The organism is Waltera intestinalis (assembly GCF_009695995.1).
GTDB classification, from domain to species: domain Bacteria; phylum Bacillota; class Clostridia; order Lachnospirales; family Lachnospiraceae; genus Acetatifactor; species Acetatifactor intestinalis.
In genome coordinates, this window is sequence record NZ_VUMU01000016.1 from 1 (window position 1) to 57,671 (window position 57,671).

Genomic DNA, 57,671 nt, shown 5'->3' on the forward strand with positions numbered 1-57,671 from the left:
GGAATGTCCCAGCCGGTATAAAAAGAAATAAATTTTCAAAGTGCAGTTTAAATATATAAAAAACCATCTCAAGCCCTGCAGCAATGCGGGGTTTTATGCTTGGTAGTACTCATGATTGAGGGCTTACGATCTTCTTCCGTATGGGGTTCTAATCCCTTCTGTCCGAAGGAGGACGCATACGATATTTTCTTCTTGTCATCCCTCACAAAATCAAGTTGGAAGAAATTCCCCCAATGTGACCCTTCTGTAAACTTAGAATTCCATACCTGATCGGATCCTACCACGAAGGCATCACAGCTGTCCTGAATCTCTGTCCATTCCCTTTCTTTTATACTATTTCATTAATAAATGAATAAACTGCCTCTTTCATTAAATTAATGATCGAATCTATTTCAAGTAATGCATTTATTGTATCCTTTCTATTTCCACTGTTCTCTCGACCTAAATCAGCAAAATTTCTCTCGATTTGAAGCGACGTCTGATACATTGTATCTATAATACTTTCATATTGTTCCATATCAAACATTTCACTGGATGTCTGTCTATTTTTTGTTAATATTTCCATTCTTTCAATCATTTCATGTAAATCATTTTCAAATTTCTGTTTCTCATGCACAATTATATTCCTATAGTCGTCATATAAAGATCGTCTACTATCATAATTATCAATTAAATCATATATTTTATCTAATACAGTTGCTGTATCTTCCTGATTCTCTATTCGATATTCATCCGGAATATTTACATCTTCTCGATATTGTGCACTCCCCATTCTATTTGTAATCACACAGCAACCCGAAATGGCAGCCTCTCTTGGTATTCTATCCTTTCCCGGATGATATCCAAAATCAATATATACCTTCGCATTTAACATTAACAATGTTATCTCTTGCGGAGAATAATTAATTAACGGTATCCATTTAATATCTGTTCTGCTTGCACTAGCTTCTATAAGTGGTTTTATTCTGTTATATCCTTTCTTAGGATTATATAATACATAATTTTTTCTTTCATAGGCTTCCTGATTATTTTTAGCTAATTCAACAATGTCATCATTTATATAATCCTGCAAATAGTAACATTCCTTAATTTTCCACTCATGTTTCAAAAACTTTTCCGCATAATATGATTGCACATAATGAATAACATTCTTTCTTGTACATAATCCAAAAATATCTGTTCTCTCTTTTTCAATATTATATGACATAAAATAGTGGTCTACGGATAACCACCATATCATCACAATACCTTTTTTGCATGTATCAACCAACTGTACTTGTGTTTCCGGCAACACCAAAATTGAATCTTCAGCATCAACATACTCACTAACATATTTCACATTATATTTAAAAAATCTTTCAGGGGTTGGAAATATCCCATCCCCTCCAATATACACAATATAATTTTCTATACCTTTTTTTGTTAGCAGTGAGCAAAATTGATGTAACAATTCTGTACCACCAGTTGCAATATTTGCCGGACACATAACAAAAAATCTCATTTTTATTTCTCCTTCTCCAAAGTAATAATTACAACGTATCATTTTAAAGTATTAATATACTATTTAGAATTTATCTTTTCTCGCTCTCACAATATATTGAAATGTCTCATACATGAAGCGTTGTGTTTCCGTCGATAAATCCAACAATGCTTCCATCAAAATTTCATCATTGGCTGATAAAGAAATACCTTTCGATGAAACCACTTCCATTTCATACCCTGCCTGCTGAAACATTTTCTCAATTTCAAAATATGTGAAGAAATGTACATGTGTCTTATCTAATAGTCCAGTCTCGGTATACTCAAATCTTCCGTTAAGCAGTTCTTTCATCACAGATATATGCATTATGTTTGGAATACAAGCAATAATGCAACCGTCTTCTTTTAATATTTTTCTACAAAATTCAATTACTGCTTGCGGATCCCTCAGATGTTCTAAAACATCCCCAAAAATAATATAGTCAAATTTCGTCTGTTCAAAATTTAATGTTTGCTCCTCTATATTATTGATTTGAATTGTTGTCACATGCATTGCAACCTTTGCAGCATTTGGATTTAATTCACTACCATATGTATTCACGTTTGGAAAAATATTTTTTATCTCAAGTAATGTTGCACCACAATCACACCCTACCTCCAAAACATTAAAGTTTTCCCAGTCTTCTCTGTCTATCAAATCAATCAAGCAATAATTAGGGAGCCAATTAAAGTAATGCATTTTCCATTTCTTTTCGAGTTTCTGAATCTGTAGCGTTTCCCTCTCCGCGCGACAACCTTTCTGTACATCCCACCATAAACATTCAGGACAAATCATTAATTTCCAGTCTGTTAATGTCGCCCGAATGCAATAGTCAAGCATTGATGTTCTTCTATCCCCAATATCCTCATCCATTTTTCCGAGGGCTCTTATTGTTTCTCTTTTCCATAGAATCGCAGCTGAATCTAAATTAAGTGTTCTTTTTCTTTTTCTTAGTGCCTCCATTGATAATGCCATATTAATAGCATTACTATAACTGGCTAATTCTGCCCTGTTTTGACATCCACAGAATCCATTAGATACGCCCCCTACTGCTCCTATATCACTCTCGCTATCAAGAATGGCTTTCATAGTAGACAAACACTGTGGTACAATTGTCATTCCTTCATCTATTAATAATACATCACTATCAATTTTTACCTCCGACATTACACCATTAAATATCTCCGAAAATGTCTGTGGTCCCTCATCCATATATATATACGTAATATCTAATTGTTCTTGTGCCCATTGAAATAATTTTCCTCCATCGGTGTTATCTACAACGATAACCGATAAGTCGTCGATATCATTAAAGGTTCTAATACTATCAATGGTAGCTATCCCCTGGCTAATATCTTCATTTACAAAAATAATTGCTGACACATTCCCCATTATGATTTCTCCATATAATCATATTTTTTCTATATTGTTATTAAATATATACGACATCATTTTTTCAACTCGCATTGTTAATGTATGTTTATCTCTTACTTTTTTGTATCCATTAATAGCGATTTGGATTCGTTCATCCTCATGAGATAGATAATACTCTATCTTTTGTTTCAAATCATTCAAGTCATAATATACTTCTATATCTTTACCTATATCAAAATATTCCTCTATTTCCGGCTGATAATTTGTTAAACAAAATCCGCCTACTGCCATAATGTCCCATATTCTTTGAGGGATTCCACTTTCAATACTACGTGAAGTAATGTTCAAATTTATTTTACTTACATAAAATACCTTTGGCATTTCCGTCCAATAATCCACCCATGGTTTAAATATTACTTTAGGTAATATTTTTTTATCAGTATTGTCTGTGTATAATACAACTTGATGCTTTTGCGAAAGTTCATTCAAAATATATAATCTTTCAATTTCATTACATTTTCTAGCCAATCGCATGCTCTCAAAATAATATCTCTTATCTATACAATAAAATCCCCACGTTTTGTTGGATTCTTTACTGCTTGCAAAACTAATAAGGTCATCAGACACTTTATCATATAGACTCGTTTTTTTATCCCATATGCATTGAATTTCTTTTAAAACACCTTCTGCTTCATCTAAATATTTCTTTTCTCCATTACTAAAAATTTCTTCAAAACCACGTTTATTATATAATCGCCCTACAAAAGATATATCCGCTTTATACTTCCGCTCATCTTTTTTGGTAACAACAACATTACCAAAGGTTTCCACTTCTGCAGCCAGAGGAAGGTAAAATAAATGTGGGATTTTTCTTTCTTGCATACGTTCATATTGCTTTCTATCAAAGACAGAAATGTAATTGCACTCATTTAACGCCTGTTCTGTATATAACTCCAGCAATGGTGAATCGTACACCCACGAAAAATACTTTACATTATATTCTTGACATGCTGCAGATACACTTGGGCAAAAATCATATGTACATACAAGGTCATAGTTTCCTTCTTCAAGGAATTCTTCTATCCTTTCTCTATCTTCTAAAAAATATTCGTTTAATCTCACTTCATATTTGGGTATAGTTACTTCGTGTCCCAATTTTATAAAGCTTGCCGGCAGTCCCATTAAAGTTATCATATTACTGTGAAGGAACAACACTCTTAAATAATTGCTATCAACCATATCAGAATATTCTTTTACAAATATTTCTCTATATTTTTCATAATTATAAAAATTAGGATGTCCACTTATGTGTATAACCCAATTGCATTTTTGTGCAGGAACTATAATTTTATATCCTCTTTTTCTAAATTCCATTGATTGTGATGCATCATAAAAATACCAACCGTCAAAAATATCTTCACGCCATGGAATATCTTCCCTCGTCACCATAAGTAGGCCATCTATTGTTTCAACTTCAGTATTCTTTTTATTTATGAAAATATTGCCGTTTTCTGTATTGCCATTTTCATTTAAGCGATAAAAATTTCCACATCTCTGAGAATGCCACATCACACCATCCTTTGAGAGTTTTTCTGTACCGATAACACCAATCATTCCAATTGTATTATCTTTTTTAAATATATCTAAAATCTTTTTAATAAAACTTTTTTCTATTATAAAAGTATCTTGATGCATATATACTTTATAACGTGCATCCGACGAATTCATTGCTTCGTTATATCCAGATGCCATTGATTTTGCACCCGCTACTGTCAAAACCTCTATTTCGTATTTCTGCGGTACCTCTAATAATTTCAAATACATCAAGCATTCATCCAATTGCTTCTGATTATCTGTACAAATAATAAAACATATTTTATTCTCGTTATAATTTTTCATTTTCATTAATCCGTTCTATATTATGTATTATCTCTAATATATCTCTATCAGGATTAGATATCTTTTTTAGACAATTTAGTGATTGATTCCATTGTCTTATTGTAATCCAACAATCAGCCTCCGCCAAAATAAAGTCATCATCCTGAGAAATACATGACTGTGCATATTGTAATAGTTCTATTGCTTTTATATATTCATTTTTTTGTGCTAATAATTGGCTTATTGAAATAACATTTTCTTTTTTACATTTGCTTTCTACCATCAGTATATAGCCTATTGCAATTCCACTTATTTCCTCTTCTATGATTTTATCAATACCCTGTTGAATATCTTGTTTTATAGCATTATTTTCAACCCGTAATATAGCGAATAAAATATCATAATATTTGGATTCTATTTCTTCTATGCTATGAGTCCTCCAAAAAATGTCTTTTTCTTCTTCAACACAAAGCATTCTTTTCTTTTCTTCTATCCATATTCTACAGAAGCTATCAAAAAAAAATAATTTATTGTCTTTCGTTTTTAAAAGTTGATATTGTTTCGATTTTAACATCCATCGTTGGATTTCAATAATTTTTTCAAATGATGTATCTTGCAATTTCTTATCTATTTCTTTATATAGTTCTGTTTTTTTTTCATGCTGTTCTTTAATCTGCATAATAACTCCTATTGCAGAAAAAGGAGTTGACATACGCCAACTCCTTTTTTCTATTGATAGCTGTTTTACAAATCTTACTGAAGTAAGGATAATACACCCTGATTAGACTGATTAGCCTGTGCCAGCATAGCCTGACCTGCCTGTGCCAGAATGTTATTATTGGAATACTTCACCATCTCTGTAGCCATATCAGTATCACGAATCTGGCTTTCAGCACTTGTAGTATTCTCAACTACGTTGTCCAAATTGTTAATGGTGTGCTCCAAACGGTTCTGAATAGCACCAAGATTAGATCTCTGTTCAGATACTGCTTTAATAGCACTCTTAATAGTGCTAATGGCGTTCTGTGCGCTAGATACACTTGTAACACCACTACTTGCTAATCCGTTAACAGAAATTCCAGATGCGCTCATTGCATTAATGGTAACAGAAATTCTATTTCCGCTATTGCTTTCTGATCCAACCTGTAAATCAACAGCACTAAAGGATCCATCCAACAGATTTTTCTCATTGAAAGTTGTAGTCTGAGATACACGATCAATTTCTGCTACCAACTGATCAACTTCCTTCTGAATATAAGACTGATCTTCAGACTGGTTAGTTCCGTTAGCCGCCTTAACTGCCAGTTCGTTCATTCTCTGAAGCATATCATGAACTTCGGTCAATGCGCCTTCAGCGGTCTGCACTGCAGAGATACCATCCTGAGCGTTAGCAGAAGCCTGTGTCAGACCTCTGATCTGTCTTCTCATCTTCTCGGAAATAGAAAGTCCTGCTGCATCATCTGCTGCTCTGTTGATCTTGTAACCGGATGATAACTTCTCAGTAGACTTAGCCTGAGTCTTGGTGGTGATGCCTAACATTCTGTTAGAGTTCATAGCTGTAAGATTGTGTTGTACTACCATAATATATTCCTCCTTGAATTGACGAGCGCTTCCCTGCGCTCCGTTGTTTGCTTTGGCAATGTCTGCTCCGGGCTCGCACTTCCCTTTACTTTCATCGCCATTGTCTTCCGTATCTCCGGCGTGCGAAACTTTTGATTTGGAAGAAGTTGTTAGGTAAGCTTTTTATTTGCTTTACTTGTTAAGTATATCGGAGAGTATTTTAGAAACTTAACCCCTTTTTGAAAAAATATTTGACTTTTTTATTTTTCCACTATATAGTATAGGAAAAGGAAGCAGTTTTTTACCACTTGTTTACTTATGTATTTCTGAGTGGCGTACTTGCTTCCTTTTTGAATGTTTGGATGTTCTAAGTCAGACTTCCAATTTTTCATGCATTGAAATCAATGGCGAAACACCTGAGTAAAACATTTTTAGAATGATTAAAATCCCTGTCTGATATTCCGACAGGGGCCGTATTTTAGATCATCCAAACCGGTATAATATAATTATTTCTGTCAATCGCACTAAGTCCCGGTTTCATGCAAACAACCGCGCCCTTAGCACGAGGTGTTGATGCCTTGTCGAGTAATTCAAATACCTTTACCAACTCTGTTCCGGGATTTGCAGTTTTCTTAATCTCAATCGGATTCAATATTCCATCATGTTCCAGGACAATATCAATCTCCCTGGCATCTTTATCACGATAATAGTACAAATACGGCTCTTTTCCACAATTCAGGTAGGTTTTTCGAATTTCTGCCACTACATAATTCTCTAGAATTGCTCCGTTCATAGCGCCGCATTCCAGCGTTTCCGCACTGCTCCATTTTGTCAGATAGCACACCAGGCCTGTATCATAGAAATACAATTTTGGTGTTTTCACAAGACGCTTTAACAAATTGTTGGAATACGGATGTAGGTAAAAAATAATTCCCAGTGTTTCCAAAATTGTCAGCCAATCCTTCGCCTGTGTCTGATTGATATCTGCATCTCTGGCAATCTCTGCCGCATTAACCATCTGACCGCATCTTGCAGCCACCGCGGTAATAAACCTGAGAAATTTAAGGGAATCTATGGCATCTGACAGTTCTCTTACGTCCCGCTCAATATAGGTGGACAAATAACTACTGTAAAAAAGCTGACTGTTGCTGTTAATGCCGCTTACAATAGCCGGCATAGAACCTCTATAGATTCGTTCAAAAATGCCTTTTGTATCCGCTTCCTCTCTCTCTTTCTGCCTTTCACTTAAATCCTCCAGTTCTACCGTGAACGGTTTCATCGTCCCTCCGGATATCTCTGCCTGTGACAGGGATGTAAGTGAAAGTACCGCTACTCTTCCCGCCAATGACTCCTGCACTCCCCGCATCAATTTAAACACCTGTGATCCCGTAAGCCAAAACGCCCCCGGTTCATGGTTTTTATCCACATATATCTTGATATAAGTAAATAATTCCGGTGCATATTGAACTTCATCAATCAATACAGGTGGCTTATGCAATTGTAAAAACAGTTCCGGATCCGTCTTAGCAATATTTCGTTCATTTAAATCATCCAGCGTTACATATCCTCGATTCGTTCCCTCCATCAGTTTTTGGAGCATTGTCGTCTTTCCTACCTGTCTCGGTCCCGTTACCAGGAGTATCGGATATTCCTTTGTTGCCTGACTTACTACATTCTCCAGATTTCTTTTTATATAATTCATATTTGCGACCCTCTTCGGCTAATCTACATTTCTATTATATTTTAGCCGAAGTTTTATAAAAAATCAACATGTTAAAAAAGGAAGCAAATATTTCTATCTGCTTCCTTTCATCCGTTGTATTTATTGTTTATTGTCGTACATTTGGGGTGGTACATATCCGGCGCCGCTCATGCTCTTGTAGTAGTCAAAGGCGCTCTTGGCACTCTTGCGTCTCTGGCCGATTCCGGCACGTTCTCTGGCGAAATAGTGCTCGACCAGCTTCTTGTTCCGGGCTTCCTGCGCCTGTACGGACATGCTGAGTTCTGTCACTTTGGCTACCTTGGCCTGCAGCTCCTTAATCTGTGTTGCGTAACGCTGTCTGTTGCCTTCCAGTTCTTTCGCCAGCTTTTCATACATGATTTCAAAGCCGTCATCCAGACGTACCACTTCATCGATCAGGTGCTGTTTTTCCTCCACTGCAGCATCGAACTGACTGATATCCACCTTCTCTGCGGAGAAGATTTCTTCCTGGCGTTTATTATATTCCTGAATCTTCTGTAATACTTCCAGCTTTCGATCCAGACTCTCGGATAATATCGTCAGATGACTTTCCATCAGATAGCCCCTTTCTCACGGTTGATGCGCATGACTTCCTTCCATGTATCTCGTACAGAATGAAGATGCATATTGACCTCTTCCAGGATTTCCTTATCTTTCTTGACATTTGCCTGAACCAATCTTTTGACCAAGTAGTCATAAATATTGATGAAATCCTGTGCTACGGGATATTTCGTATCCAGGGTAGACTGCAGGTATCCGATGATATTCTGCACCTTACGGATATTATTATGTGCCTTCTCAATATCTTTTTCTTCTATTGCCACTTCCGCAATATTGCAGAACTTGATAGCTCCTTCATAGAGCATCAGTGTCAGTTCCGCAGGGGAAGCTGTCAACACTTTACTGTTATTGTACTGCGCATAGGCATTAGGTAACGCCATATCATGATCCTCCTAACAAGCTTGTCACCGCACTGGAATTGCTCTGCAGCTTTGCAAGAGCCGTCTCCATCTTGGAGAACTTGGAATACCATTTATCCTCGTAATCGTTCAGCTTCTCTTCCAGCTCGGAGATCTTTGTCTTATAATCATTATAATCCGAAGTCATCTTCTTGTCATCATAAAAACTTCCATAAGAGCGATATCCGTCTACAGATTTGGACAGATCACTCATCTTGGTATACAGGGTCTTAGACAATGATGAGAAGAAAGAGATGACCGTATCCGGATCATTGCTGATCATGCTCTTCAGCACATCGGATTTACCGGAGGTATTGGCATCATCCGGATCTCCTGCAATGTGATAAGCATTTTTCTCATTATCCGCTGCTTCGAAGTAACCCAGTGTCTCAATGCCAAAGTCGCTGAGGTACATAGTCTTACCGTTCACATCCACACCACCGGACATGATCTCTTTCAGTGCAGAGCTTACGGTAGACAGGTTACTGTCTCTGCGAAGCAGGGCATCCTTGATCTTGGTCTCGTATTTCTCTACCTCAGAATCGGACATCGCATCTTTCTCATCATCTGTCAGAGGCTCATATCCCTTGGCCGAATCCGCATTGTACAGTTTGTCCATCTCATTGATGATGGAGTTGTACTCCTTCAGGAAGCTCTTCACCATATCATAGATACCATCGACATCATCTTCGGTGGTAACGGTGATGTCTTCACCGGCCTTCGTCTCATTGAGGGCGGTAAAGGTCAGTCCGTTGATCTCGAATACATTGGTACTTCCGGTGAACTCGGCACCGTTTAACGTGATCATGGCATCCTGTCCGCTGACCTTGGTAGCCCCGGTAGCCGTATAGCTTCCGTTATTGATGGCTGTGATCACTTCGGATGCGTATTTTGCCTGAGACAGATAGCTGTTATTTACCTGGTCCTTCAAATTCTGTGTGGCTTCTGCGGTATAAGTTGCATTACCGTCCGCATCGGTACCTTCTGTTACAGTAATATGCTTCTGTATATCTGCAATCTTCGTATCTGCATCGGTGATGCTCTTCTGTGTGCTTTCCAGAGACTGGGCATCCGTCTTCTTTTCAGACAATGCCTTAATCTCCTCATTCAGCGTATCCAGTTCCTTCTGTGCAGTATCTTTTTCAACACCATCTGTCAGATTCTTGATCTTTTCTTCCAGCTCGGTCTTCTCTTTCTGCTTTGCTTCCAACTGTTTCGTATAGTTTTCTACAGTATCCAGGCTGGAATCCTTATATTTTTCATTGATCTCATCAATCTTTTTCTGTGCATCACTCTTGGTACTGAGCAGGGACTTATACTGTTCCAGGTAACTGCTTACTTTGGAATCAATATCCTTTGTGATGCGACCATCCTTGTTAATATTTGCAAGAGTAGCTGCATCGTCGCCGCTTACATAGAAAGCCGCATACTCCTGGTATTTTGCAAGTGTTGCCTTATCTCCCTTGTCTCCGGTCAGTCCTACTTTCAGACCCAGTGCAGCTAACGCTGCGTCACCGGTACTGTCGGAAGCTGTAATACTAAAGTCGTTATCGGCACCGGATGCGGAAGCGCTGACGAAGAATCTCTGGTTCTTCGCATCAAAATTGGCATTAACGCCTGCTTCCTTCAGTTTATTCAGCACATCGGAAATGGTACTGTCACCATTTACGGTAATATCCACACTCTTACCGCCGGCCGTGATATTAAAAGTACCTTCTCCGGTCACGCCGAGATCACTCAACTTGGATGCCGCGGTCAGGCTGCTACCATCGGCAGCTTTGATCTGTGCGCCGGTGAGGTAGCCGGTCTTCGCCAGCTGGTTGATCTGCAGAGACTGTACACCGTTCACCGCATTTTCGCCGGTGATCACGCTGACTGCATTACTGTTGGATACTTTTGTGGTCCTCTTGCTGTAAGAAGACACAAAGCGCATATTAGCGACATATTTTGCCTGCAGGTTTTTCAGTTTGGTATTTAATTCTTTCCAGGCATCCTGCTTCCACTGCAGTTTGGTCTGTGCCTTTTTGGCATCATCCACCTTGGTCTGCTTGACAGATACCAGTTCCTGTATGATGCTTTCGGTGTCCATACCGGACATCAGGCCGGACATTCTCATTGCCATAATGTATTCCTCCTAACTTAACGCTTCTCATCTACCAGGATACCGGCTAACTCCCACACTTTGGCGATCATGTCCAGGGTCTTCTCGGGAGGGAGCTCCTTGATCACTTTTTTGGTATCCTTATCTATGATCTTGATGGTTACGCGGTTGGTTGCCTCATGGATGCCGAAGACCGCTTCGGAATGAGACATCATGCTCTTGTTCAGCTTCTCTACCGCCTTCTTGATCTGCTCATTGGTCATAGACTGTTGCTGTTCCCCATTGGGATCGGCAGAAGTATTGTTCTGTTCTCTGCCCTGGGCATTCTCGACGACTGCAGTCGTCTGATCGATCTTGTCTATTGGCTTTACATTGGCGGGATTGTATTCAGAGGCGTTTTCCTCTGCGGTCACTTTTGTAGCTGCATTCTTGGCAGCGGCCGTATTCTGTGCCTGCACTGTCATGATACTGGAAATCGGTTCTATGGTCATAATGGTCACCTCCGTGTGATAAAAGCGCCTTCCGTGGGCGCACGACCTTTGTTCTCTAAGCTTTTTATCGGTTACTTTTCTCGAAAAATTAATAGGAGCTGCAAAATTTTGCACCTCCTATGGCTAATTTCCAATTTTATCTTCTGCTTATCCTAACAGATTCTTCAGTGCTTCCATACCGTCCGCATCCACCGAAGCCCTGTTGGCTTCCTGGATCTGTAGGTATACTTCCTTGCGGTAGATGGGCACTTCCTTGGGAGCGGAGATACCGATCTTGACCTGGTCGCCCTTCACTTCCAGGACGGTGATCTCGATGTCATTGTTGATGATGATCGCTTCGTTTTTCTTACGGGACAATGCCAGCATCTTACTCACCCGCCTTTCTGGTTTTCAGGATATCGTAGATGGGGAATTTCACGGGATACTGGTTGCCTTCGAGGATGATCTGACATGCCTTACGCTCTTCCACATTGATGACAAAGGGTCCCTGGAGGTTCACGGTCATCTTCGTCAGATCGGAAGGCACAGTCACAGTCACCATGACCAGAATATTCTCAGGCGTAAGTGTTCCCACACCGGTAAGTAATTCATCATCCACCTCGGGATCATATTCCGGATTTACTAACAGAGGATCCATGACAGGCATGGCAAATCCCGGTTCTTCGATGGACTGCAGATAACGGATACCGGCACTGCTGCCTTTTTCCTCGTCATGCAGCATGGTGAAATGCTTCAGCTCCGGGAATCCGATGATTCCTTTATCAAATGTGATGATCTTGTTATCCGCGATCTCTACTTCTCCAAATATTTTTGTCTGAATCTTCATAGAATACCTATGCCTTTCCGTACCTGCAAGCTTTCAGGTACTTCCGTATTTTTTACACTATCCTCTTAGATAAAGTTCAAAAGTGTGGTCTGCATGACTTTACCGGTAGCCATCAGTGCAGCTTCGTAGGTCATCTCCGCACTCTTTAAGTTAATAGCGGTCTCTGTCACATCAATATCTTCGTTTTCACTCTTTAATGTCTCAAAAGTAGTCTTCTGGCTCTTCATACGGTTCTCGATCAACTCCAGTTTGCTGCTTCTGGTACCGCAGTTAGTGATGCACAGGTTGGCATCATCGAGATATCCCTGGAAGGTGGTAATGCTGCTCTCGAACAGCTTCTGGCACTTATCCTTGGACAGAGTCAGTGCTTTTTCCACGGCTTCCATCTGCTTTTTCAGGATATCCGCATCGCCGCCGGCAGCATTCTCCTGCAGACCTTCGATCTTGGTCTTCACCGCCTCCAGATCCAGCACATCCTGCATCGCCTGTACCAGGTCATCCACGGTACGGCCGATTCCGTGCTGGAAGCACTCATCTGCAGTGGAATTTACACGGATGGTCTGATTGAAGCCCACATCATATTCGATCACCTGTCTGTCCTCATCATCCTGTGTATATTTCTCATTATATTTTATTGTCTTGCCATCCACGGTGGCATCACACTTGAAGTAATGCTCCGGCCGCAGATCTCCCTTCACCCAGTGATTCTTCTGATAGGTTACCTGAATCTCACCCTCATTTTTACCGGAAGTGGCAGGATCATCCTTGCAATCCATCAGGGTCTTGTAGCGGTTCTCGCCCAGGAGCAGTTCTCCGGTCTCCGGTACATACACGATAGCATCAGGGTTACCGGCTACCTTGCTGTAGGGATCCGCGGTAGAGGAAATTTCCTCAATGGCCGGCTGGTGGGTATTCTGATCCGGCCATGTTACCTCCTGATAGCTGCCATCCGCCTGTTTCTTCTGAAAAGAAATGGAGAGAGTGCCGTTCTTTTTACAGTCATTATAGGACAGCTGAATACGATATACCTCCTTGGCCTTGACATCCTGTTCTGATATCTTATCAAAGCCCGCATCTTTATAATTCGCTGCGGTGATATCCAGCAGTTTACCGGTATTTACCTTGGTCAGCTTAGTGATGGAGCTGTTGCCCAGCTGCTCGGTGATATTGTATTCCGTGTTGTATTCCTTGTCAAAGCTTAAGGAAGTATCGGTACGATATCCGGTAAACACATAGCGTCCGGCGTAGTCGGCATCGCCGGTGCTGTAGACTTCATCTCCAAGGGCTTTCAACTGTTCGAGAATGATCTGGCGGTCTTCTGCCTTCAGGTCTCCGTTGGAGCCTTTCGTAGACTGTTTGATCATGCTTGTGATGATCTCTGTCAGATTCTTCAGTGCATCTTCCGTCACGTTCAGCCAGCTCTCCGCATCGGGGATATTCTTGCTGTAATACTGGGTCACTTCCGTTACGTTGCTTCGCAGGCGCAGGGCACGGATCGATACCACCGGGTCATCGGAAGGGCGGTTCACCTTCTTCTGGGTGGACATCTGTGTGCTCAGTTTATCCTGATATACTTTGTTCGTATTGATATTGGACAGATTATTACGTTGCATGATCTTGTTCGTAATTCTCATTTTGGTCCTTGTCCTTTCTCTCTATAGAATTCCATACCATTTTCATACTAGACTCCGGTCTCCAGGATCAGTCTGTCATAGATCTCCGTCAGGGTCTGGATCATCTTGGAAGCCAGATTGTATCCGTTCTGGTATTTCACCAGGTTCACCGCTTCTTCATCCTCATCGACACCGGAGATGGAGATTCTCTGATTATCGATAGTAGCGGAGATATCCTTAAAGCTTGCATAAAAGGTATTCGCTCTGGAAGCGTTCAAAGCCACATCCGACAGAATACACTGTAAAAATTCGGAAGCATTACATCCTCGGAAGCTCATCTTCGTCTTATCTGTGGCAAGATTCTTCAGATCGTTCAACAGGTCGTTCTGTTCCACACCGTCCGCGGCATCCTTTCGGTTCGCCATCAGTCCGGGATCCTGTTCGATAGCCTCCAGAATGTCGAAATTCTTCGCTGTCAGGCGATAGTAACTGTCGTCGTTGACCTTTACCGTCATTTTGCTGCCGGCCTTTTTTTCCTGCTTGTCATATCGCTTCGCCGCATCATCCAGCAGGAACTGCTCACCACCGGTAGCTTTATTACCGGTGAACATCTTCACGCCGGGATCCCCGTTTCCGCTGTAGCCGGAGGTGAGAATATCGTTAAATTTCTGAGAGAAGGTACGGATCCACTCATTCATCTGGTTCATGTAATAAGGGATGCCCTGATAGGACAGGTCGGTACCGATCTCTGCCTTTTTCCCCACACGGTCATTGGTAATTCCCCGGGGATTCTTCTCACTGTCCGATAAAGTAAATGTATAGGAGTAAGTGGCGTTGCCGTTCGCATCATATTCGCAGGTATATTCCCAGGAATCATAGTAGAATTCCTGATTGCCCAGATCCAGGATGCCTCCCTGATCCGATAGATTACATTTATTCAGGTCCTGCAGATAAGCCTTGGTTACTTTTACGGTTACGGTATCATGGGTCTTGCCGTCTGCCGTGGTCGTCGTGCCGGTGGCGGTCACCTGTCCGGTGAAATTCTCGCCGTTGTTGCCGTCACGCATCTGGATCAGTCCTGCCAGATCACCGCCCATGGATGCATTGTACAGGTTGAACTTCTGCCCGTCCGCCCAGTAGACTTCATAGAGACCGTCGATATCGGTCTGGTTTACTTTCTCATAGGAGGTTCTTGCCACACATTCGAGACCGTTGTAATCACTGCCGTCTACCAGCATCTGGCCTCCGGCGATCTTGACCATATATCTGTTGGCACCGGTCTCACGGTTCTCATTGTTGGCATCGATGATCGGTGTCTCTTTGACTTGCACGTCCACGATCTTGGACAATTCATCGATCAGCAGGGTTCTGCGGTCACGGAGCTCGTTTGCTTTCACTCCGGTCAGTTCGATGGTATTGATCTGTTTATTTAAAGTAGCGACTTCGCCGGCGATGGAGTTGATCTCATCTACCTTCAGCTTGATCTCCTGGTTGATGTCTTTCTGAACCTTTTCCAGGTTGCCCGCCATGCCGTTGAAATACTCGGTCAGTGCTCCGGCATATCCTACGAATTGGGACTTGGCTGTGTCACTGCTTGGGTCTTTCAACAATGCCTGCATACCGGTCACCATCAGCTGATCGAAGATGGTCTTGAAGCCGGTGCTTTTGCCGTCATCATCAAAATACGTCTCCAGCTGCTGCATGTAATACTGCTTCATATCGTATTCGCCCAGCTGTGCATTGTTGTCCCAGAATCTTCCGTCATAGAACTCATCGCGGACGCGCTCGATGGCCAGTGTCTCTACACCGGCGCCGGCACAGCCGTAGGTCTGGAATACACGCAACGCATTGGATGCCTGCTGGGTTACCTGCTGTCTGCTGTAGCCTTCCGTCTGTACATTGGCGATATTGTTGGACGTGGTGTTCATGGCAGCATTGCTGGCCAGCAGTCCTGTATATGCAATATTTAATCCAAAAAATTGTGAGGGCATTCTATATCGCCTCCTATACTCCTAATGTGGAAATAATATGCTCCAGCATCTCGCTGATCACATTGATATATCGGCTGGATGCGTTGTATGCATTCTGGAACTTGATCATATTGGACAGTTCCTCGTCCGTGGAGACACCGACCACCTGCTCTCTGGCACTCTGTGTGGCTTCCACGGTGTTGACCTGGTTCTCATAAATGCTCCGGAACACATATCCGGAGTTCGCTACCTGTGATACCAGATCCGTATAATAATCTACAAAAGTAGTCTTTTTCTGTACGTTGGGATTCAGCGTATAGGCTTCTTCGGTAAACGCTGCCTTCAGTGCATCCGCTGTTTCCTTATCTTCTGAGCCATCAGCCAGACGGAAGCCCAGCTTGGAAGGCTCCTGCAGTAATGTGGGATTCACCTGCAGATTGCCGATGGTGTAGAGGCTCTCAGGCTTTTCCGCCGTTTCCTCGTTCATGACCCAGTAGTCCTTGCCGTCTTTCCCTGTCACCTTGCGATAGCCGTCTGTCGTCACCTTGGTAAATAACTGGATCGGAGTACCATCATCCATGCACATATAACCGTCGGACTCCACCGCACAATACTTTACATTTGTAAGCTTTGTGCCGTCTGCCAGCTCCAGATCTCCGCTCTGTACCCCGGCTGCATCTGCCAGGATATCATTGATCTTCGTCACCACATTGTGGATCATCTGGTCAAATTCACCCTGTATGTTCATAACGACCGATTGGGATACGCTGTCGTATTTTCCCTCTGCCAGGTCGGTATAGTTGGCTCTGTGATCACCTCTGGCCAAAAGCATAGCCTTCAGCCCGCCGATGTCAGTTCCCAGATCCGATGAGATCTCGATGGAGAGATCAAACACTTCCGCGCCGTCGATATTATAGACTCTGGTGCCGTCATCCCTTGTAGTATAAGAAGCATTCATGGGCCAGAACGGTGTCACGAAGCCGGTAGCTTCGTCCGTCTTCATGGCGATCTCATAGCAGGTTCCGTCCTTGACGAAATCCACACCCTCGATCTGTACGGATACACTGCCGTATCTGTCCTCCGAAAAGCTCATATTGGTCAGCTCTGCCAGTTCATCGAGGATCTGATTTCTCGCATCCCGCAGGTCATTGGCATGCTCAATACCACCGCTCTCAATGGCACGTATCTGATCATTTAATGTCAGCAGCTGATTGCCGTATTTATTGATCTTATCCACATTCTGTCTGATCTGTGTATTCAGGTTGTCCTGATAGGAGCTTAAGCCATCATATACCGCACTTGCTCTCTGCACGAATTCGGATGCTCTCTGTACGATCAGTCCCTGCGTCACGGAGCTGCTGGGATCCTTGGAAAGCTCCTGTACTGCAGTCCAGAAATCGGTCATGGTCGTCTGAAAAGCCTCGCCGTTCAACTCTCCCAGCTGGCTCTCTACTTCTTCCATGACTTCCGTGGACACTTCATAGAACATACTGCGTCCGGATTCCTTGCGGTATGTTTTGTCCAGGAAATAATCTCTGACCTGTTTTACACGGGAATATGTGACACCCAGACCCGTCTGTTTGTTGGCAATAGACTTCGGATCTGTAGATAATGTGACATAAGCTCTGTTAGATTGCTGTACCTGTTGTCTGGTATAGCCTGTGGTGTCCACATTAGAAAGATTATGCGCTGTGGTATTCAGCGCATTCTGACTTGTCTGTAATCCGGACGATCCAATATATAAACTACCCATTAATGGCATGAACTCTCACCTCTGTATCTTACTGCTTGGCATCGAAACCATGATCGATAACGCCCATGGTATCTCCTGCATTGTAAGCTCCGCGATTGTAATTGGCTGTCTCGGGTGCTGTCTTCGCCGCCTGGAGGAGATTCATCTCGAACTCCACCATCTCCAGTGCACTGTTTAACAGTTCACTGTTCTGCTCGTTGATACGTTTCAGTCCCCGGACTGCTGCCTGTAATCTGTCATGTGCTTCTGCCAGTGCCTGCTGCTCCGCAGGGCGTGCAGATAACATGGTGATCAGATTGGGCAGCTTCAGCTCTTTAACATCCCTGTTCAATACATCGGCTATGTCCGCAGTCACTCCCGCTCTCTGTCTGTCGAGATTATGGATCCTGCTTACAAGCTCCTGCTCCTCGTCCGTGATCTTCTGTAATTCTGCAAGATCACCGCCTGCTATGATCGGTGTCTTGCGTTGTGATAACTGAAGCAGAGCTTCGTACTCCGTACTCTCTCTGCCTAATACATCTATCAGGTTTTCCATTAAACTAGCCAAAGAACTACCTCATTTCTTCCTGTTTCTGAAGCAGCTTCTCTGCAAAGCTGGCATTATCCACTCCATAAGTACCGTTCTGGATCCTTGCTTTAATGGGAGCCGTTAACTCTTCCCTGATGTCAGGTGCGGCGGCCACTGCTGCCTTAGCGGTCTGGAAATCCTTGCCCTGGCTGCTGATCTGCAGTCTGTCCGTGTGTGTGACTGTCTTAGTCTTCTGTGTTCTGCTTAGCTTCTGAGACTGATACAGCTGCTGTACCTGTGTATACGCTTCAATACGCATATCGACTCCTCCTTCCCGAATGTGATTCGTGTTTCACAATATGTATCGGACTAAATTGCAATTACTTTATAGTTCCCGCAAAAAAATGTAACGATCCCATGTCTGTGACATTCGGATCGTTACCTCAGATTTTTTAATATGCGTTCTCTTTGCAAAGTTCTCTGTCCACCTGTTGTACGCGGTAAATCTTATCATCTACCGTCACAGAGACCACAGTATCATCATGAGCATACAGTCCCTCTTCCACATAAGAGAATTTTTCCGGGGTCCTGCCCTCCTCCAGGATCCGGATCAGTGCTTCTACCCTTGGTCCATGTAGCGGATTGCATTCTCCGATACAGGTGATCTCATCCTTCAGTACGCAGTCCATGGATTCAGTGCTGACACCGTCAAAGGACAATATCATGATATCTCCTGCCGCCAGGTCACTGCCCACAGTTCTGCCCGCTGCGCGGATGGCTTCCATGGCTCCGAAGGCTTCATTATCGTTCTCACAATAGACCACGTTGATATTGTCATATTTTTTCAGAAAAGCCTCCATGACCTCCTTGCCTTTGGCCTGGGTGAATTCTCCAGATACCTGGTCCAACAGATCCCAACCGTATTTTGCCACGCCCTGTTCCAGTCCCCTGGTTCGTCCGATCTGGGCAGAAGCACCGATGTTTCCCTGAATATTTACGATATGAATATCCTGTGGGGCAATTCCCTTGTTAACAGAAAATGCATTCAGCCACTCTGCCATTTTCAGGCCCTCCAATTCAAAATCAGACCCTACAAAGCAGGTAAACAGACTGTCATCCTCCACATCCACCTTCCGGTCCACGATGATCACCGGGATCCCGGCATCCTTCGCCTCTCTGAGCACCGTATCCCAACCGGTCTCCGTCACCGGTGCCAGCACGATATAATCTACCTCCTGCTGGATAAATGTGCGGATAGCCCGGATCTGATTGGCCTGCTTCTGCTGCCCATCCTCAAAGATCAGATCATACCCTGCCTCCTTTGTAAAAGTGCTTTTCATGGACTCCGTGTTGGCACTGCGCCAGTCGGATTCCGCTCCCAGCTGGGAAAAGCCAACAACGATACGATCCATCTGTATCTCTTCCGATGTCACCGTGTCATCCGCAGTACTTCGTCTGCTGCCACATCCGGCCAGTATCATTCCCAGCCCCAGCAACAGACCTATCATCCATCGTCTTCCTGTTCTGCATTTTTTCATATCTGTAATGTCATCCTGTTCTGTCATTCTTCCCACCCGGAAACCACTCTGTCATTCTCTCATTTTCCGGCAGGTTCTTTCTCTGTGTGAAAATACGCCACAGAGTTCTCCAGTTCCCCGGAGATCTGTTTCATTTTATCACAGTTTGCGCCCACTGTCTGTATCTGCGTCAGGATTTCATCAATGTTTGCATTTACCTGCTGGTTGTTGGCTGCATTTTCCTCGCTGATAGCACTGAGACTGCCGATATTGCCCAGAATATCCTCTTTCTGCTGTGACAGATGTCTGGTCTCTCCGGCAATCTTGCGGATCTCTTCCGCAGAATGTCTGATACTTTGCTCTAACTGCTGATACTGCTCTCTGGTTGCAATAATGTAATCCTGTTCCTCCCGGATGATATCCTTTACCACATCCGCCTGTTCCACAGTCTCACCGGATTTCTCCATGATCCCCTGTGCCAGTTCCTTGATCTGTTCGGCCCCGGCGGCACTCTGCTCCGACAGCTTACGGATCTCTTCCGCTACCACTGCAAATCCTCTTCCTGCCTCTCCGGCTCTCGCGGCCTCAATAGAGGCATTCAGACTTAAGAGATTTGTCTGTCCGGAAATGGAGAAGATCAGAGCTACCGCTTCATCGATTTTTTCAATGTAATCGTTGGTCTCATGGATCTTGGACGTAATAGTATCCACGGATTCCACGGAACGGCTGCTACCGGTCATGATCTTTTCCATACCTTCTCCGGCTTTTCTACTGTTGTCCTGCATCTCCTCCGAATCCTTCTGCAGTTGTCCGGCACTGGCACTGATGTCGTTGACCGCCGCACCAATCTCGTCCATGCGGTCACTGATGTTCTGTACATTTTCCGCCATTTCTTCTGCTGCAGCGGACAGCTGATCCACGGCCTGACTGATCTGCTCCGCCTGTTCCATGGTAGCATTGCTTCCCTCTGCGACCTGCCGTACACTGTTTAGAAGTTCTCCGGATACCTCCTGCACACCGCCGATGACCTGCGCCAGATTCCGCTGCATCTGCGAGGTATTCAGTAACAGATTACGGATTTCACGGACGATACTGTGGGATTCTTTTTGGGCACTCAGATCACCTTCTGCCAGGGCATCCACCCTGGCGCCAGTCTCCTTCATCCTGCTCGACAGTGCTCTGCTCAGGAAAAAGCAGATGGCACCAAACAGAAGCACTATCCCCGCTGCGCAGATCAGGAATACAACCTCGATTTCCCACAGAGCATCGGTGATGTCATTTTTCCGTTCCGCCGCAAAAGCTACCGCAGTGATCCGTCCGTCATTCATAATCGGGATATAATAACCATAATAAGCATTTCCATCTATCACTACATTTTTATCATAATAACCCTCCGTCCCACCGCCTGACACGAGGTCCTGATCCATGGGGATTTCACGGATACGATAGTCATTTTCATTTTTAATGGATGTGGTAGCTGGAATGCCATCTGCAAGAATGGCCATCTCCAGGTCTTCTTCCTTCAGGCTGTCCAGGTACTCGTAATAACCGCTGGCATTCATTGCCGTGATCTCATTTTCCTTACAGTATTTTGCCAGATTATCCGCAGTTACATGCAGTGTGGTCTGTACACTGCCTTCCAGATTCGTTCTGGTCAGATGTAAGGATGTGGTGCTGAGGATCACTGTTGCCAGAACTACCGGTGCCAGTGCCAGCAGCATCAGCAGCAGGAACAGGCTGCATCCCTGTTTTTTCGGAGTCTTTTGTTTTTTTACCTTCGTCTTTTTCATAACTTTTACCCCCCCCTTAATATCCAGTGGATTACTTTTACTAGCGGAAAAAGAGTGTGGCTGCACATCAGCCACGCTCTTTTCATTTCGTTCTTCTCCTTCCTCCAGCAGAAGGAAACTACTCTTATTTATTTCTGCAGCATTTTCTTTTTTCTGGCGATCACCACGCTCTGTACCACCAGGAACAGACACAGCATAGCTGCAATGGTGATACCGGTCCACCATGCCTGATCCAGACCTGCACTGGATACGATGTTCTGGATGGTGCTTAAGGACAATACTCCGAAGAAGGTTCCGATGATATTACCAACACCGCCTGTCAACATTGTACCGCCAATGATAGAGGATGCAATGGCATTCATCTCCATGCCTGTCGCATGAGAAGCCGAACCGCTTCCTACATGCAGGAAGTATACATAGCCACCGATGCCTGCCAACAGTCCGCAGAGCAGATGGGACAGGAACTTCGTTCTCTTAACATTGATGCCCAGCATCAGTGCACTCTGGTTGTTGCCGCCCACAGCATAGAAACTGCGGCCCATCTTCGTCCAGCGGAGCATGACAAACATCACTATGACTACCATCAGTGCTACTATCACACCGATTTCCACATAGGCATTTACATAATTTCCCAACTTGTTCACAGATCCCATCCCCGGAACGAACACACGTGTCTCCTTCAGTGCAGTGAAGTTTTCATTCGCCACATTGAAGGGCTTAGTATTTACGATGGTGGTCATGCCTCTGGCAAAGAACATCCCGGCCAGTGTCACGATAAAGGGCTGGATATCCAGGTACGCTACCAGGAAGCCCTGTACGATACCGAAGGCAAGGCCGATAGCAACGGCGATCAGCATAGAAATGAATACATTGCCTCCGCCAAAGTCCAGGTATACCGCACAGCTCATACTGACCAGTGCTACCACGCCACCGACGGAGATATCGATTCCACCAGTGATCATGACTAAGCTCATACCGCAGGAAAGTATGATCAGAGCTGCGTTGGCGTTCAGAATATTGAAAAACGTCTGTGGCTTTAAAAAGCCTTTTCCCTGGAACACGATAGCTCCGATATACATTACAAAAAATACTACAATTGTGATGGTCAGCAGCAGATTGGTATCTGTCATATTTTTTAACTTCTTACCCATTTCAGCCAACCTCCTTTACGGTCTTACTCTGCTTCAGCTTCTTGCCAACAGCGGACAGCCACTCTCTTACCTTTGGCGTGCTTAATACCACCAACAGGATAACTACCACTGCTTTGTAAGCGGGAAGCGCATCCGACTGTACGTCAAATTTGTATAAGGTGGTGGTCAGGAACTGAATAACATAGGCACCCAGGATTGACGCTGCCATGTTGAACTTACCACCGCTTAAGGAGTTGCCGCCCAGTGCTACTGCCAGAATGGCATCCATCTCGATGTCCTTTGCGATCACAGAGTAGTTGATGGAGGACAGACGGCTTACCTTGATCAGTGCCGCTACCGCCACACACAGTCCTAAGATCACGAAGGTCAGGAACTTAATAAATGTGGGATTCAGTCCATTTAATTTTGAGGAATTTTCATTGATACCAACGGACTGGGTGTAAAGCCCCAGTGTCGTGAACTTCAGTACCAGGAAGATCACCAGTACGCACACTGCCGCAATGAAAAACGGTGTGGGAATGGGGATTCCGGGAATAAATCCGCCGAAATAACTGAAGGTCGGATCACTTACAATAGGAAGTTCGTTGTTGTTGATCCATGCAGCGATGGAACGGCCTGCCGTATAGAGGATCAGCGTCGCTACCATGGGCTGGATCTTGAAATACGCTACCAGCACACCGTTAAATGCGCCGAAGAGCATTGCCACCACACAGGCGATCAGAAAAGCTACGATAATGGGAGCCTGTAAGGTATCGGGTCTGGAATTGGTACCGCACAGTACCCGCAGGATCACACTGCCTGCAATAGCGATGGCCGCGCCCACACTGATATCCTGTCCGCCGGATGCGGCAGTGACCAGTGTCATGCCGATAGCCAGGATCGCCAGTTCGGAACCGTAGTCTAAGATTGTCATCAGATATCCGGACAATACCGGATCTCCTGCGCTGTTATATCCCAGTGTGATCTTGAAAAAGCTGGGATCCGCGATCAGATTGAATACTGCCAGAATGATCAGGGCTGCAATGGGAATGAAGATCTGCTGCCGGAACAATCCGCTGAGGAAATTTTTATTCTGTTTTTCCACTGTTTTTTCCTTACTCATGTTTACTCTCACCTCCGGCAATCGTACTCATAATCTTGGTCTGGGTCAGATCCTCCCCGGACAGCTCTCCTACCACCCTGCGGTCTCTCATGACTACCAGCCGGGAACAGGTACGGAGCATCTCGTCGGTCTCAGAAGAAATGAAGGTCACGCTCATGCCTTCACCTGCCAGCTTCAGTACCAGCTTCTGGATATCCACCTTGGTGCCGACATCGATACCTCTCGTAGGCTCATCCAGGATCAGATATTCCGGATGGGTCAGAAGCCACCTGGCTAGAATTACCTTCTGCTGATTACCACCGGACAGTGACTTGATGGGAGTCTCGGCGGATGCAGTCTTAATATCCAACAGTTTGATGTATTCGTCTGCAAATTTATTAGCTTCCGCCCGGGAGATCGGTCGGAAGAATCCACGAAGCACCTGTAGTGCCAGGATAATATTCTCTCTTACGGACAAGTCACCTACGATACCGTCCCGCTTACGATCCTCCGGCAGATAACCAATGCCATGACGCATAGCATCCAGAGGCTTAGTGATCTTCACCTGTCTGCCATTCTTTTTCACTGTACCGCCAATGATACGGTCGGCACCGAAAATAGCACGGACACATTCGCTTCGGCCGGATCCCAGCAATCCGGTAAATCCGTTGACCTCACCCTTTTTGATATAGAAATCAAAAGGCTTGATCCCGGCGTCACTGCACAGATCCTTGGTCTCGAATAGCGGCTCTGTGCTTTCCGCTTTCTGATCTGCTTTCTGTTCACCCTTGATGTCGGACAAGTCATCCAGCTCCTTGCCGAGCATCTTGGATACCAGCTGTACTCTGGGCAAGTCCTTGATGGCATATTCGCCTACCAGTCCGCCATCCCGCAGGACAGTGATCTTGTCACACACTTCATATACCTGATCCAGGAAATGAGTTACGAAGATAATACCCACGCCTCTGGCCTTCAGATCACGCATCAGACCGAAAAGCTTTTCTACTTCCTGCTCATCCAGAGAGGAGGTCGGCTCATCCAGGATCAGTACTTTACAATCCATATCTACAGCTCTGGCGATGGCCACCATCTGCTGTACAGCGATAGAGCAGCTTGCCAGCTGTTGGGACGCTTTCGCAGGGATATCCAGATTCTGTAAAATCTTATCTGCGTCCTCATTCATTTTCTTCCAGTTCTGATAGATCTTGTTAGAACGTCCTATGTACATATTCTCTGCCACGGACAGATTCGGACAGAGTGTGATCTCCTGATATACAGTACTGATGCCCAGCTTCTGTGCCTCCTGCGGAGAGTGAATGGACACGGCCTTGTCTTTGCCGTCGATGAAGATCTGTCCTTCATCCTTGCTATAGACACCTGTCAGCACCTTGATCAGGGTTGACTTTCCGGCACCGTTTTCTCCCATCAATGCATGGATCTCACCTTTGTTCAGATAGAAATCCACGCCCTTCAGAGCTCGTACACCGGGAAAGCTTTTGTGAATATTTTTCATTTCCAATACTTTGTTATTGTCCAAAAGTTTCACCCCTTAATCTTCTTTGATCTTTGATAAAAGAAGCGCGGAGCTAGCATGCGCCGCGCTTCTGGTCATTTACGTCAGACTAGATACCGTAGTTGTCTACATCTTCCTGAGTAATGGTAGTCGCATCGAAGCCCTTCTCATCCATGATGACGGTCTTCTCGGAGATGGTCTCACCGTTCTCCAGCTTTTTGATGATCTCATCAATATAGGAAGCCTGGAAAGGATTGCACTGTCCATCGTAGTTCCAGTTGCCTGCCTTCAGCTCTTCCAGAGCCCACTTGTTGCAGTCAAAGCCCATAACGATAACGTCTTTGCCTACGCCGTGGGAGATATTAGCCTTATCCAGAGCTGCTACCGCACCCTTAGCCATATCATCGTTCTCAGCGTAGATTACGTTGAAAGGAGTGCCTGCATCGATCACGGACTGTACGATCTGCTGTGCTTTCTCTGCGTTCCACTCAGCGGTCTGCTGTGTTACGAGATTGAAGCCGTCGTTTGCTGCCGCGTCATCCAGGGCACCGGTACGTCCCTGCTGTGCTGCAGAACCCATAACACCCTGTAAATGAATGATGTTATATTCACTTAAGTTCTGGCTCTTTAACCAGTCAACTGCGGTCTGGCCTTCCTTTGCCATATCGGATACGATGGATGCCTCATACAGACTCTCATCTGCATCAATGGTACGGTCGAAGAGGATAACTCTGATGCCTGCATCCTGTGCGTCCTTCAATACGGAATCCCAGCCGGCAGTATCTGCTGCGGACAGAAGCAGGTAGTCAACGCCATCCTGGATGAACTTCTGTGCTGCGGTGATCTGCTCGTCGTTCTTTAAGCTATATGCGAAAGATGCTTCGTAGCCGTTTGCCTCAGTGAAAGTTTCCTTCATATCCTTATCATTTGCGGTACGATAACCGGACTCGTTAGGGTCATTGTTGATGATACCGACCTTGATCAGATCTCCGGATGCATCCGCGCTTGTAGTTCCGGCGCTTGCGGTGTCCGCAACTGCACTTCCGGTGTCTGCACTTCCGGTGGCTGCGTTGCTGCCCGCATCAGAGGAGCCGCATGCTACCAGACTAAATACCATGGTTGCTGCCATTACTGCTGCTAAAATTTTCTTTTTCATTGTATAACCTCCCAATTTTTTGTTGTTCAAAGAACTATTTCTTTGATGATCCTATTTTATCGTGAAAAAAAGCAAAAAACCATAAAGATACCTCTCGGAAAAGTTGGAATTTTTATGACAAAAAAGGACTACCCTCGTAAACGGTTGAATATTTTACGATGATGGTTTATTTTTCTCACAAAGTATATTCCGGCAGCCGTACCGTCACGCAGGTTCCCTCGCCATAGGTACTGGTAATGGTGATCCCATATTTTTCCCCGAAGTTCAAACGGATCCGTTCATTTACATTATAAAGTCCGTAGATTTCCGTCTCACAGGCATTTTGATTGCGGATGCCCTCCCGTACCTGTCCCAAGCGTTCCGGTGTCATGCCCCTGCCATTGTCGGTGATCCGCAGGATACAGTCACTGTCCTCCATTTCCCCATCAATGCGGATCATACCCTTTCCCCGTTTGTTCTTAATGCCGTGGTACAACGCATTTTCCACCAGCGGCTGCAATGTGATCTTGGGTATCCGGCTGGAGTACAGTTCTTCCGGCACGCAGATTTCATATTGGAGAATATCCTGATAGCGCATCTGCTGGATTTCCAGATAGCTGCGCACATGCTGAAGCTCTTCCCTGACATCCAGAATATCCTGTCCCTGATTTAATGAAATGCGGAAGAAATCGGACAGACTGCCTACCATACTCACAACCTTTTTCTGTTCACCGGCCTCCGCCAGCCATACGATGGCATCCAGCGTATTATATAGAAAATGAGGATTGATCTGGGACTGCAGCAGTTCAAATTCCGCCTTGCGCAGGCGCACCTGCTCGGTCTTCACCTGCTCCAGCAGTTCATTGATCTTGTCGATCATGGTATTCATAGAATCGCTGAGCACCCGGGCCTCCAATCCGCCGGTCACATCCGATCGTACCGTCAGATCCCCTTTCGCCACCTGATCTGTCACCTGGGTCAGTCGTCTGATAGGTCTTGTAATACTCAGTGGAATATAATAGGATAAAAATAAACACAACATCAGGATCAATGCAAAAGCAATCACAGAAAACCGGATCATATTCACAAAAAAGTCCTGATACTGCTGTCTGCTCTCCTGGATCCCACGGATCTCATAATAGATGTATCGTGACATCGTGTCTCCTACCAGAGATGTCACGATCTGTACATCATTTTCCCAGATTTCTATATTATCTTCGTAACGGTTACCCTCACGGATATTGTCCTCGATCCTTCCAATATAGGTTCCCAGGTTATTCAGATATTTCTTTACGCTGGTCAGGCGCTTGCGATTCTCCTGTGATTCAGTTAATTCCTCCAGTCCTGCCACGATCTCATCTGCTTCCTCCAGCATGGCATGGAGACTGGATTCCTCCAGCGTCTTGTTGCCCACAATGAGGAGATAGGTCTCATAATCAAAATCCTTTTGGAAATCCAGGCTGAACTGACTGGCCATAACAGAGGAATTGACCATGTCCTCATATCTGCGATTGTTATTCCACAGATTATAGAAACAGAAGATCAGAAACAATACAAAAGGCACTAAAAGGCAAAGATAAGAATATCTTATCTTTGCCACGAGCGTAGAATGATCGTAAATTTCTTTTAACCTTTTTCTCATAAGAAGTCCTTTCCGCGATCGTGGCTATTTGATGCCGCCCCGATACTGGGTAGGTGTCATCCCCTGGGTCTTTTTGAACAGATAGGAAAAATAATGAGGGTCCTTGTACCCTACCTCCTGACTGATCAGGCTGCTGCGTTTGCCGGTGCAGCGCAATAATTCCTTTGCTTTGTTCATACGGTAATCCGTCAGATATTTAATGAAACTCGTCCCTGTCTGCTGACTGAAGATCATGCTCAGATGATTCGGTGAGAAATTCACGTGGGATGCCAGCAGATTCAATGACAGCTCCTCTTCTGCATAGTTTTCCTCTATATATTTCATCACCTGCTCCACCACATCGTCATAGCGGCTGCTGGCTGCTCTGTCTCTTGCTTCCAGCGCTTTGTCCAGGATCCGTATAATATACTGTATAGCACTGTCGCTGTCCTGCTGCGTCTTCTCATCCTGGCTCGGAGTCTCCGGATCCTGCGTATCTGTTGACAGGCTTTCCAGGAAATCCGCCACGCAGAAATAGGCATCCATCGTGATGTACTGCCTGAAAATATTGGACTGCAGTGCTTTGTTGCTCAGATCCCGGAAAAATTCTTCTACGAAATAAACGACCTCTTCTCTGTCTCCCTGCTTCAAGAATTCCTGGATCCTGGTCCGATCGATCTGTTTGGGATTGACTTGCTTGATATCAAAGGGCTCTTCTTCCGTTCCCTGTGCCAGATGCCCGCCATCCAGAATGCGGCTGTCCTGCACCAGATACCTGTGAGCAAAAGCATGACTGGCCTGTTCAAAGGAGGCCGGAAGCTCCCGCAGACGGTTCACCGGTCTGCCAATGCCTCCGAAATAGCGGATGTGCTCATACTTTTCCATAATATCTTTGATCTTCTCAATATATTCCTGCTGCTGAAGCTGTAACTGTTCTTCAGATTCCGCCTTTAGCAAAAATGCTTTGCCCTCCAGGTTACGGTCAAATGATACTACCGTTGTTCCGTCCTCCAGTGACCGCAGTTCTTCTTCGATGCGGATCAGGCTGCCGGAGTATTCGTCCTGTGCATGGCGCAGTGACTGCGTCTTAAATAAAATAATATTGTACCACGGTGCCGACAGATCGATGCCGAGTCTCTCCGCTGACTCCAGTAATTCTGCTGCGGTATTATCCCCAACGACCAGACTCTGGAACAGTTTTTTTCGCTCTCTGAGTGTATTTTCCTCCATCTCCTTCAAATAGCGCTCACGGATCTGGGTAGCTCTGCGTTTTTCCTCGATCTTTGCTGAGAGTTCCTCCAGTTCGGCCAGAAGTTCCTCTCCGTTAATCGGCTTGGACAAATACTGCGCCACCCCCAGTTTGATGGCTTCCTTCGCGTATTCAAATTCCTGATAACCGGACAGAATGATGATCTCGATGTCCGGAAGCTCTCTGCGGATCAGTCTGCTGAGCTCCAGCCCGTCCATAAACGGCATCCGGATATCAGTGATCACGATATCCGGACGCAGCCTCTGGATCATGGGATAGGCCAGTTCTCCGTCACCGGCCTCCCCACAGAACTCATAGCCATGAGTCTCCCAGTCGATATTATTTTTGATTCCCTCGCGGATGACGAATTCATCCTCCACCAAAAACACTTTTAACATTTTTACGATACCCTTCTTTTTACTGCGGATAGAAGTTTTTGGGGTTCCTGTCCACTTGAAGTACCCTAGCGGTAGAATACCTCTCCCAGCATCAAGTCTCTCTTCAGATCACGGATCTTTGTATCCTTGTCGATATATACAGCCTCGATACCCATCATAGCTGCCCAGTCACCCATCTGCTCAGCCGTCAGATCATAGGTAAAGGCGGTATGATGCGCACCGCCTGCCAGGATCCAGGCTTCCGCTCCGGTATACATATCCGGCTCGGGTGTCCAGAAATTGGTGGCTACGGGCAGCTTTGGCATAGGTTTCTCCACTTTCTTACAGTTCACATCATTGATGATCAGGCGGAAACGATTGCCCAGATCGATCAGGGATGTAGCAATGCCGTGTCCCTCCTTGGAAGTAAATACCAGTCTGGCGGGATCCTCTCTGTCTCCCATGGACAGAGGCTGGCATTTGATGCTGATCGGACCGTCCGCAATAGTAGGACAGATTTCCAACATATGAGCTTCCAGAATACCCTCTTTTCCCTTGACCAGATTATAGGTATAGTCCTCCAGCATGGAAGTACCCTTGGCATCCTTCACTCCCCCGGTCATGATCTTCATCAGACGCACCATGGCTGCTACTTTCCAGTCGCCTTCCGCACCGAAGCCGTAGCCTTTCTCCATCAGCCGCTGGATCGCCAGTCCCGGTAGCTGCTTCAGGGCACCCAGATCACCGAAATGGGTCACGATCGCCTGATAGTTTTTCTCCTCCAGGAAGCGTTCAAAACCCAGTTCGATCTGTGCCTGCACCGCTACATGCTTTCTGAACTCTCCGGGATCTCTTCCCTCTAATAAAATATTATACTTCTCATAGTACTCATCTACAAGAGCATTGACATCAGATTCGGAAACTGCATCTACACTCTCTGCGATCTCGTTTACGGGGTAAGCATCTACTTCCCAGCCAAACTTGATCTGTGCCTCTACCTTGTCGCCCTCGGTTACCGCTACATTGCGCATATTATCTGCCACACGCATGACACGGATATGGCTGCTCTCCACCACGCCTACCGCGGTGCGCATCCAGGATGCGAGCTTGCCCTGTACCACCGGGTCTGACCAATGGCCCACCACCACCTTACGCTCCATACGCATACGGCTGACAATGTGGCCGTACTCTCTGTCACCATGTGCAGACTGGTTCTCATTCATGAAGTCCATATCAATGGTATCATAGGGCAGCTCCTCGTTAAACTGCGTATGGAAATGCAGCAACGGTTTGCGATACTCCTGCAATCCCAGGATCCATGATTTCGCCGGAGAAAAGGTATGCATCCAGGTGATCACGCCGGCGCAGTTTTCATCCAGATTGGCTTCATTGAAAGTGCGGCGGATCAGCTCGTTGGTGATCAGGGTCGGCTTCCATACAACCTCGTAGGGCAACACACCGGAAGCATTCAGGGCATCCACGATTTTGTGGGAATGCTCCGCCACCTTCGCAAGGCACTCGTCTCCATACAAGTCCTGCGAGCCTGTACAAAACCAGAATTGATAGTTTTTCGTCTGTAACATAAGTAATACCTCCTCTGAAAAATACGATTTCGATATTTCCATTTTACAACTTGTATGCTTCTACTAACAAGTTGTATATTTGGAGGTGAATATACCGCAGCAGGAGTTTCCCACCACGAGCTCCGGCTGGATGAGGATTTTACTCTGCTCCGGCTGCAAGGTCTCCCCTCTCAGCAGAGACAGCAGCAACTGTGCGGCCATCTCTCCCAACTTCTCCTGGGGATGCACGATGGTCGTGAGGTGAAAACCATCTCCCATGGCCATGCATGAGTTGTCATAGCCGGTGACAGAAATATCCTCCGGAACACGGATCCCGCGGGAGGCCAGTGCCGGAATGATCTGCATAGCGATCTGATCGTTATAGCATACGACGGCATCCAGTGAAATCCCCTTTGCCAGTAGTCGCAGAATTCCTTCCCGGGGATGTACCTTTCTATCCTCCGTATGGAACCATATCACCTTATCGGGATCGTAGAGCATACCCGCTTCCTGTAATGCCTGCACATAGCCGCGATGGCGGTTCTGCCCCTGGATGTCATCCGCCTTGAAGATTCCGGCAATACTACGGTGCCCATTGTCTAACAGATACTTTGTGATCATATATCCGCCCCTGCAGTCATCCATCAGCACCTGTGGTCTGTCCTCCATCCGGTCGAAGCAGCCCTGTATGAACACGTAAGGGATTCCATAGCTTTCGAGCTGTTCATATAAATGCAGATGCCTGCAGCTGATCTGGCTTTTACTGGGTTCGATGATGACTCCGTCGATGTCCTTCTGCAACAGCTCTTCGAGACATCTGGCTTCCTGGCTTCTGGAATTGTGGGTATTTTTCAGCAGAATACTATAGCCTTCTGCCGTGAGGACATCATCAATCCCCTGAATGACCCTCGGAAAAATATAATCCGACAGATAAGTGGTCACTACAGCTATATTGTGGGATTTATGTCTGGGACGTAACCGCTCCGATACAAAGGTTCCTTTTCCATGCATTGCATAAATATATCCTTCCTGTTCCAGGATCGCCAGTGCTTTCCGGACAGTCTGACGGCTCACCTGATAAGCAGCCGCCAGTTGGTTCTCAGAAGGCACACGATCCCCCGCCCGCAGTTCTCCCCGGTGGATCTGCTCCTCCAGGTCATGATGCATTTTATAGTATTTCAGCTGTTTTTCTTCCATTGATGAAAGCCCTTCTCTTTCTCTATCTGGATTTTACCTATCCAAATCTTGTTTCCAGACAACACTGTTCCTATATTTCTCATCATTTTTCACTTTCCGGCATGATCAGCTTTCTGAGTTCTTCCGCACCGCTGACAAAATCACTGGTTATGGTATCATTATGAATGACATGATCGCAGATTTTCCGGTTGCGTTTTTCCGCATCAATGGACAGGATCCGCAAGGTCTTCTCCTCGGTGTCGTAGTCAGATTCTATGATGTCGGCAATCAGCTTTTCCTTGTCGCGCGCCACGTATATAATGTGCGTGGGAAAAGACCTCTTCATGGCGATAGCGCCGCACATATCCACCGGGATCACAGCAAACTTCCCCTGATCCAGCAGCTCACGGATATCTTCTTTTCTCGTTCCGTAACGTACTCCCGCATAAGCTGTTTTTTCAAAAAAATCCATCCGGTCGAAGGCTTCTTCTGAAACATACCGGTGTCCGTGACGTTCCGGTTCCGTGCAATAATTCACCGGTCGCACAAACAACTGCTCCGCGCTGATATTCTCTGTCGTATTTCCACCTTTGCTGCCGCACAGAGCTTCTGTGATCTCACGTTTACCGGAGCCGGAAGGTCCCACCAGTGCAAGTACCGCCGGAGCGGTGATCTTCTCCGGCTTTGAAGTGGAGGCTTTCATGATCTGACGCACCAGCGACACGAATTCCGCCATGGTATTCACAGACAGGAGCCCTGTCATTTTGGCATTCCATGGCTTCCGCATCAACACCGGATACTCTGCCTTGCTGTCCAAAATATTGTGAATGGCATCATCCAGTACAATATCAAAATGTACGCGGTCTTTCGCACTTCCCAATATAATATTCTCCGGTGGAAGCTCCGGGAACTGCGTCATGATCTGCTCTGCCCGCACTCCCATAAAATGCGGCGATACCGCCGTAATAAAAAAAACATCCGCAATCTGCATCAGCCGGCGGATCCCACGCTTTGTCTCCTCCGTGGGAATCTGCCGGCTGTACAGCTCGGGATCATTATAAAATTCTTTGATCACCGAAGTTCTTCCCTCATTGGCCCAGGAAGTGATCTCTTCCAGGCGGTAAGGCTTCTCCGGATGATATTTTTCATTTGCCATACGGATGGCTATGCTGTTAAACGGGGCGGTGACATCGTCCCAGTCAATACCGATACTAGGTCTAAGCATACTGTGCTTCCTCACTTTATACAGATACATTCTATTATTATATGCGATCTGTATTCAGCATAGCATAAACCGGTGCACAGCACAATCCATACATTCCGGATATCTCTAGCCCTTCATGGCCTCTTCCAGGATATGCAGACAGTTCTGCATGGATGCTTCAAATTCTTCTTCATTATTATTTTGGAACAGGATCAGATCATCCTTCTCCTTAGGATCATCCAGATTCTCCGGAATGGAGAAATCACAGGATGCAATATACTCATCCCAGTGTGCCAGCTTCCAGGTATCACGATCGGAATTTCTGGCGATCATACGCTCATGTACGATCTCCGGAGATGTTTCCACCCATACGACCACCAGCGTTGCATTTTTCTCTGCAAGCTTGGCTTTCAGATTATGAATATAATCCATATCCCGGATCTCCTGGGTAAAGGGTGCATTGATCAATACAATATCATCATAATCCAATGCTTCCATAGCCAGATTCACAACACACTCGTACTCATAGTCACGGATATTTTTTTCAAAAAAGTCACTGCTTCTGTCATAAGGCTGTCCCGCTACTACAAATATCTGTTTTGACAATGTAATCAAAGTATCCTTGTCCAAATATACCACATGCTGCAGTCTCTTCGCCAAAGCTTTGGAAATATAAGTTTTTCCGCAGGCAGGTGGTGATGTTACCAGGATCAATTTCTTAACCATAAAAATCTTCCTTTCCGCTATGTATTTATTATTATCTGTCCCCTTTTCAATTAGATATAGCGCGATTTTTTGAGATTGTCAACTATTTATCAAACTTTTTTGGCTGTTGACTTGTCAACATCCATGTGTTACACTTCATAGAGTTGTTGTTTCATCAACATTTTACAGGAGGATTGTCCATGCAGGATCGTTTTGAAAGATTCGTTGTGTCGATCACGGAATTGCACCGTTATCTGCAGAAATTAAAAGAACTGGAAATGGGGCAATTAGACTTAAAAGCAGGTTACACTATGTGTCTGTATTACCTTGGAAAACATCCGGAGGGGCTGACTGCCACACAGCTGACAGAGCTTTGTAAGGAAGATAAAGCTGCCATTTCCCGGACATTAAGCCAGTTAAGTGCTAAAGGCCTGGTGTCCTGTGAGTTGCCGGAAAACAAGCGTTCCTACCGCACTTTATATTATCTGACCGAGAAAGGCAGCACTGTAGTCAAAAAAATCGGTTCCCGGATCTACTCTGCACTGGCTCACGGCGGAGACGGCATGACAGAGGAACAGCGGGTGAATCTCTACGATTCCCTGGAGAGGATCTCCCATAATCTGGAACAATACCTTGCTGAGTTCCCTTCCGAGCATCCACAAAAAAAATGAGCAGGAAGAAACATTTAGCTGCCAAACTATAATAAAAAGAATAGGAATATTATCATGGAAAAAATACGTTTTATCACAGACTCCGCATCTGATATGAACCACCCCAGGGAGGATGTCACCATCCTGCCGCTGCACATCCGCTTCGGCGACGACGAATATGCAGACGGAGTCACCATCAGCCACAGAGAATTCTACGAAAAGCTGATCGAATGTGACACTCTCCCCACCACCAGCCTGGTATCTCCCGCTGTCTTTGAAGCCGCTTATGAGCAGGCAGTCTCCGCGGGGGAGACCGTCATCGTGATCACTATCTCCGGTAAATTGTCCGGCACCTGCCAAAGTGCCCGGATCGCTGCTGAAGATTATGAGGGTAGGGTATTCGTCGTAGACAGCATGAATGCCACCATAGGAGAACGCATTCTGGTAGAGTATGGTCTGCAATTAAAGGATCAGGGTAAATCCGCAGAAGAAATTGTCAGCATTCTCGAAAAGGAGAAATCCAAGATCCACACCATGGGACTTCTGGACACCTTGGAATACCTGAAAAAAGGCGGACGTATCTCCTCTACCGTGGCATTCATCGGCGGTGCACTGGCCATCAAGCCTGTGGTCGCTGTCTCAGACGGTGAGATCATTATGCTCGGGAAAGCCCGCGGTTCCAAAAACGGCAGTAACTTTCTGATCCGTGAGATAGAAAAAGCTGACGGTGTGGATTTCTCCCGTCCTTTCTGTCTGGGTTATACCGGTCTGAGTGATGAGCTGTTGCAAAAATACATTCACGACAGCGAACATCTGTGGAAGGATTACGCAAAGGAACTTCCCATCAGCACTCTGGGAGCCACCATCGGAACCCATGTAGGCCCCGGAGCTGTTGCGGTTGCCTTTTTTGAACACTAATAGATAGAACTAAATATAAAAATCCCGAAGACTTCACACAGTCTCCGGGATTTCTTATTTGTCTTTTGTTTCTCTGATTAAGCAGCCTTTTTCGCTTTCTTTTCTTTCATCTGCTTAACGAAGGTCTGTGCACCTTCCACTACCAGGAAGATTGCCAAAACTGCCATTGCAGCTGCGAAGAACAGCTGGAACCAGTCACCCCATGTAGCAGTGCCGGCACCGATTGCCTTGCACTTGTTAATCACGGTGATCACCAGGCTGGTCAGAGTTGCAGCAAGCATGAATACCATAGGGAAGTAGAACATCTTGTTGTTCTTACCAACTTCACCCAGCCATGCAGCTACTGCCATCAGTGCGATACCTGCGAGCAGCTGGTTCGCTGCACCAAACAGACCCCAGATCTGGCTTAAGGACAGACCGCCGAGGATACAGCCGATCAGTACCATGGATACAGTACCGAACAGAGGATGAGCCAGCACCTTACGTGCACCCTTGGCATCCTTGTAAGTAGCTTCGCCTTCCTTCAGGAACAACTCGGAGAACATGAAACGGCTCAGACGGGTACCGGTATCCAGACTGGTCAGTGCGAATACGGATACAGACAGTGTGAGCAGTGCGTAGATCGTACCGTATGCCTTGGAGGTCTCGGTACCGAACATGGATGCAATACCAGCAGCGAATGCAGCTGCGGGAGATCCGAACTCACCGTTTAAATACTTCTGATATACTGCACCGACTGCTACCAGCGCGATGATACCCAGAGCAGACTCGATCAGCATGGAGCCGTAACCGATAGCCTTGGCATCCTTCTCGTTCGCTAACTGCTTGGAAGAAGTACCGGTAGCGATCAGGCTGTGGAAACCGGAACATGCACCACATGCTACAGTGATGAACAGCATAGGGAACAATGTCTGTCCTGCCTTGGGCTCCCAGCTGGTAAACGCAGGGATATCGAATGCGACAGTACCGGTGAAAGCACCGGCAACGACACCGATGAATGCCAGACCGATCATAGCATACAGCAGGAAACTGGACAGGTAGTCACGGGGCTGCAACAGGATCCATACGGGAACCAGGGAAGCCACTGCGATGTAAACACCTACAAATACGATCCATGCGATACGGTTCATGGCAAATCCAACGTTCAGACCTATAACAGTAATAGCTACGATACCGATGATACCACCGATGGTAGCGGGCAGAGTCTTAACGCCCATTCTGTTGGTCACATAACCATAAATAACAGCCAGAACGATGAACAGCAGAGAGATCATTGCGGTAGACTGATTACCGGTAGGATTGGTCACAAAACCGAAAGCGGTCTTGCCGGCATCATCCGCCAGGGTCAGGAAAGTACCTGCCACAATGTTAACGAAGGAAGCGATTACCAGGATCAGCACCAGAAGTGCGAAGATGATGAAAAGCTTCTTAGCTCTGGATCCCATGGAATCCTCAATGATCTCACCTACAGATTTACCGTCATGTCTGATAGATGCGAATAAAGATCCGAAGTCCTGCAGACCGCCGAAGAAAATACCACCGATGATACACCACAGGAATACGGGAACCCATCCGAAGATGGAAGCCTGAATTGGTCCGTTGATCGGGCCTGCTCCGGCGATAGATGAAAAATGATGACCCATAAGTACGGCAGGCTTAGCTGCGACGTAATCCACACCATCTTCCTTCTCAATTGCAGGAGTCTTCTTGGTAGGATCGATGCCCCACTGTTTTGCCAGCCAGGAGCCATAGAACACATAGCCGATAAACAACAGTACAATAGCGGCTACAACGATTAATAATGCTGTCATTTGTGTTTCTCCTTTTCTTAATACACAGATTTAATTTATCATTGCCTTTTTTACGAGCTTCTTCAGAATCTGTCCGTGGCGGTTGTGGACGATCCGACCCGAAGACAGCTCGGCGACAATCAGACGATAATTGCTCCAGCCATGGAATCCCCAGAGGTAACTCTGATAATGCCTGCATTTTTTCACCTGTGCGAGAGCATCCTCCCCGGCATGAGCGGTCAGAATGATCAGGACGACATCACTGTTCCTGTGATTGGAAGACGGCTGCACATTTGCAGTTCCCCGCTCCCAGGCGATAGCGTCCAGTTCCAGAAGACGTTCCTTGGATAAAGATTCTTCTGTGGCAAAATACACGGTCTCGTTGGTGTCAATATCTGCCACCTTGGCTTTCTTGATCAGAAAATACTGCTCATTATGGGATCCGAAGATTGCTTCGGCTGCGAATGGCGGTTCTACAGCCTCTGTTTTGATATTGTAGTAGGTCTGATAAGATCGCAGGACGCGTTCCAGCGCTTCCCCGGGAGTAAGTGTCTTTTGTAATTCCATTCTGCTTTCCTTTTAAGCATGCGTAATCGATTACATTTACGTTCATGCTATTGATAACTTTAGCACGTCGAAGTGTCAAATGCAACGGATTTTTTAGCATTTCTTTACACTTTTTTTATAAATACATACTTTATCGTTATATGTTAGTCCTCTGACAGCTTTTTTCCAAGGTGCAAATTTAACCTATATACCATTACAAATTTAATCTCTTTATCTGGATAAACTTATTGACTTTTGTTGGGTAACCGGAAATCATTCTAAAAAAAGCAGCCGATTTTCATCAGCTGCCGATTTTTAGGAATGATTCTTCTCTTCCTTGATCTCCCAATGGATCAGGAAAGTCAGTGCCGCACGAAGTCCGATGATACCGGCTACGGTAACGATCTCCTTCCAGTCTCTGACAATAACGGTCTTAAGGATCTCACTGCACAACTTGAATTCCAGCCCTACAGCAAGCCCCTGCGCCAGGGTGATCTTCATATCCGGCACCCGCCGCACATAATTATAAAACCCTTTCAGACCGGAGAGAATAATAACGATCACTCCGACAAATTCAAAGAACAGTATTGCCACCTGGACAATATTGTTCATCACGTTTTCCAGGAATTCAATGATAAGCTCTATGTGGAACATGCACAGCCCCCCGCTTTTCTTACACTTCTTTTTTCATTGTAGCGTATCCAAAAAGGGCGTGCAAGATATATCTTTATCTTTTTATCAGCTATTTTTCTTCTGTTTTCAATAATTCCTGCATGGTATGCCACCCCAGCACCGCGCATTTTACCCTGGCAGGCATGTGGGCGATATCCTGCAGCACGGAGGCCTCTTCCAGCTCATCCTTCTCTTCATCGGTGATACTTCCCTTGATCATTTTCAGGAACAGGTCTGCCAGATGCAACGCTTCCTCCTTGCTTCTGCCAATGACCAGCTCCAGCATCATGTCCGCGGAAGCCTGGGAGATGGCACAGCCATCTCCTTCAAAGGCACCGTCCACGACTACACCGTCCTCCACCTTCAGTTCCAGGAAAATATCATCGCCGCAGCTGGGATTGACACCTTCTAACACCAGGTTCGCATCCTCCAGCTTGTGCTTGTGATACGGATGCAGGTTGTGCTCCGTCAGGATCTCATTATAAAACGTTTTATTCTCCATAGCCCATCTGTCTCCTTATCCCTGCAAGACTTGTTAAAAATGCCTGTATCTCTTCTTCCGTATTGTAGACGCCCAGACTCACTCTGGTGGTAGACAACACTTTCAGGTGCTGTAGTAACGGCTGGGCGCAGTGATGTCCCGCCCGGACTGCGATGTGATCTGCATCTAAAACAGATGCCACATCATGGGGATGCACGCCGTCCAGTTTAAATGTCACGATACCGTGATGATCCTCCGCTTTCTGCGATCCTAAAATATGCACCGCAGGGATCTCCTTCATCCCATCCATCAGCAGTTTTGTCAGCTTTGCTTCTCTCTCTTCGATGAAATCAAAGCCGATCTTCTGCACATAACGGATAGCCTCTGCGAGGGCATAAGCACCGGCGCCGTTCACCGTACCTGCCTCGAACTTATGAGGCACCTCTGCCCACACGGCTCCTGTACGGCTGACGGAATCGATCATTTCTCCACCGCATAAAAACGGGGGCATCTGCTCTAACAGCTCTCTCCTCGCATATAACACACCGATTCCCATGGGAGCGTACATTTTATGCCCGGAAAATGCCAGAAAATCCACATCCAGATCCTGTACGTCCACTGCCATATGGGGCACGCTCTGGGCTCCGTCTGCCACGAAATAAGCGCCTGCCTCATGTGCCAGCTGTGCAAAACGCTTGATATTGTTTTTGCAGCCCAGCACATTGGATACCTGGGTCATGGCAACGATCTTCGTTCGGTCGCTCAGTGCCTCCTTAAAAGCTTCCTCGGTATATTTTCCGTCTTCGGTGCACTCCAGATACTTCACCACCGCACCGGTTCTGGCTGCCGCCTGCTGCCAGGGCAGAAGATTGCTGTGGTGCTCCATAATGCTCACCAGGATCTCATCTCCCGGTTTCAGTACCAGAGAGCCGAGACTGTACGCCACCAGATTTAAGCCTTCCGTGGCATTGCGGACGAAGACGATCTCCGCTGTCTCTCTCGCATTTAAAAAGCCCCGGACCGTCTCTCTGGCTTCTTCGTATTTTTCGGTTGCTGCCTCTCCAAGCTCGTATAGTCCGCGCAGGGGATTGGCATTGTATTTTTCATAAAATTCCCGCTCTGCTTCCAGGACACAGGCCGGCTTCTGTGAAGTCGCTGCGGTATCCATATAGATCACTTTCTGATTCTCCAGCAGAGGAAAATCCTTGCGGATCTCGTTGACTGAAATACTCATACTTCCTCCTGTTATCTTACTCTTTACGCTTCCTCTTCTTCCACGGCTCTGCCCAGGAACTTTTGTACCTTTGCCTGTGTGGCGGGATCGGGGATCTTGCGGCAGACCGCATCCACCTTCGCCATCGCCATCATCTCATAGATCTGCTCTCTGTTCATGCCGCGGCTCTCCAAGTAGAACAGCAGCTCATCATCCAGCTTACCGATGGTGGCGCCGTGATTGCCTTCCACATCTTCCTCCGCACAGAGGATCAGGGGAATGGTCTGGTTCACCACGTCATTAGACAATAACAGTACGTCCTCTTTTTCATTGCCTACCGCACCCTTGGCACCCCATTTGAAGTCAATGGTGCCGCGGTATAATTTGAAGGCATGATCTCTTAACACGCCTCCGGCCTGCATATTACTCTGGGTCTTTTTCCCCTCATGCAGAGCCACATAATTCATATCCAGTCTGCCTTCGCCGTCTACGATGTAGGCGGTATCCGTGTTCACGCTGCTCTCTCTGCCCTGCAGAGTGGTCTTGCATCCTAAATACGTATTTTTACCGCCCAGGATCAGCTGGATCACTTCCAGGGAAGCCTTCTCCTCACACAGGGCACCGATATCATTCATAAAAGTAAAATCACTGCCCAGTCTCTGCACCTGGATCAGCCGGAGCTTCGCGCCTTCTTCCAGATACAGTCTGGTGGATACCGCTGCCTGACCTGACGCCTCCCTGTCGGAAGCAAAGTCCTCGATCACGGTGATCTCACTGTTTTTACCTGCTTTTACCGCTACAGCTCCCGCCTGTAAGCTGTTCTGTGCATAGGCATAATCAAGCAGTAACGGCTGCACCTCTGTCACATCCGCGGGCACCTCATAATGTTTTGCTTTTACTCCCGCTGCGGCAAGCAGACCGTCCATATCTTCCCCCATACCGGAGGCAATCCCTGCAAAATCCGCATTCCAGGGCTTAGCTCCTTCGTTTTCAGCGGTCGTTATCTTCTCCGGCAGAGTGACTTTTGCCTCTCCGGCCGCGGGGATCTCTATTTTCTCCAACTGCGTCTCGTTCATGCGAAGCCAGTTCCATGTCTTAGAGGGCAGTCGGTTGATGGTCATATTATATTCTTTTTCCATATTCTGTCCTCCCTTTACCCGATGCTTCCTTTCATCTCCAGGCGGATCAGGTTGTTCATCTCTACCGCATATTCCAACGGCAGCTCCTTCGATACATTGTCCGCGAAGCCGCTGACGATCATGGCTCTGGCGTCCTCCTCGGAGATACCACGGGACATCAGATAGAACACTGCCTCGTCGCTGATCCTGCCGATCTTCGCCTCATGCCCGATATCGGCATCCTGGGTACGGATATCCATCGCCGGGATGGTATCGGAACGGGACTTGTCGTCCAGCATCAGGGACTGGCAGGATACGGCGGATTTACTCTTTGCCGCACTGTTCTTCACTACCACGGAGCTTCGGAACGTACTGATCCCGCCATCCTTGGAGATGGACTTCGTGTTGATATAAGAAGTGGTCTCCGGTGCATTGTGAACCACTTTCGTACCGGTATCCAGATTCTGTCCGGCTCCGGCGAAAGTAATACCGGTAAATTCCGCTCTCGCTCCCTTACCGTTCAGCACGCTCATGGGATAGAGATAGGATACGTGAGATCCGAAGGAACCGGATACCCATTCTATGGTACCGCCTTCTTCCACCAGCGCCCGCTTGGTGTTCAGATTGTACATATTCTTGGACCAGTTCTCGATGGTGGAGTAACGCAGTTTTGCATTTTTCCCCACGAACAACTCCACACAGCCGGCATGGAGGTTCGCCACATTGTACTTCGGGGCGGAACAGCCTTCGATAAAATGCAGGTATGCACCCTCGTCCACAATGATCAGGGTATGCTCGAACTGTCCGGCTCCCGGTGCGTTCAGTCGAAAATAGGACTGCAAAGGGATCGTCACGGACACTCCGGGGGGAACATATACGAAGGAGCCACCGGACCACACAGCACCGTGCAGCGCTGCGAATTTGTGGTCTCTGGGGGTCACCAGCTTCATAAAATGCTTCCGTACCATATCCGCATATTCCCCGTTCAGGGCACTCTCCATATCGGTATAGACTACGCCCTGGGCTGCCACTTCTTCCCTGACATTGTGATATACCAGCTCGGAATCATATTGTGCCCCCACACCGGCGAGGGACTTCCGCTCCGCCTGTGGGATCCCTAATTTTTCGAAGGTATCCTTGATGTCCTCCGGCACTTCAGACCATTTGGCACTCATATGGGTATTAGGTTTTACATAGGTTACGATGTCTTCCATGTTCAGACCCTCAATAGAGGGACCCCAGTCGGGAACTTCCATCTCATTATAGATCTGCAGAGACTGTAATCTGAAATTTGCCATCCATGCGGGATCCCTCTTTTTCTCGGAAATCTCCGCCACAATATCGGGAGTCAGTCCCTTTTTAATACGATAGACGTCCTTCTCCTCATTACGGATATCATAAATGCTTCTGTTGACGTCTTCCACGTATGTCTTTTCACGTTCACTCATTCAGATCGTCAACCTCCTTATGCTTCCAGAAAACGCTCGAAACCATGCTCGTTGATCTCGTCTACCAGGGAAGCATCGCCGGATGCCACGATTCTGCCATTTACCAACACATGGGTCTTGTCCACATGGAGAGACTCTAAAATTCTGGTGCTGTGGGTGATGATCAGCAGCGCACCTTTTTTGTCCTTCTGGTACTCTTCCACGCCCTTGGATACCGTACGTACCGCATCCACATCCAGACCGGAATCGGTCTCATCCAAGATTGCCAGAGAGGGTTTTAACATAAGTAACTGTAAGATCTCTGCCTTTTTCTTCTCACCGCCGGAGAATCCCACGTTCAGATCACGGTCACCGTAAGAAGGATCCATCTGTAATACCTCCATAGCCTGCTCCAGCTCCTTTTTGAAGGTCCACAGCTTGATACGGGAACCGCTCCTCTGTTCCACGGCATTACGGATGAAATTCCGAAGAGATACTCCGGGTACCTCCAGGGGATTCTGGAAGGACAGGAAAATACCGTCCTTCGCTCTCTGGTCTGCAGTTTCCTCTAATAATTCCTTCCCTTTGAACAGGATCTCACCACCGGTCACCTCATAACGGGGGCTTCCCATGATGGTGTAACCCAATGTGGATTTTCCAGCACCGTTGGGTCCCATGAGGACATGGGTCTCTCCGGGACGAACCTCTAAATCTATTCCATGAAGGATGGGCTTGTCCTCTACACTTACGGACAAGTTACGCACCTGTAATAATTGTTCTGACATATACTTCCTCCTATCTCTAGCGTCCAACTAGGAATTACTACATCATTATATACAAGCATCTGCAAATATGCAACATATAATTCCTACAAAAGTGCCGTACATTCCAAATCCATTATATTACATTTTTAACCAACACCGGATTCCACCACAAAAGGCCAGTGGATCAAAATCCACTGACCTTCTTGTATTCCTGTAATTTTTCTTTTGCTGCAGGAGTCAGATTCTTAGGCACCTGAATCTGGATCACGACATACTGATCGCCGTGGGCATTTTTATCCTTCATGGATACCACACCCTTGCCTTTCAGACGGATCTTACTGCCGGACTGCGTACCTTCCTTCACTTTGCACATGACATCGCCGTACAACGTGGGCACACGGATCTCACCGCCCAAGGCCGCAGTAGTATAGGGGATATTGACCGTAGTATACAGATCCTGTCCTCTACGCTCCCAGCCCGGTTTCTCCTGTACCGTCACCTTCAGATACAGGTCACCGCTCTCACCGCCGGAGTAACCTTCACCGCCCTTACCTTTCAGGCGGATACTTTTACCGGTATCAATACCTGCCGGAATGTGCACCTGCACGGATTCGGACTTGCCGGTAGCCGGATCTCTTAAGGTAAAGGTCTTGTCGCAGCCATGCATTGCTTCGTCAAAACTGATGGTGATGCCGGATTCCACATCCTGACCTTTGCTACGGTAGTTTGCCCGGCTGCCCCGTCTGGAGCCTTTCTGTCCCTTGAAATACTGACCGAACAAATTGTCAAAAATATCCTCATCCCCGCCGAAGCTGCCGAAATCCCCGGTACCGAAACCGCTTCCTCCCGTACTGTAATGGAACGTGCCGTTACCAAAGCCTCCGAAACCATCGGTACCAAATCCGCCGGTACCTCCATTGTAGTGGAAACCTCCTCCGTTCTTAAACTGCTCCTGATACTGTCTGGCTGCCTCCTCGTTAAATCCCTCCTGGAAAGCAGCAAAACCGTAAGTATCATATAGTTTCTTCTTTTTTTCATCCCCCAGCACATCGTAAGCCTCGTTGACTTCCTTCAGCTTCTCCTCTGCCACAGGGTCTCCTGCATTGGTATCCGGATGGTATTTTTTCGCCAGTTTCCGGTATGCTTTTTTTATCGCTGCGGCGTCCGCTGTCTTGCTGACACCCAATACTTCATAATAATCTCTTTTTGTTGTCTTCGTCATATTCCCTCCATTCTGCCCAACCGGTGAGCCACACAACCAAGACGTTTTCCATGTAAAAATCAGCCACACAGTTTCCTGCGCGGCTGACCACTTCACATCTCTTTTCAAGCAATTGTCTGCTGTTGCAGTCGCTTGTTCCTCTTACAGAGATTATATTATCACTACTGCTTAGCACTCGCAAGTCCCGAGTGCTAAAAAATATATTAAATAATCATAAAATCCATAAACCGGCTATTACAATTTGCCACCCTTAGAACCGCCAAAGCTTGCGGAATTCAGGATATTGGTGTCAAAGGTAAAGGTCAGTCTCTCCTCGGTGCGGGCTCTCTTCAAAGACAGCTGGATCATACGATCCAGAAGCTCTTTGTAAGGAACTCCTACCGGCTCCCACAGATAAAATGCCAGAGATCCCGGGATGGTATTGATCTCGTTAAAATACAGCTTGCCGTTGTCCTCATCGATCATAAAGTCGATACGGGACACACCGTTACAGCCCAGTGCTTTAAAGGATCTGACTGCCAGCTCCCGGACTTCCTCTCTCTTCTCCGGAGACAGTTCTGCCGGAATTTTGCGGGATACGCTCGCCATGCCCTTGGAGCCGCTGCCCTTGGCATTGCTGACGTATTTATCTTCATAACTTAAGATATCTTTGGTGTGCAGGGGTTCTTCGCACTCGGAAGCAATAGCGTCATTCTCATCTCCCAGTACCGAGCAGTTGATCTCACGTAAATTGGTGATGGCGTGCTCCACCAGCACTTTGGTCGCATACTTGAACGCATCGTCGACGGAGTGGGTCAGTTCCACACGATTTTTAGCTACACTGATGCCTACGCTGGAGCCTAAGTTGACCGGTTTTACGATCACGGGATATCCCAGTCCTTTTTCCACTTTGTCAAGGAGAGTCTCTATCTGTGCATAATCCGACAGCGTATACAGCTGTGCATCCAGTACCGGAACATCACACTCTTTTAATACAGCTTTCATAATGTATTTGTCCATGCCGATGGCGGATGCGGTCACATCACAGCCCACGAAGGGGATGCCCATGGTCTTCAGGTAACCCTGGAAAGCGCCGTCCTCCACATTGGTACCATGTACTACGGGGAAAGCCACGTCGATCTCTACCGGTTTCTTCCCGCCGAACAGCTTCACCGGGAATGGTGTCAGGAATACCTTTCCATCCTCATTGGTCATGATCACTCTCTGGGACTTTTTCAACAGTTCATCGATATTTTTATAGGATTCGATCTTGCCGATCTCCTCACCGATGTACATTTCATTGCGCTTGGTCATATAGACCGGAATTACTTCGTATTTGTCTGTGTCCATATTCATGACAGCCTGGATGCCGGAGATCACGGATACTTCGTGCTCTACACTCTTGCCGCCAAACAGCATTGCTACTCTTGTCTTCATCTATTTTTCCTCCTGGATTTTCCTACTCTCTATCAACTATCCGGAACCACTTTTGCAAAATCGCACCTGAATCGTCTAATAGTTATCCGTCAGGTCATTCTCTAATAAAATATACTTATGTCCCTGCCCTTTGATGGCATAGGCGTAAGATACGGCTTCCTCCAGCTTGTCGAATACCAGGCATTTCTCTTCCGGGAATCCCTTCTCCAACACGCCCTCCCTGATGGGCTCGGTGTGCCGTCTGCCCACTAACAAGATGTAATCGCAACAATCCGCTGCGTAGTTACCGAATTTATGATTGTATTCCGCTTCCTTGTCACCCAGCTCCACCATGCCCGGCGTGATCAGGATCCGGATACCATCAAACATAGCCAGCGTCTCGACCGCTGCCCTGGAACCTACAGGGTTGGAATTATAAGCATCGTCAATAATGGTCACGAGGCCGTGCTCCCGCATCTGCATACGATGAGGCACCGGCTCGATCCGGCGTACCGGGATCCGCAGTTCCTGCAGCGTCATGCCCATTTTATGAGCAACTGCGATAGCCCCCACCACATTGATGACATTGTGGGCACCGATGAGACGCATCTGGAATCTCTCGCTCTCGCCGTCCGGGGTCACTACCGTGAACTCCGTACCTAACTGGGATACCTTCACATCTTTGGCACAGTATCCTGTCCCTTCCGTCTCAGAATAATAGAAGATTTTCTCCGGGGTCTGATCATAAGCGGGAGAAGCTGCCTGCTGCTGAATATAATCGTTGTCACCGTTCAAGAACAGCATGCCGCCTTCCGGCAGGGCATCCGCCAGCTCGAACTTCGTCTTTTGAATATTCTCCATGTTAAAAAAGGTCTCTAAATGCTGCGGTCCGATAGATGTGATCACACCGTGATCGGGATGCACCATATCGCAGATCTCCTTGATATCGCCCACATGGCGGGCACCCATCTCACAGACAAAGATCTCTGTGGTGGGCTTCAGGGAACCGCGGATGGTCCTCACCACACCCATAGGCGTATTGAAACTCTCAGGCGTCACCAGTACATTATATTTTTCCTGTAAAAGTGTCTGCAAATAGAACTTGACGCTGGTCTTGCCGTAGCTGCCGGTCACACCGATGACGGTAAGTCCCGGGACGCTTTTCAGCTTTCTCACAGCATCATTGATATAATGCTGATTGATCCCCGCCTCCATGGGATGATTGATGACATTAGCCACAATATCCAGAAACAGATTCACAGATACCAGGATCAGGCACAGTCCCGGGATCCGCTTCATTCCGCCCAATCCACACACCAGAGCGAATACCGCAGCCGTAAGGATCAGCTCCGTAGCGAGCAATCTCTTGACCCGGGCGGTATACACCAGCTTTTTCTTCGTGTTCATCCGCTTCATGGCACGATATACCACGATGATCACGAGCAGTATCAGATACTCGAAGATTTCAAGGGCAAGATATGGGAACACACAGGTCACAATGCCCAGTGCCAGGCCAAAATAGAGAATCCATTGTAGCCGGAACTTCTTCTTCAGCCAGTGAAGGTGTTCTTTATTCTTATAGCCGTTCTGCTGGAACATATGCATGTTATACCGCATGGTATAAAAATATGCCGGAACCGCAAGCACGACCGCTATCAGCACACGTATGATCATTTCAAATATGCCTCCATAATTCCCCGGAACTGTGCCGGTTTCTCAAGGAAAGAAAAATGACCGGTTCCCGGGATCACTGCCAGGCCGCAGTTGGGTATCTTCTCTTCCATAATATGTGCATCCCGGATAGGAGTTGCCGTATCCTGATCTCCCCAGATCAGCAGTACTTCCTGACGGATCTTCGGAAGCAGCTCCGTCAGATCCTCATTGATCGCCTTCACCATACACTGACGCATCATGGGTGTCGCATTGCGGTAGTCTGCCGATCCCTGTCGGCTCCTCCAGTCATCGATCACCTCCGGGAACATGGCATAGATCAGCTTCATGTTCAGGAATTTCTTCAAAATCTTGTACTTGCGGATCTTCCATTTCTGTGCAGTAGTCCGCACCGGCAGGACACCGGCACTGTCGATCAGGATAATATTCGTGATCTCAAAAGGGATGCTCTCTCTGGCCGCCAGCTTGATGATCACGCGTCCGCCGTAGGAATGCCCGATGAGGGTGGCCTGCTTTACCTGCATTACTTCCATAAATCTGCAGAAAAAGTCCGCAAATCCGTCCACATCCCAGGGTTCCTTCGGTTCATCGCTGCCGCCGAAACCCGGGAAATCGAACTGGATCACACGGTACCTGCTGCCGTCTATCACACCGGCTACGGAATCATACACTCCCAGATCCGTACCCCAGCCCTGTAAGATCACGACTGTCTTATCGCCGGTACCGGTTGTTTTATAACATATATTATATCCGTCTACTACTATATTCATTGAAAACCTCAATTCAGTGTCATTGCTGTTACAATCTTTTATTATAATCGGAATCTGCTGCAATGGCAACCGAAAACAAATCCGTTTATTTCCTCAGGTTTCGTCCTCCGTGTCCAATCCCTGCATCAGAATACGATTCCACTCTGCATTATTACTTTCCAGTTCTTTCTTCTGCATAATACGATTGCGGTCACTTAGGATCGCCAGCATTTCGTCCGCAATCTCCTCCGGCGGCAGATCAGAATAATGACACAGATAACCGATCATACGGCTCGCCGTAAAATCCGTATTCAGATTCTTCGTCACCAGATTACAGAACGATTCCGGATAGCCGCGGGATAGGAGCATTTTATATAATTGCATACTTTGAGGAGATCTTGGTTTCATATTTATTCTACGCCTTCTTAATATGGAAGATCACGCCGCTCTTGGGGTAGATCCACTCGTCCTTGATCGCAATGTCATAGAGTCCGGCTCTCTGGATGCAGGCTCCGACATTGGCAGTGCTTTCCTTATTGAGATAGGAATACATAGTGACATCCATTCCGTTCTTGTATTTCAGCTTGATATGGGGCTCCTTGGTCGGATCCACCAGAGTCACCTCGAAAATAGAGTTCCATACCCGGGGCATCTTGAAATAGATGCTGACCAGATGCTCCCCGTTTGCCTCGTTGCGGTCAAAATCCAGCTTGAATTTCAGGATAAATCCGTTGCTCTTACGTTCTACTTCGAATTGCGCTTCGTCGTCATTATCTCCGCTGTTGTCAATTCGCAAGATCGGCATGAACAGGTCATTGATCACATCCCGTATCTTATCCGCGGGAATACTGTTGATGAAGTCCACGGCTTCCGGTTCCACCACCAGATCCTCATTGAAAATGCTCTTGGTGAAATCCGCATCCTGTCCGGTCTCCAGCAATCCACCGTCCAGACTCTTTTTATCATAGGCGAAACCGAGTCTGATCACATCACCCGTGTAGTTCTCGTCTGTTCCTCCCAGACACTTTACGCTGAACTTCAATTCCTCATCGATCAGGTAATACTTTCCGTCTGTGGCTCCGGGGAATCCGGCTTTTACATATTCCTCCGTCAGATTCGGCTCCAGATTGATCGTGTAATCGAACATTTTCCGGATCCTGGCGCCTCTTGCCCTGTCAAAATATTTCTCCATATTGGTAGAAAGCATATCCACCGCATCTTCATCCTTTATCATGGAGGTAATGGTGGATTTCAGGAAAGTCTTTTTATCTTCATCGCTGAAGGAATCCAGGATCTCCGGCTCTCCCATCAGCGTCTTGGTGATCTGCTGGGAGGTCTCTCTGGCGTAGGCATCCTGGGTCAGCTTGTTGTTCAGTATATCGAATAACAGAAATGCTGCCAGCACACCGATGAGATTCCCCACAATATTGTCGATCAGGTCATCCAAGGTGTAACCGTTCTTCAGTGCCAGATAGGTATATCCCACAAATACCAGCAATAGTGAGATCAGCACCAGTACCATAGTAGCGGACAAGGTGTCCATCACACTTTTTTTCTTCTTTTGTTTCTGATTATCCATGAATTTCCTCCCTCGTAAATACGCCCTCATAGATTGCGGGCTTCCGCATGTAATATGCCCAGAACCGGTCGCCGTAGTCATAATGCCACCATTCCGACGGCAGATTGGTAAATCCCGCATCTATCATAGCATAATAAAGCAGACGGCGGTTTTCACGGACCTGCTCGTCCGCTGCCCCCTGTACATGCTCCGGTGCCTCAAAATACGCTGCGCAGGTCTTATCCGTAAAAGCATCGAATCCACATCCCATAGGAAGCTCTCTGCCCTCCGGATCCAGAAGCGTCAGATCAATGGCTCCTCCGGTGGTATGGGCGGGAGGCACCTTTGTATCCGGTACCGGGTCGGAGACAAATTTGCAGATTGCAGCTCTCCTTTTTGCCTCTGGCAGCTCTTCTAAATGAAAATCCCGGATGATGTCCACAGAATACTTTTCAAACAATTCATGCTGCAGTGCAAAGGGGCGCCAGGCATCCCAGATGCGGAACCGGTAACCGTCCGGCAGATTCCCCGCCGCCTTCACCAGCCTCTCATACATCTCCTTACGGACGAAGCACTTCTCTTCCGCATGGTCCATATGTAGGATCGGATACAGCATTTTCACATCCCACAGATCACAGCTTTTCAATTCTATAAACGCGGAATCCACAAACGCACTGTCTATATAGCGCTCCGGATCCCCGATCGTCGGTATCGGCCTCATGGGATCAGCCTCCTTATTATTTATATTTATCATAATACCCCTTTTCCACTAAATATGGCAAGTGTCTGGTGCATCAAAAAAAGAGACTGCATATCAAAATAGCAGTCTCTTTTTTATTTTCGTTTACAGATTTTCACCGTTCGATCCAATCACCTCGCGGTACCAGTATGCGGAGTCCTTAAGGATCCTCTTTTGAGTGGTGTAATCCACATAGATTAGTCCGAATCTCTCCGTATAACCGTTGTTCCACTCCATGTTATCGATAGCTGACCAGGCAAAATAACCCCGGATATCAGTTCCCTCCTCTGCCGCTTTTTTCAGGCAGCTTAAATAGCGGTGCATAAAGTCGATTCGCATAGGATCATGAACCTTACCGTCCAGGAATACCCAGTCGGGACAGGACAGTCCGTTCTCCGTAATTACGATGGGAAGTTTGTATTTTTCCTGCAGGAACTTCGGTACATAATACAGACTCTCCGGTGTCACCTGCCACTTCATTGCAGTCACCGGTGCTCCGCAGGGATTCTTCGCCTCGCGATATCCCCCCTGACCATCCGATTCCACTCGTCCGCTCTGGTAGACATTGATTCCCAGGAAATCCAACGGTTCCGAGATCAGTTTCAGGTCTTCCGGATTCCGTAACTCCTCCGGGCAATTCTCGCCATAGGCTTCCATGCCTTTCTCCGGATAATGTCCTAAAATGACGGGATCCAGCCACCAGGAGACTGCCCACAGGTCCTTCGTATCTTCCCGCAGGGTGGCAATTCTTGCTGCTTTCACATCCTCAGGTTGGTCGCTTACAGGCACCGAACTTCCGAAGCAGAATGCCACACCGATCTCGGGCTTTTTCTTCGCGTATTTTCGGATGACCTGCACCGCTCTGCCGTGGGCTTTCAGGTGATTATGGATTGCCAGCAGATACTCCGGCTCGGTGAGCCGTAACTTCGGAGCACAGTTTCCCTGCACATGTCCGATAATCAGATGGCACTGTGGCTCATTTAATGTCATCCAGTGGGACACTCTGTCGGAGAGTCTGTCCACGATTACCTTCGTATATTCTGCAAACCACTCGGGGCTCTCGGGATTCTGCCATCCCCCGCGAATCTGTAATTGCTGGGGAAAATCCCAGTGGAATAAAGTAACCCAGGGTTCAATTTCCGCCTCTAGCAAAGCATCCACCAAATCACTGTAAAACTGCAGTCCTTTTTCATTCACCCGTCCCGTACCGTCTGGCAATACTCTGGACCAGCTGATGGAAAAGCGGAATGCTTTCAGGCCCATATTCTTCATTCTCTGAATGTCTTCCTCATAATGATGGTAAAAATCACAAGACACATCACCTGTCTCTCCGTCTAAAATATTCTGTTTTCCTTCAGGGTTCTTACGCGTGTCATGGCAATGCACATCCCAAACGGATTCTCCTCTGCCGTCCTCATAAGCGGCTCCTTCAATCTGGTAAGCTGCTGTTGCCGCGCCCCAAACAAAATCTTTGCGAAAGCTCATTCCGTTTCCTCCTTATTTATCCTTTTACTGCTCCGATGACAATACCTTTGACAAAGTACTTCTGGAAGAATGGGTAGACACACATGATAGGCAGTGCACCCATGACCGCCACTGCCATACGAATGGAAATGGAAGGCATCTTCATGGTACTTGCTCCGGCTGCGGAAGCCTTTTTTATCATCTCAATATCATCCATCATCTTCTTCAACAATACCTGAATACTGTACAGATTATCCCGGTTCACATAGTACAGACCATTCAGCCAGTCATTCCAGTAAGACAGTCCGATCAGCAGTACCAACGTCACGATAATGGGTTTCGACATAGGAAGTACTACTTTAGTGAGGATGTAGAGTTCTCCGCCACCGTCGATCCTTGCCGCTTCGAGGACTTCCTCCGGGATGTTTGTCGTAAAGTATGTACGCATCATAATGACATTAAATGCGTTTAACAACAAACCGGGAACGATCAGAGCAAATATCGTATTTTTAATATGGAACATCTGTGTCCACATCATGTAGCCAGGCACTAGTCCACCGTTGAACAACATGGTAAAGAAAATATAAAAGGCAAAAATATTTCTTCCTGGCAGATTTTTTCTGGACAACGGGTAAGCGTATAAAGTAGTCAGCATCAGGCTCGTCAGTGTTCCCACAATTGTCACGAAAAAGGATATTGCGTAGCCTCTGACAATGGAGGTACTGTCCATCAGCAAATATTTATAGGCGGACAGGTCGATCTCCGTTGGCCAGAACCGGTAGCCTGTCTTCACCAGTGCCGTCTCTGAAGTGATGGAAGAACTGAGCAACAGTATAAACGGCATGACACACATCAGAGACAATATAATTAATACGGTATTGACTACGACCTGGTATTTTGTATCTTTTATGACCATAATCTCATCTCCTTAAAACAGTGCATTTTCACGGCTGACCTTGCGGACGATCATATTGGCGGTCAGTACCAGAATGAATCCAACGATGGACTGATAGAAGCCTGCTGCCGCCGACATACCCACGTTGTTCAGTGTTGTTAGTCCGCGATATACATAAGTGTCGATCGTATTAGTCACATCGATCAAGGCTCCGCTGTTCATGGGTACCTGATAAAACAGGCCGAAGTCTGAATAGAAAATACGTCCGATGGACATCAGCACCAGCGTGATGATTGTGGGTTTCAGACTGGATAGTGTCACATATCTGACCTGCTGCCATCTGGTAGCTCCGTCAATCACCGCCGCTTCATAATAGGTCTTGTCGATTCCCACCACCGTTGCGAAATAGATGATGCTGCTGTAGCCGAAATTTTTCCATAGATAGACAAATGTAATAATAAAAGGCCAATACTTTGGCTGTGAATACCAGGCGATGCCATTCTTGCCCAAAGGCTCCAAAATAGAGTTATTAATGAATCCGTTCTGTGTATTTAAAAAGCCATATACAATATAGCTGACGATGACTGTGGAGATCAGATAAGGGATCAGAATCAGCGTCTGATATAGTTTTTTCTTCGTCTTGGATCTCACGTCATTTAACAGAACTGCTACCGTAATGGCCAGGATATTCCCCAGAATAATAAATACTGCATTATATAATAATGTGTTTCTGGTAATATTCAGTGCATCTTTTGTGGCAAATAGATAAGTAAAGTTGTCAAGTCCGATCTTCGGGCTCTTAAACATTCCCAGTTTGTAATCATATTTTTCAAATGCCATGATCAGTCCCGCCATGGGGATATAGTTGTTGATAAAAATGTATACAGCACCGGGGATCAACATGAGATATAAAGGAAGATAACGTCTCCATTTTACGAAAGTACTCTTCTTATTCATGAGTATTACCTGTTCCTTTCTTTTGAAAGAGGTCCCACCAAAGAACTGGCGGGACCTCTTTTGGCTTCAAAGCTTATATTTTAGGTTTGGACGATTATTTTTATGATTTGTAGTGCTTTAGTTCTGCTCTGCAAGCCATGCATCCAGCTGTGCCTGCTTAGCTTCGATAATGGTGTTGATACCTGCTGCATCCAGTTCCTGATTCATCTGGGGGATAGCTGTCTCAGGATCCAAGCATCCGGTCAACAGACCTGCACGATATTTCTCTACTACATTGTTACATGCAGTTACTTCATTCAGTACTTCTGAGTTATCCCATACAAATCCTTTTGCAGGAGAGGGCTGTGCATTCTTATTGAACTCACCCAGTTGCTCCCATACATCAGGATCATCACCTTCCCATACATAGGTAATCTGTTCATTAGGCCAAGCCCAACCTACGGAAGAGTATGAAGTATTGGAAGAATCCACACCTTCCGGATAGGTGATCACACCCTTGCTCTCATCTGCGAATACCCAGTTGTCGCCTTCGATACCGTTGACTAACAGGTTGGATACTTCAGGGTTGGTGTACATCAAATTCAGCATCTGCATTGCCTTTTCAGGGTTCTTGCTGTTATTAGCAATGCACCAGCTTGCATTTACCATGCTTGTGGTAGAATGGGGTGCACCGTTCTCCATCTGTACTACTACGATGTCTTTACCGCATTTTCTGGTCTCTTCTGCTTCAAATCCTGCCTTGAAGGAAGTGAAAGTACCAAAACCGACACCTGAGTTGAAGAATTCCTGATACCCTTCTGTGGTATTGACTGCATCCGGCATCATCAGACCTTCCTGTGCCCATTGGTATACCCACTTGCAATATTCCTTGAAGGAATCTGTATCGTAGAAATTCACTACCTGGGTACTGTCGGAAAGTGCATTTTCCAGTACGCCCAGATCATCGCTCAGCACGTCACATGCCCATGCCGGATAGATCATTGTTCCGGTGTTGGGAACCAGGGGATACATATCCGGATATGCTTCTTTTACTTTTCTTAGATTGGCATCCAAATCTTCGTAAGTCCATGGAGTGGAGTAGTCGATTCCCAATTCATCCGCAATGGATTTTACCATTTCAAAGCCACGCCCCTGTGCCTTATCCTTGTTCATCGGTACTCCGTAGATACTTCCGGATACGGTAGAACACCGCCAGTCATCCTCGGAGATACCGGACAATACATCCGGTGCATATTCTGCCAGCAGATCATCCAGGGCAATAATCTGGTTTGTAGTTGCCATGGTGGACATGGATACCTGCCAGGGCATTGCGAAGAACAAATCCAGATCTTCTCCGGAAGCCAGTGCCAGATTCAGTTGCTCTGAGTTTACACCAGTCAGAAGGTTTACTTTTACACCTATGGCGGGCTCTGTGATCTCGCTTACTGCTGCCGCAACCTTTTCTGCAGCCTCCGTGGTGGAATTATTGAACGCATAGATGGTAATGGTGGTCACATCATCATTTGACGCTGCCGCCTGTGTGCTTCCTGCCACATTGTCTGTGCCTGCACTCTGTGAAGCGTTGTTATCTGCGGTAGATCCGCATCCTGCAAGAGTCGTTACTGCCATCGCGGTAGCAAGTCCTGTTGCCAATAACTTTTTGATTTTCATACATTTCTTCTCCCTTCGTAGGTCTTCATTGATGATGAATTCATTATAAAAAAATCCCACAATCGTATCTATCTGTTAAAAATGTTGTTTGTGTCAAAAAAATAAGTTTTTTTACTTTCCGCATTCCGGAATATCAAAAATGTCACATTCTATTGTAAAAAATGTGACATTTTGAAAATACTATTCGTTTGTGTGCCCGGTCTCTTCCCGATCCTCCGTAGGTGAAACCCCGTTGATTTTCTTATAGCTTTGGGAAAAATGGGAAAAGTTGGTATATCCCACTTTCATGGCGATCACACTGATGGGTAACACCGTCTCTCGGACCATGTTCCGGGCAAGTGTCATTTTCTCTGAGATAATATATTCTTTTAATGACATTCCCGTTTTGTTTTTAAACAACACAGAAATATAATTGGCGTTCAGGTGCACCGCATCGGCAATATCATCCCTCTTGATATCCTCATCCATGTGGCTTCGGATGTATTGGAATATCTCATCGATCTGGGTCTCCTTCCCCGACTCCGTATTCCGCAGTTCATGCAGTCTCGCCGTCACATATTTTACCAGCCATAGCGTATCTTCCGTGTAAGCATAGGCAGACATGGCACGTTGCATGATCTCTTCCTCCGGGAACAACTGCTCCATATCCATATTTAATTTCTGGAGTACCAGATAGATTACACCCATAATCTTCTGGTAAAACCGCATCAAATTTTTGGAATTCAGTTGATCCTCCGCCGCCAATCTCTGCAAGGTATCCGAAGCGTCTTTTACCACGGTATCATACAGTTCATTTTCTAGAAGTTGTACCCAGTTCTCGCAGTAGTGTTCCTCTGCTTTCCGTTCCTTCTGCTTGCTCTCCTGCACATTGTAGATTCCTTCTTTGCGTCCAACATTGTTCTGGTCGGCTTTTTTCAGAATCCGCACTAGTTCCCAGACCGCCTGCCGATCCTCCAGTGCACCGTAATATATGGCAACTCCACAGTCGAAAAATTTCTGAAATGTAATCTGAAAACGCTCCATCTGATGATGCATGGATTCTTCATTCAGTTCTGCCGCACTGTCGGTGCACAGAAGTACATAATAGATTCCCTTTTCCTGCTGATAGAGAAGTGCTTTCCAGGCGTAAGGGTAGAACAGTTCTTCCAGCACATTGGAAATCGTATCATATAACAGCGTCTGATCCCAGTTCTCCAGTCCCTTTCCCCAACGAACCACATCCAGCAGGATCAGTCTGGAATTTTCCGTCACACGGATCCCTATTTCTTCGAGGTTGTGCATGGCTATTTCCATGTCATTCTTCTCCTCCGAGAACAGATCCGCCAACATTGCCCCCAGGACAACCCCCTTTTTATTCTTCAGCAGCTGTCCGTAGCGGGAATCCTCGTTGACCCGCCGTTTCATCCGGATCTTCTCCG

Annotated in this window: 51 protein-coding genes (1 of these 51 running past the window's edge); 2 read left to right on the top strand and 49 right to left on the bottom strand. The window is 46.4% G+C overall.

Features of this window, described 5'->3' with window-relative positions; genetic code table 11:
• Window positions 1-328: 328 nt before the first annotated feature.
• The 29 genes from FYJ59_RS11480 to FYJ59_RS11620 form a co-directional block, all read right to left on the bottom strand.
• Complete coding sequence (locus FYJ59_RS11480) at window positions 329-1,501, bottom strand: UDP-galactopyranose mutase (protein WP_154497389.1); 1,173 nt, start codon at window positions 1,499-1,501, stop codon at window positions 329-331.
• Between the two features lie 63 nt (window positions 1,502-1,564).
• A complete protein-coding gene (locus FYJ59_RS11485) occupies window positions 1,565-2,911 on the bottom strand; it encodes a bifunctional glycosyltransferase/class I SAM-dependent methyltransferase (RefSeq protein ID WP_154497391.1) in 1,347 nt (448 codons plus the stop codon).
• Window positions 2,912-2,929: 18 nt separating this feature from the next.
• The gene (locus FYJ59_RS11490) at window positions 2,930-4,792 is read right to left on the bottom strand and encodes a glycosyltransferase (protein WP_154497393.1); all 1,863 of its coding nucleotides are present in this window, start codon (window positions 4,790-4,792) and stop codon (window positions 2,930-2,932) included.
• A complete protein-coding gene (locus FYJ59_RS11495) occupies window positions 4,779-5,450 on the bottom strand; it encodes a hypothetical protein (protein ID WP_154497395.1) in 672 nt (223 codons plus the stop codon). Before FYJ59_RS11495 ends, FYJ59_RS11490 begins: the two co-directional genes overlap by 14 nt.
• 74 nt (window positions 5,451-5,524) lie before the next feature.
• Window positions 5,525-6,352, bottom strand: a complete 828-nt coding sequence (locus tag FYJ59_RS11500) for a flagellin N-terminal helical domain-containing protein (RefSeq protein WP_154497397.1) — start codon at window positions 6,350-6,352, stop codon at window positions 5,525-5,527.
• A 457-nt stretch (window positions 6,353-6,809) separates the two neighbouring features.
• Complete coding sequence (locus tag FYJ59_RS11505) at window positions 6,810-8,033, bottom strand: ATP-binding protein (protein ID WP_154497399.1); 1,224 nt, start codon at window positions 8,031-8,033, stop codon at window positions 6,810-6,812.
• A gap of 120 nt (window positions 8,034-8,153) precedes the next feature.
• Entirely contained in the window at window positions 8,154-8,627 is a 474-nt protein-coding gene (flgN, locus tag FYJ59_RS11510; protein WP_154497401.1) for a flagellar export chaperone FlgN, read from the bottom strand.
• Window positions 8,627-9,013, bottom strand: a complete 387-nt coding sequence (fliS, locus tag FYJ59_RS11515) for a flagellar export chaperone FliS (protein WP_154497403.1) — start codon at window positions 9,011-9,013, stop codon at window positions 8,627-8,629. The genes flgN and fliS overlap by 1 nt, the downstream gene beginning before the upstream one ends.
• A gap of 1 nt (window position 9,014) precedes the next feature.
• Window positions 9,015-11,153 (bottom strand): flagellar filament capping protein FliD, encoded by a 2,139-nt coding sequence (gene fliD, locus FYJ59_RS11520; RefSeq protein ID WP_154497405.1) that lies wholly within the window; start codon window positions 11,151-11,153, stop codon window positions 9,015-9,017.
• Between the two features lie 17 nt (window positions 11,154-11,170).
• Entirely contained in the window at window positions 11,171-11,623 is a 453-nt protein-coding gene (locus tag FYJ59_RS11525; protein ID WP_154497407.1) for a flagellar protein FlaG, read from the bottom strand.
• A gap of 147 nt (window positions 11,624-11,770) precedes the next feature.
• Window positions 11,771-11,989: a carbon storage regulator CsrA gene (gene csrA / locus FYJ59_RS11530; RefSeq protein ID WP_154497593.1), complete on the bottom strand. Its 219-nt coding sequence runs from the start codon at window positions 11,987-11,989 to the stop codon at window positions 11,771-11,773.
• Between the two features lies 1 nt (window position 11,990).
• On the bottom strand, window positions 11,991-12,449 hold the full coding sequence (gene fliW / locus FYJ59_RS11535) for a flagellar assembly protein FliW (RefSeq protein ID WP_154497409.1): 459 nt from the start codon (window positions 12,447-12,449) through the stop codon (window positions 11,991-11,993).
• A 65-nt stretch (window positions 12,450-12,514) separates the two neighbouring features.
• Window positions 12,515-14,083 carry a flagellin N-terminal helical domain-containing protein gene (locus FYJ59_RS11540; RefSeq protein ID WP_154497411.1) on the bottom strand — a complete coding sequence of 523 codons (1,569 nt, stop codon included), beginning with the start codon at window positions 14,081-14,083 and terminating at the stop codon, window positions 12,515-12,517.
• 47 nt (window positions 14,084-14,130) lie between these two features.
• A complete protein-coding gene (gene flgK / locus FYJ59_RS11545) occupies window positions 14,131-16,053 on the bottom strand; it encodes a flagellar hook-associated protein FlgK (RefSeq protein ID WP_154497413.1) in 1,923 nt (640 codons plus the stop codon).
• A gap of 13 nt (window positions 16,054-16,066) precedes the next feature.
• Window positions 16,067-17,785 (bottom strand): flagellar hook-associated protein FlgK, encoded by a 1,719-nt coding sequence (gene flgK / locus FYJ59_RS11550; RefSeq protein ID WP_205839532.1) that lies wholly within the window; start codon window positions 17,783-17,785, stop codon window positions 16,067-16,069.
• A 28-nt stretch (window positions 17,786-17,813) separates the two neighbouring features.
• The gene (locus FYJ59_RS11555) at window positions 17,814-18,332 is read right to left on the bottom strand and encodes a flagellar protein FlgN (protein ID WP_235898027.1); all 519 of its coding nucleotides are present in this window, start codon (window positions 18,330-18,332) and stop codon (window positions 17,814-17,816) included.
• Window positions 18,333-18,336: 4 nt separating this feature from the next.
• On the bottom strand, window positions 18,337-18,612 hold the full coding sequence (gene flgM, locus FYJ59_RS11560) for a flagellar biosynthesis anti-sigma factor FlgM (RefSeq protein WP_154497417.1): 276 nt from the start codon (window positions 18,610-18,612) through the stop codon (window positions 18,337-18,339).
• Between the two features lie 133 nt (window positions 18,613-18,745).
• Window positions 18,746-19,858, bottom strand: a complete 1,113-nt coding sequence (locus FYJ59_RS11565; protein WP_235898029.1) for an ABC transporter substrate-binding protein — start codon at window positions 19,856-19,858, stop codon at window positions 18,746-18,748.
• 32 nt (window positions 19,859-19,890) lie between these two features.
• The gene (locus FYJ59_RS11570) at window positions 19,891-21,600 is read right to left on the bottom strand and encodes a methyl-accepting chemotaxis protein (protein ID WP_205839533.1); all 1,710 of its coding nucleotides are present in this window, start codon (window positions 21,598-21,600) and stop codon (window positions 19,891-19,893) included.
• A gap of 128 nt (window positions 21,601-21,728) precedes the next feature.
• Window positions 21,729-22,751 carry an ABC transporter permease gene (locus tag FYJ59_RS11575; RefSeq protein WP_154497421.1) on the bottom strand — a complete coding sequence of 341 codons (1,023 nt, stop codon included), beginning with the start codon at window positions 22,749-22,751 and terminating at the stop codon, window positions 21,729-21,731.
• A gap of 1 nt (window position 22,752) precedes the next feature.
• On the bottom strand, window positions 22,753-23,853 hold the full coding sequence (locus FYJ59_RS11580) for an ABC transporter permease (RefSeq protein ID WP_022152728.1): 1,101 nt from the start codon (window positions 23,851-23,853) through the stop codon (window positions 22,753-22,755).
• On the bottom strand, window positions 23,846-25,345 hold the full coding sequence (locus FYJ59_RS11585) for a sugar ABC transporter ATP-binding protein (RefSeq protein ID WP_154497599.1): 1,500 nt from the start codon (window positions 25,343-25,345) through the stop codon (window positions 23,846-23,848). Before FYJ59_RS11585 ends, FYJ59_RS11580 begins: the two co-directional genes overlap by 8 nt.
• Before the next feature lie 109 nt (window positions 25,346-25,454).
• Window positions 25,455-26,501, bottom strand: a complete 1,047-nt coding sequence (locus FYJ59_RS11590) for an ABC transporter substrate-binding protein (RefSeq protein ID WP_154497423.1) — start codon at window positions 26,499-26,501, stop codon at window positions 25,455-25,457.
• Window positions 26,502-26,676: 175 nt separating this feature from the next.
• On the bottom strand, window positions 26,677-28,122 hold the full coding sequence (locus tag FYJ59_RS11595; protein ID WP_154497425.1) for a sensor histidine kinase: 1,446 nt from the start codon (window positions 28,120-28,122) through the stop codon (window positions 26,677-26,679).
• 24 nt (window positions 28,123-28,146) lie between these two features.
• Window positions 28,147-29,748 (bottom strand): response regulator, encoded by a 1,602-nt coding sequence (locus FYJ59_RS11600; protein WP_154497427.1) that lies wholly within the window; start codon window positions 29,746-29,748, stop codon window positions 28,147-28,149.
• A gap of 65 nt (window positions 29,749-29,813) precedes the next feature.
• A complete protein-coding gene (gene araA / locus FYJ59_RS11605) occupies window positions 29,814-31,310 on the bottom strand; it encodes an L-arabinose isomerase (protein WP_154497429.1) in 1,497 nt (498 codons plus the stop codon).
• 63 nt (window positions 31,311-31,373) lie between these two features.
• Window positions 31,374-32,486 (bottom strand): GntR family transcriptional regulator, encoded by a 1,113-nt coding sequence (locus FYJ59_RS11610; RefSeq protein ID WP_154497431.1) that lies wholly within the window; start codon window positions 32,484-32,486, stop codon window positions 31,374-31,376.
• A gap of 82 nt (window positions 32,487-32,568) precedes the next feature.
• Window positions 32,569-33,690: a 5' nucleotidase, NT5C type gene (locus tag FYJ59_RS11615; RefSeq protein WP_154497433.1), complete on the bottom strand. Its 1,122-nt coding sequence runs from the start codon at window positions 33,688-33,690 to the stop codon at window positions 32,569-32,571.
• A 105-nt stretch (window positions 33,691-33,795) separates the two neighbouring features.
• Window positions 33,796-34,395 carry an AAA family ATPase gene (locus FYJ59_RS11620; protein WP_154497435.1) on the bottom strand — a complete coding sequence of 200 codons (600 nt, stop codon included), beginning with the start codon at window positions 34,393-34,395 and terminating at the stop codon, window positions 33,796-33,798.
• 179 nt (window positions 34,396-34,574) lie between these two features.
• Here FYJ59_RS11620 and FYJ59_RS11625 point away from each other — a divergent pair, with 179 nt between their 5' ends.
• A complete protein-coding gene (locus FYJ59_RS11625; protein WP_154497437.1) occupies window positions 34,575-35,045 on the top strand; it encodes a MarR family winged helix-turn-helix transcriptional regulator in 471 nt (156 codons plus the stop codon).
• Window positions 35,046-35,099: 54 nt separating this feature from the next.
• Window positions 35,100-35,942 carry a DegV family protein gene (locus tag FYJ59_RS11630; RefSeq protein ID WP_154497439.1) on the top strand — a complete coding sequence of 281 codons (843 nt, stop codon included), beginning with the start codon at window positions 35,100-35,102 and terminating at the stop codon, window positions 35,940-35,942.
• Between the two features lie 77 nt (window positions 35,943-36,019).
• On the opposite strand, the gene FYJ59_RS11635 is transcribed toward FYJ59_RS11630, so the two are convergent.
• From FYJ59_RS11635 to FYJ59_RS11730, 20 genes are all read right to left on the bottom strand, one after another.
• Window positions 36,020-37,753 carry a carbon starvation CstA family protein gene (locus tag FYJ59_RS11635; protein WP_154497441.1) on the bottom strand — a complete coding sequence of 578 codons (1,734 nt, stop codon included), beginning with the start codon at window positions 37,751-37,753 and terminating at the stop codon, window positions 36,020-36,022.
• 30 nt (window positions 37,754-37,783) lie between these two features.
• Entirely contained in the window at window positions 37,784-38,299 is a 516-nt protein-coding gene (locus FYJ59_RS11640; protein WP_154497442.1) for a hypothetical protein, read from the bottom strand.
• A gap of 294 nt (window positions 38,300-38,593) precedes the next feature.
• Window positions 38,594-38,911 (bottom strand): DUF1622 domain-containing protein, encoded by a 318-nt coding sequence (locus FYJ59_RS11645; RefSeq protein WP_117464798.1) that lies wholly within the window; start codon window positions 38,909-38,911, stop codon window positions 38,594-38,596.
• A gap of 109 nt (window positions 38,912-39,020) precedes the next feature.
• On the bottom strand, window positions 39,021-39,452 hold the full coding sequence (gene sufU, locus FYJ59_RS11650; protein ID WP_022152742.1) for a Fe-S cluster assembly sulfur transfer protein SufU: 432 nt from the start codon (window positions 39,450-39,452) through the stop codon (window positions 39,021-39,023).
• Window positions 39,442-40,665, bottom strand: a complete 1,224-nt coding sequence (locus FYJ59_RS11655) for an aminotransferase class V-fold PLP-dependent enzyme (protein ID WP_154497444.1) — start codon at window positions 40,663-40,665, stop codon at window positions 39,442-39,444. Before FYJ59_RS11655 ends, sufU begins: the two co-directional genes overlap by 11 nt.
• A gap of 23 nt (window positions 40,666-40,688) precedes the next feature.
• On the bottom strand, window positions 40,689-41,783 hold the full coding sequence (locus FYJ59_RS11660; protein ID WP_154497447.1) for a SufB/SufD family protein: 1,095 nt from the start codon (window positions 41,781-41,783) through the stop codon (window positions 40,689-40,691).
• Window positions 41,784-41,797: 14 nt separating this feature from the next.
• Entirely contained in the window at window positions 41,798-43,210 is a 1,413-nt protein-coding gene (sufB, locus tag FYJ59_RS11665; protein ID WP_154497450.1) for a Fe-S cluster assembly protein SufB, read from the bottom strand.
• 17 nt (window positions 43,211-43,227) lie between these two features.
• Window positions 43,228-43,974: a Fe-S cluster assembly ATPase SufC gene (gene sufC, locus FYJ59_RS11670; RefSeq protein ID WP_154497453.1), complete on the bottom strand. Its 747-nt coding sequence runs from the start codon at window positions 43,972-43,974 to the stop codon at window positions 43,228-43,230.
• A 163-nt stretch (window positions 43,975-44,137) separates the two neighbouring features.
• A complete protein-coding gene (locus FYJ59_RS11675; RefSeq protein ID WP_154497456.1) occupies window positions 44,138-45,175 on the bottom strand; it encodes a DnaJ C-terminal domain-containing protein in 1,038 nt (345 codons plus the stop codon).
• A 234-nt stretch (window positions 45,176-45,409) separates the two neighbouring features.
• On the bottom strand, window positions 45,410-46,591 hold the full coding sequence (locus FYJ59_RS11680; RefSeq protein ID WP_154497459.1) for a D-alanine--D-alanine ligase family protein: 1,182 nt from the start codon (window positions 46,589-46,591) through the stop codon (window positions 45,410-45,412).
• Window positions 46,592-46,666: 75 nt separating this feature from the next.
• Window positions 46,667-48,244: a UDP-N-acetylmuramoyl-tripeptide--D-alanyl-D-alanine ligase gene (locus FYJ59_RS11685; RefSeq protein WP_154497462.1), complete on the bottom strand. Its 1,578-nt coding sequence runs from the start codon at window positions 48,242-48,244 to the stop codon at window positions 46,667-46,669.
• Window positions 48,241-49,011 (bottom strand): alpha/beta fold hydrolase, encoded by a 771-nt coding sequence (locus tag FYJ59_RS11690; protein ID WP_118693443.1) that lies wholly within the window; start codon window positions 49,009-49,011, stop codon window positions 48,241-48,243. The genes FYJ59_RS11685 and FYJ59_RS11690 overlap by 4 nt, the downstream gene beginning before the upstream one ends.
• Before the next feature lie 93 nt (window positions 49,012-49,104).
• A complete protein-coding gene (locus tag FYJ59_RS11695) occupies window positions 49,105-49,398 on the bottom strand; it encodes a hypothetical protein (protein WP_205839534.1) in 294 nt (97 codons plus the stop codon).
• Window positions 49,399-49,405: 7 nt separating this feature from the next.
• On the bottom strand, window positions 49,406-50,569 hold the full coding sequence (locus FYJ59_RS11700) for a hypothetical protein (protein WP_154497465.1): 1,164 nt from the start codon (window positions 50,567-50,569) through the stop codon (window positions 49,406-49,408).
• Entirely contained in the window at window positions 50,562-51,269 is a 708-nt protein-coding gene (locus FYJ59_RS11705) for a M15 family metallopeptidase (RefSeq protein WP_205839535.1), read from the bottom strand. The genes FYJ59_RS11700 and FYJ59_RS11705 overlap by 8 nt, the downstream gene beginning before the upstream one ends.
• 123 nt (window positions 51,270-51,392) lie before the next feature.
• A complete protein-coding gene (locus tag FYJ59_RS11710; protein ID WP_154497471.1) occupies window positions 51,393-52,772 on the bottom strand; it encodes a GH1 family beta-glucosidase in 1,380 nt (459 codons plus the stop codon).
• A 16-nt stretch (window positions 52,773-52,788) separates the two neighbouring features.
• A complete protein-coding gene (locus FYJ59_RS11715; protein ID WP_154497474.1) occupies window positions 52,789-53,667 on the bottom strand; it encodes a carbohydrate ABC transporter permease in 879 nt (292 codons plus the stop codon).
• 12 nt (window positions 53,668-53,679) lie between these two features.
• Window positions 53,680-54,603 (bottom strand): ABC transporter permease, encoded by a 924-nt coding sequence (locus FYJ59_RS11720; RefSeq protein WP_154497477.1) that lies wholly within the window; start codon window positions 54,601-54,603, stop codon window positions 53,680-53,682.
• A 117-nt stretch (window positions 54,604-54,720) separates the two neighbouring features.
• Complete coding sequence (locus FYJ59_RS11725) at window positions 54,721-56,253, bottom strand: ABC transporter substrate-binding protein (protein ID WP_154497480.1); 1,533 nt, start codon at window positions 56,251-56,253, stop codon at window positions 54,721-54,723.
• 180 nt (window positions 56,254-56,433) lie between these two features.
• Window positions 56,434-57,671, bottom strand: the 3' portion of a protein-coding gene (locus tag FYJ59_RS11730) for a response regulator transcription factor (protein WP_205839536.1). It continues 364 nt past the right edge of the window; the window shows 1,238 of its 1,602 coding nt (coding positions 365-1,602); its start codon lies beyond the right edge, outside the window — the gene reads right to left on this strand; the stop codon is at window positions 56,434-56,436.

Excerpts from the sequence above, each read along its gene's own strand:
- FYJ59_RS11585 (WP_154497599.1), bottom strand. The coding sequence starts at position 25,345 with ATGAAAAATATTCACAAAAGCTTTCCCGGTGTACGAGCTCTGAAGGGC.
- FYJ59_RS11575 (WP_154497421.1), bottom strand. The coding sequence starts at position 22,751 with ATGGGTAAGAAGTTAAAAAATATGACAGATACCAATCTGCTGCTGACC.
- FYJ59_RS11615 (WP_154497433.1), bottom strand. The coding sequence starts at position 33,690 with ATGCTTAGACCTAGTATCGGTATTGACTGGGACGATGTCACCGCCCCG.
- FYJ59_RS11685 (WP_154497462.1), bottom strand. The coding sequence starts at position 48,244 with ATGATCATACGTGTGCTGATAGCGGTCGTGCTTGCGGTTCCGGCATAT.
- FYJ59_RS11600 (WP_154497427.1), bottom strand. The coding sequence starts at position 29,748 with ATGTTAAAAGTGTTTTTGGTGGAGGATGAATTCGTCATCCGCGAGGGA.
- FYJ59_RS11485 (WP_154497391.1), bottom strand. The coding sequence starts at position 2,911 with ATGGGGAATGTGTCAGCAATTATTTTTGTAAATGAAGATATTAGCCAG.
- flgK (WP_205839532.1), bottom strand. The coding sequence starts at position 17,785 with ATGGGTAGTTTATATATTGGATCGTCCGGATTACAGACAAGTCAGAAT.
- FYJ59_RS11680 (WP_154497459.1), bottom strand. The coding sequence starts at position 46,591 with ATGAAGACAAGAGTAGCAATGCTGTTTGGCGGCAAGAGTGTAGAGCAC.
- FYJ59_RS11505 (WP_154497399.1), bottom strand. The coding sequence starts at position 8,033 with ATGAATTATATAAAAAGAAATCTGGAGAATGTAGTAAGTCAGGCAACA.
- FYJ59_RS11660 (WP_154497447.1), bottom strand. The coding sequence starts at position 41,783 with ATGGAAAAAGAATATAATATGACCATCAACCGACTGCCCTCTAAGACA.
- FYJ59_RS11705 (WP_205839535.1), bottom strand. The coding sequence starts at position 51,269 with ATGAGGCCGATACCGACGATCGGGGATCCGGAGCGCTATATAGACAGT.
- FYJ59_RS11590 (WP_154497423.1), bottom strand. The coding sequence starts at position 26,501 with ATGAAAAAGAAAATTTTAGCAGCAGTAATGGCAGCAACCATGGTATTT.
- FYJ59_RS11525 (WP_154497407.1), bottom strand. The coding sequence starts at position 11,623 with ATGACCATAGAACCGATTTCCAGTATCATGACAGTGCAGGCACAGAAT.
- FYJ59_RS11720 (WP_154497477.1), bottom strand. The coding sequence starts at position 54,603 with ATGAATAAGAAGAGTACTTTCGTAAAATGGAGACGTTATCTTCCTTTA.
- flgM (WP_154497417.1), bottom strand. The coding sequence starts at position 18,612 with ATGCGTATTGAAGCGTATACACAGGTACAGCAGCTGTATCAGTCTCAG.
- sufB (WP_154497450.1), bottom strand. The coding sequence starts at position 43,210 with ATGAGTGAACGTGAAAAGACATACGTGGAAGACGTCAACAGAAGCATT.
- FYJ59_RS11495 (WP_154497395.1), bottom strand. The coding sequence starts at position 5,450 with ATGCAGATTAAAGAACAGCATGAAAAAAAAACAGAACTATATAAAGAA.
- FYJ59_RS11620 (WP_154497435.1), bottom strand. The coding sequence starts at position 34,395 with ATGGTTAAGAAATTGATCCTGGTAACATCACCACCTGCCTGCGGAAAA.
- araA (WP_154497429.1), bottom strand. The coding sequence starts at position 31,310 with ATGTTACAGACGAAAAACTATCAATTCTGGTTTTGTACAGGCTCGCAG.
- FYJ59_RS11635 (WP_154497441.1), bottom strand. The coding sequence starts at position 37,753 with ATGACAGCATTATTAATCGTTGTAGCCGCTATTGTACTGTTGTTTATC.
- fliS (WP_154497403.1), bottom strand. The coding sequence starts at position 9,013 with ATGGCGTTACCTAATGCCTATGCGCAGTACAATAACAGTAAAGTGTTG.
- FYJ59_RS11540 (WP_154497411.1), bottom strand. The coding sequence starts at position 14,083 with ATGAGAATTACGAACAAGATCATGCAACGTAATAATCTGTCCAATATC.
- FYJ59_RS11700 (WP_154497465.1), bottom strand. The coding sequence starts at position 50,569 with ATGGATAATCAGAAACAAAAGAAGAAAAAAAGTGTGATGGACACCTTG.
- FYJ59_RS11690 (WP_118693443.1), bottom strand. The coding sequence starts at position 49,011 with ATGAATATAGTAGTAGACGGATATAATATATGTTATAAAACAACCGGT.
- flgK (WP_154497413.1), bottom strand. The coding sequence starts at position 16,053 with ATGCCCTCACAATTTTTTGGATTAAATATTGCATATACAGGACTGCTG.
- FYJ59_RS11695 (WP_205839534.1), bottom strand. The coding sequence starts at position 49,398 with ATGAAACCAAGATCTCCTCAAAGTATGCAATTATATAAAATGCTCCTA.
- FYJ59_RS11725 (WP_154497480.1), bottom strand. The coding sequence starts at position 56,253 with ATGAAAATCAAAAAGTTATTGGCAACAGGACTTGCTACCGCGATGGCA.
- flgN (WP_154497401.1), bottom strand. The coding sequence starts at position 8,627 with ATGGAAAGTCATCTGACGATATTATCCGAGAGTCTGGATCGAAAGCTG.
- FYJ59_RS11580 (WP_022152728.1), bottom strand. The coding sequence starts at position 23,853 with ATGAGTAAGGAAAAAACAGTGGAAAAACAGAATAAAAATTTCCTCAGC.
- FYJ59_RS11710 (WP_154497471.1), bottom strand. The coding sequence starts at position 52,772 with ATGAGCTTTCGCAAAGATTTTGTTTGGGGCGCGGCAACAGCAGCTTAC.
- FYJ59_RS11630 (WP_154497439.1), top strand. The coding sequence starts at position 35,100 with ATGGAAAAAATACGTTTTATCACAGACTCCGCATCTGATATGAACCAC.
- FYJ59_RS11480 (WP_154497389.1), bottom strand. The coding sequence starts at position 1,501 with ATGAGATTTTTTGTTATGTGTCCGGCAAATATTGCAACTGGTGGTACA.
- fliD (WP_154497405.1), bottom strand. The coding sequence starts at position 11,153 with ATGGCAATGAGAATGTCCGGCCTGATGTCCGGTATGGACACCGAAAGC.
- sufU (WP_022152742.1), bottom strand. The coding sequence starts at position 39,452 with ATGGAGAATAAAACGTTTTATAATGAGATCCTGACGGAGCACAACCTG.
- FYJ59_RS11500 (WP_154497397.1), bottom strand. The coding sequence starts at position 6,352 with ATGGTAGTACAACACAATCTTACAGCTATGAACTCTAACAGAATGTTA.
- FYJ59_RS11625 (WP_154497437.1), top strand. The coding sequence starts at position 34,575 with ATGCAGGATCGTTTTGAAAGATTCGTTGTGTCGATCACGGAATTGCAC.
- FYJ59_RS11595 (WP_154497425.1), bottom strand. The coding sequence starts at position 28,122 with ATGAGAAAAAGGTTAAAAGAAATTTACGATCATTCTACGCTCGTGGCA.
- FYJ59_RS11610 (WP_154497431.1), bottom strand. The coding sequence starts at position 32,486 with ATGGAAGAAAAACAGCTGAAATACTATAAAATGCATCATGACCTGGAG.
- FYJ59_RS11565 (WP_235898029.1), bottom strand. The coding sequence starts at position 19,858 with ATGACAGAACAGGATGACATTACAGATATGAAAAAATGCAGAACAGGA.
- fliW (WP_154497409.1), bottom strand. The coding sequence starts at position 12,449 with ATGAAGATTCAGACAAAAATATTTGGAGAAGTAGAGATCGCGGATAAC.
- sufC (WP_154497453.1), bottom strand. The coding sequence starts at position 43,974 with ATGTCAGAACAATTATTACAGGTGCGTAACTTGTCCGTAAGTGTAGAG.
- FYJ59_RS11715 (WP_154497474.1), bottom strand. The coding sequence starts at position 53,667 with ATGGTCATAAAAGATACAAAATACCAGGTCGTAGTCAATACCGTATTA.
- FYJ59_RS11640 (WP_154497442.1), bottom strand. The coding sequence starts at position 38,299 with ATGGAATTACAAAAGACACTTACTCCCGGGGAAGCGCTGGAACGCGTC.
- FYJ59_RS11675 (WP_154497456.1), bottom strand. The coding sequence starts at position 45,175 with ATGACGAAGACAACAAAAAGAGATTATTATGAAGTATTGGGTGTCAGC.
- FYJ59_RS11570 (WP_205839533.1), bottom strand. The coding sequence starts at position 21,600 with ATGAAAAAGACGAAGGTAAAAAAACAAAAGACTCCGAAAAAACAGGGA.
- csrA (WP_154497593.1), bottom strand. The coding sequence starts at position 11,989 with ATGCTGGCATTGTCCCGTAAGAAAAACGAAGCGATCATCATCAACAAT.
- FYJ59_RS11655 (WP_154497444.1), bottom strand. The coding sequence starts at position 40,665 with ATGAGTATTTCAGTCAACGAGATCCGCAAGGATTTTCCTCTGCTGGAG.
- FYJ59_RS11490 (WP_154497393.1), bottom strand. The coding sequence starts at position 4,792 with ATGAAAAATTATAACGAGAATAAAATATGTTTTATTATTTGTACAGAT.